Annotated in this window: 50 protein-coding genes (2 of these 50 only partly in view); 21 read left to right on the top strand and 29 right to left on the bottom strand. The window is 54.2% G+C overall.

All coding sequences use genetic code 11. From position 1 onward, the window contains the following. The 4 genes from RB_RS09655 to RB_RS09640 all read left to right on the top strand — a co-directional run. Window positions 1–691 carry the 3' portion of a rhomboid family intramembrane serine protease gene (locus tag RB_RS09655; RefSeq protein ID WP_011120130.1) on the top strand. Its footprint begins 497 nt before the window's first position, so the window shows 691 of its 1,188 coding nt (coding positions 498–1,188); its start codon lies beyond the left edge, outside the window; its stop codon occupies window positions 689–691. Window positions 692–812: 121 nt separating this feature from the next. Then, window positions 813–1,019, top strand: a complete 207-nt coding sequence (locus RB_RS09650) for a hypothetical protein (RefSeq protein WP_011120129.1) — start codon at window positions 813–815, stop codon at window positions 1,017–1,019. Between the two features lie 658 nt (window positions 1,020–1,677). Next, a complete protein-coding gene (locus RB_RS09645) occupies window positions 1,678–2,241 on the top strand; it encodes a hypothetical protein (protein ID WP_164921795.1) in 564 nt (187 codons plus the stop codon). A 1,093-nt stretch (window positions 2,242–3,334) separates the two neighbouring features. Further along, the gene (locus RB_RS09640) at window positions 3,335–7,144 is read left to right on the top strand and encodes an RNA-directed DNA polymerase (protein WP_011120123.1); all 3,810 of its coding nucleotides are present in this window, start codon (window positions 3,335–3,337) and stop codon (window positions 7,142–7,144) included. A 131-nt stretch (window positions 7,145–7,275) separates the two neighbouring features. Here RB_RS09640 and tnpC read toward each other — a convergent pair whose 3' ends face one another. The 4 genes from tnpC to RB_RS09620 all read right to left on the bottom strand — a co-directional run bounded on the left by tnpC (window position 7,276) and on the right by RB_RS09620 (window position 10,571). Further along, window positions 7,276–8,670: an IS66 family transposase gene (gene tnpC, locus RB_RS09630; protein ID WP_011120122.1), complete on the bottom strand. Its 1,395-nt coding sequence runs from the start codon at window positions 8,668–8,670 to the stop codon at window positions 7,276–7,278. 465 nt (window positions 8,671–9,135) lie between these two features. Then, window positions 9,136–9,621 carry a cytochrome c oxidase assembly factor 1 family protein gene (locus tag RB_RS09625; protein WP_164921793.1) on the bottom strand — a complete coding sequence of 162 codons (486 nt, stop codon included), beginning with the start codon at window positions 9,619–9,621 and terminating at the stop codon, window positions 9,136–9,138. Window positions 9,622–10,188: 567 nt separating this feature from the next. Beyond that, window positions 10,189–10,320 (bottom strand): hypothetical protein, encoded by a 132-nt coding sequence (locus tag RB_RS28325; protein WP_261340189.1) that lies wholly within the window; start codon window positions 10,318–10,320, stop codon window positions 10,189–10,191. Window positions 10,321–10,433: 113 nt separating this feature from the next. Further along, window positions 10,434–10,571, bottom strand: coding sequence for a hypothetical protein (locus RB_RS09620; protein WP_164921792.1), 138 nt, complete (start codon window positions 10,569–10,571; stop codon window positions 10,434–10,436). Window positions 10,572–10,585: 14 nt separating this feature from the next. Here RB_RS09620 and RB_RS09615 point away from each other — a divergent pair, with 14 nt between their 5' ends. Further along, window positions 10,586–12,061 (top strand): sulfatase-like hydrolase/transferase, encoded by a 1,476-nt coding sequence (locus RB_RS09615; RefSeq protein ID WP_011120117.1) that lies wholly within the window; start codon window positions 10,586–10,588, stop codon window positions 12,059–12,061. 729 nt (window positions 12,062–12,790) lie between these two features. Here RB_RS09615 and RB_RS09610 read toward each other — a convergent pair. The 6 genes from RB_RS09610 to RB_RS09585 all read right to left on the bottom strand — a co-directional run bounded on the left by RB_RS09610 (window position 12,791) and on the right by RB_RS09585 (window position 22,523). After that, on the bottom strand, window positions 12,791–14,107 hold the full coding sequence (locus RB_RS09610) for an IS4 family transposase (RefSeq protein WP_011120113.1): 1,317 nt from the start codon (window positions 14,105–14,107) through the stop codon (window positions 12,791–12,793). A 494-nt stretch (window positions 14,108–14,601) separates the two neighbouring features. Beyond that, a complete protein-coding gene (locus RB_RS09605; protein WP_165447211.1) occupies window positions 14,602–14,889 on the bottom strand; it encodes a hypothetical protein in 288 nt (95 codons plus the stop codon). A gap of 382 nt (window positions 14,890–15,271) precedes the next feature. After that, window positions 15,272–16,729, bottom strand: a complete 1,458-nt coding sequence (locus tag RB_RS09600) for a DUF1501 domain-containing protein (protein WP_164921791.1) — start codon at window positions 16,727–16,729, stop codon at window positions 15,272–15,274. 12 nt (window positions 16,730–16,741) lie between these two features. Next, the gene (locus RB_RS09595; protein WP_011120107.1) at window positions 16,742–20,203 is read right to left on the bottom strand and encodes a PSD1 and planctomycete cytochrome C domain-containing protein; all 3,462 of its coding nucleotides are present in this window, start codon (window positions 20,201–20,203) and stop codon (window positions 16,742–16,744) included. 428 nt (window positions 20,204–20,631) lie between these two features. Then, the gene (locus tag RB_RS09590) at window positions 20,632–20,925 is read right to left on the bottom strand and encodes a hypothetical protein (protein WP_231846361.1); all 294 of its coding nucleotides are present in this window, start codon (window positions 20,923–20,925) and stop codon (window positions 20,632–20,634) included. Between the two features lie 35 nt (window positions 20,926–20,960). Next, window positions 20,961–22,523, bottom strand: coding sequence for an alpha/beta hydrolase (locus tag RB_RS09585; protein ID WP_231846360.1), 1,563 nt, complete (start codon window positions 22,521–22,523; stop codon window positions 20,961–20,963). Between the two features lie 331 nt (window positions 22,524–22,854). Between RB_RS09585 and RB_RS09580 the strand changes: the two genes are divergently transcribed. Continuing rightward, on the top strand, window positions 22,855–23,658 hold the full coding sequence (locus tag RB_RS09580; RefSeq protein WP_164921790.1) for a DUF1349 domain-containing protein: 804 nt from the start codon (window positions 22,855–22,857) through the stop codon (window positions 23,656–23,658). 1,074 nt (window positions 23,659–24,732) lie between these two features. Continuing rightward, window positions 24,733–24,885 (top strand): hypothetical protein, encoded by a 153-nt coding sequence (locus RB_RS27740; RefSeq protein WP_165447210.1) that lies wholly within the window; start codon window positions 24,733–24,735, stop codon window positions 24,883–24,885. On the opposite strand, the gene RB_RS09575 is transcribed toward RB_RS27740, so the two are convergent. The 8 genes from RB_RS09575 to RB_RS09540 all read right to left on the bottom strand — a co-directional run bounded on the left by RB_RS09575 (window position 24,877) and on the right by RB_RS09540 (window position 32,539). Continuing rightward, the gene (locus tag RB_RS09575) at window positions 24,877–25,515 is read right to left on the bottom strand and encodes a hypothetical protein (RefSeq protein ID WP_011120097.1); all 639 of its coding nucleotides are present in this window, start codon (window positions 25,513–25,515) and stop codon (window positions 24,877–24,879) included. The two genes, RB_RS27740 and RB_RS09575, sit on opposite strands and share 9 nt — an antisense overlap. Window positions 25,516–25,775: 260 nt before the next feature. After that, the gene (locus RB_RS09570; RefSeq protein ID WP_011120095.1) at window positions 25,776–26,279 is read right to left on the bottom strand and encodes an ankyrin repeat domain-containing protein; all 504 of its coding nucleotides are present in this window, start codon (window positions 26,277–26,279) and stop codon (window positions 25,776–25,778) included. A 72-nt stretch (window positions 26,280–26,351) separates the two neighbouring features. Next, on the bottom strand, window positions 26,352–27,764 hold the full coding sequence (locus RB_RS09565; protein WP_011120094.1) for a sulfatase family protein: 1,413 nt from the start codon (window positions 27,762–27,764) through the stop codon (window positions 26,352–26,354). A gap of 41 nt (window positions 27,765–27,805) precedes the next feature. Then, window positions 27,806–29,335: an arylsulfatase gene (locus tag RB_RS09560; RefSeq protein ID WP_193427770.1), complete on the bottom strand. Its 1,530-nt coding sequence runs from the start codon at window positions 29,333–29,335 to the stop codon at window positions 27,806–27,808. 414 nt (window positions 29,336–29,749) lie between these two features. Then, window positions 29,750–30,166, bottom strand: a complete 417-nt coding sequence (locus RB_RS09555) for a HesB/IscA family protein (RefSeq protein WP_231846359.1) — start codon at window positions 30,164–30,166, stop codon at window positions 29,750–29,752. Window positions 30,167–30,275: 109 nt separating this feature from the next. After that, complete coding sequence (locus RB_RS28055; protein WP_231846358.1) at window positions 30,276–30,452, bottom strand: hypothetical protein; 177 nt, start codon at window positions 30,450–30,452, stop codon at window positions 30,276–30,278. A gap of 274 nt (window positions 30,453–30,726) precedes the next feature. After that, complete coding sequence (locus RB_RS09545) at window positions 30,727–31,089, bottom strand: hypothetical protein (protein WP_164921787.1); 363 nt, start codon at window positions 31,087–31,089, stop codon at window positions 30,727–30,729. A gap of 148 nt (window positions 31,090–31,237) precedes the next feature. Then, window positions 31,238–32,539, bottom strand: a complete 1,302-nt coding sequence (locus RB_RS09540) for an IS256-like element ISRba9 family transposase (protein ID WP_011120088.1) — start codon at window positions 32,537–32,539, stop codon at window positions 31,238–31,240. A gap of 238 nt (window positions 32,540–32,777) precedes the next feature. On the opposite strand from RB_RS09540, the gene RB_RS09535 reads away from it, so the two are divergent. From RB_RS09535 to RB_RS09515, 4 genes are all read left to right on the top strand, one after another. Beyond that, entirely contained in the window at window positions 32,778–33,191 is a 414-nt protein-coding gene (locus RB_RS09535) for a hypothetical protein (RefSeq protein WP_007330374.1), read from the top strand. Between the two features lie 299 nt (window positions 33,192–33,490). Further along, on the top strand, window positions 33,491–35,155 hold the full coding sequence (locus tag RB_RS09530) for an ABC1 kinase family protein (RefSeq protein ID WP_164921786.1): 1,665 nt from the start codon (window positions 33,491–33,493) through the stop codon (window positions 35,153–35,155). Between the two features lie 201 nt (window positions 35,156–35,356). Further along, entirely contained in the window at window positions 35,357–36,823 is a 1,467-nt protein-coding gene (locus RB_RS09525; protein ID WP_390175040.1) for a hypothetical protein, read from the top strand. A gap of 514 nt (window positions 36,824–37,337) precedes the next feature. Next, window positions 37,338–37,949: a thiol:disulfide interchange protein gene (locus RB_RS09515; RefSeq protein ID WP_231846356.1), complete on the top strand. Its 612-nt coding sequence runs from the start codon at window positions 37,338–37,340 to the stop codon at window positions 37,947–37,949. A 4-nt stretch (window positions 37,950–37,953) separates the two neighbouring features. Here RB_RS09515 and RB_RS09510 read toward each other — a convergent pair whose 3' ends face one another. The 5 genes from RB_RS09510 to RB_RS09490 all read right to left on the bottom strand — a co-directional run bounded on the left by RB_RS09510 (window position 37,954) and on the right by RB_RS09490 (window position 42,091). Continuing rightward, window positions 37,954–38,712, bottom strand: coding sequence for a response regulator (locus RB_RS09510; RefSeq protein ID WP_011120080.1), 759 nt, complete (start codon window positions 38,710–38,712; stop codon window positions 37,954–37,956). Beyond that, complete coding sequence (locus RB_RS09505; RefSeq protein WP_164921785.1) at window positions 38,709–39,848, bottom strand: two-component system sensor histidine kinase NtrB; 1,140 nt, start codon at window positions 39,846–39,848, stop codon at window positions 38,709–38,711. The genes RB_RS09510 and RB_RS09505 overlap by 4 nt, the downstream gene beginning before the upstream one ends. Further along, entirely contained in the window at window positions 39,841–41,370 is a 1,530-nt protein-coding gene (locus RB_RS09500; protein ID WP_011120078.1) for a hybrid sensor histidine kinase/response regulator, read from the bottom strand. The genes RB_RS09505 and RB_RS09500 overlap by 8 nt, the downstream gene beginning before the upstream one ends. 81 nt (window positions 41,371–41,451) lie before the next feature. Then, the gene (locus RB_RS09495; RefSeq protein ID WP_164921784.1) at window positions 41,452–41,709 is read right to left on the bottom strand and encodes a DUF4404 family protein; all 258 of its coding nucleotides are present in this window, start codon (window positions 41,707–41,709) and stop codon (window positions 41,452–41,454) included. A 112-nt stretch (window positions 41,710–41,821) separates the two neighbouring features. Next, a complete protein-coding gene (locus RB_RS09490) occupies window positions 41,822–42,091 on the bottom strand; it encodes a hypothetical protein (RefSeq protein WP_011120076.1) in 270 nt (89 codons plus the stop codon). A 245-nt stretch (window positions 42,092–42,336) separates the two neighbouring features. Here RB_RS09490 and RB_RS09485 point away from each other — a divergent pair, with 245 nt between their 5' ends. Continuing rightward, window positions 42,337–43,416 (top strand): dihydroorotate dehydrogenase-like protein, encoded by a 1,080-nt coding sequence (locus RB_RS09485; protein ID WP_011120074.1) that lies wholly within the window; start codon window positions 42,337–42,339, stop codon window positions 43,414–43,416. Window positions 43,417–43,429: 13 nt separating this feature from the next. Beyond that, window positions 43,430–44,419 carry a helix-hairpin-helix domain-containing protein gene (locus tag RB_RS09480; RefSeq protein ID WP_011120072.1) on the top strand — a complete coding sequence of 330 codons (990 nt, stop codon included), beginning with the start codon at window positions 43,430–43,432 and terminating at the stop codon, window positions 44,417–44,419. A gap of 137 nt (window positions 44,420–44,556) precedes the next feature. On the opposite strand, the gene RB_RS09475 is transcribed toward RB_RS09480, so the two are convergent. Beyond that, on the bottom strand, window positions 44,557–45,150 hold the full coding sequence (locus RB_RS09475) for a hypothetical protein (RefSeq protein WP_231846353.1): 594 nt from the start codon (window positions 45,148–45,150) through the stop codon (window positions 44,557–44,559). 221 nt (window positions 45,151–45,371) lie between these two features. Between RB_RS09475 and RB_RS09470 the strand changes: the two genes are divergently transcribed. From RB_RS09470 to RB_RS09445, 5 genes are all read left to right on the top strand, one after another. Beyond that, the gene (locus tag RB_RS09470; protein ID WP_164921782.1) at window positions 45,372–46,271 is read left to right on the top strand and encodes a universal stress protein; all 900 of its coding nucleotides are present in this window, start codon (window positions 45,372–45,374) and stop codon (window positions 46,269–46,271) included. Between the two features lie 14 nt (window positions 46,272–46,285). After that, complete coding sequence (locus tag RB_RS09465; protein ID WP_007335731.1) at window positions 46,286–47,260, top strand: universal stress protein; 975 nt, start codon at window positions 46,286–46,288, stop codon at window positions 47,258–47,260. Window positions 47,261–47,510: 250 nt separating this feature from the next. Beyond that, complete coding sequence (locus tag RB_RS09455) at window positions 47,511–47,957, top strand: hypothetical protein (protein WP_011120068.1); 447 nt, start codon at window positions 47,511–47,513, stop codon at window positions 47,955–47,957. A 322-nt stretch (window positions 47,958–48,279) separates the two neighbouring features. After that, window positions 48,280–49,812, top strand: coding sequence for a bifunctional aminoglycoside phosphotransferase/ATP-binding protein (locus RB_RS09450; RefSeq protein ID WP_164921781.1), 1,533 nt, complete (start codon window positions 48,280–48,282; stop codon window positions 49,810–49,812). A gap of 33 nt (window positions 49,813–49,845) precedes the next feature. After that, complete coding sequence (locus RB_RS09445) at window positions 49,846–50,859, top strand: dihydroorotate dehydrogenase-like protein (RefSeq protein ID WP_011120065.1); 1,014 nt, start codon at window positions 49,846–49,848, stop codon at window positions 50,857–50,859. A 37-nt stretch (window positions 50,860–50,896) separates the two neighbouring features. On the opposite strand, the gene RB_RS09440 is transcribed toward RB_RS09445, so the two are convergent. From RB_RS09440 to RB_RS27735, 3 genes are all read right to left on the bottom strand, one after another. Next, window positions 50,897–51,949 carry a class I fructose-bisphosphate aldolase gene (locus RB_RS09440; protein ID WP_164921780.1) on the bottom strand — a complete coding sequence of 351 codons (1,053 nt, stop codon included), beginning with the start codon at window positions 51,947–51,949 and terminating at the stop codon, window positions 50,897–50,899. 247 nt (window positions 51,950–52,196) lie between these two features. Further along, a complete protein-coding gene (locus RB_RS09435; protein WP_011120063.1) occupies window positions 52,197–52,685 on the bottom strand; it encodes a hypothetical protein in 489 nt (162 codons plus the stop codon). Further along, window positions 52,678–52,827 (bottom strand): hypothetical protein, encoded by a 150-nt coding sequence (locus RB_RS27735; protein WP_007326910.1) that lies wholly within the window; start codon window positions 52,825–52,827, stop codon window positions 52,678–52,680. Before RB_RS27735 ends, RB_RS09435 begins: the two co-directional genes overlap by 8 nt. 101 nt (window positions 52,828–52,928) lie before the next feature. Between RB_RS27735 and RB_RS09430 the strand changes: the two genes are divergently transcribed. Beyond that, on the top strand, window positions 52,929–53,435 hold the full coding sequence (locus tag RB_RS09430; RefSeq protein WP_011120061.1) for an AAA family ATPase: 507 nt from the start codon (window positions 52,929–52,931) through the stop codon (window positions 53,433–53,435). 130 nt (window positions 53,436–53,565) lie between these two features. On the opposite strand, the gene RB_RS09425 is transcribed toward RB_RS09430, so the two are convergent. After that, window positions 53,566–55,074: a polysaccharide lyase gene (locus RB_RS09425; protein WP_164922799.1), complete on the bottom strand. Its 1,509-nt coding sequence runs from the start codon at window positions 55,072–55,074 to the stop codon at window positions 53,566–53,568. 79 nt (window positions 55,075–55,153) lie between these two features. On the opposite strand from RB_RS09425, the gene RB_RS09420 reads away from it, so the two are divergent. After that, the gene (locus RB_RS09420) at window positions 55,154–56,035 is read left to right on the top strand and encodes a hypothetical protein (RefSeq protein WP_164921779.1); all 882 of its coding nucleotides are present in this window, start codon (window positions 55,154–55,156) and stop codon (window positions 56,033–56,035) included. Beyond that, on the top strand, window positions 56,032–57,066 hold the full coding sequence (locus RB_RS09415; protein WP_011120058.1) for a serine/threonine protein kinase: 1,035 nt from the start codon (window positions 56,032–56,034) through the stop codon (window positions 57,064–57,066). Before RB_RS09420 ends, RB_RS09415 begins: the two co-directional genes overlap by 4 nt. Before the next feature lie 466 nt (window positions 57,067–57,532). Here RB_RS09415 and RB_RS09405 read toward each other — a convergent pair whose 3' ends face one another. Then, a protein-coding gene (locus tag RB_RS09405; protein WP_011120056.1) for an SDR family oxidoreductase crosses the window boundary here: on the bottom strand, window positions 57,533–57,671 show its 3' portion. The gene runs 809 nt beyond the window's last position; only the last 139 of its 948 coding nucleotides appear in the window; its start codon lies off the right edge, out of view; its stop codon occupies window positions 57,533–57,535.

The following is a 57,671-nucleotide window of genomic DNA, read 5'->3' as shown; positions in this document are numbered from 1 at the left end:
CCAAATGTCGACACCCATGCTGCACCTGCTGGGGATGTCGGTCGGGATCCCATTTGCATTTCTCATGCTCAAGCATCAGTTGGTCGACTGCGAAGGCTGGGTCCTGTTTTCGCGTCTTGGGTTCCAAACCTTCATCGCGAGCCGTGAATCAGATCAGAGCGAAGACGAACCAGCCGGCAAGTGTCGTGTTGATGCCAACTTGCCATCGTTGCCCGCAGCAGTGGAAAGCCATCGATACCGTAATCCCAACAACGTCGAATCAACGCGACCCGCGCGTGACCCTTGTGCGACTGCGTTCGAGTCATTCACCCGAGCAGTTCACGCCAATCGCATCGACGAGGCGATCGAATCGTTTGCCCGTCTGCGCGAACACTCTTGCGTCGCTGCGGTTCCCGATGCGGCATTGGTGGCTTATGCGAACCAACTTCTCAAAGCAAATCGACACGCGGATCGGCTTCTGCCGCTTCGCTTTCTCTCGACTCGGCAGTCGAAGGTTTCGAACAACGCACTTCTGCAGATTGCCCTGATCGAACTTCGGCACAACGACGATCCGCATGCGGCGACCAAAGTGCTGGCAAAGATGAAGTCACCGCTGACGGAACAAGTCGCCAACGCGCGGAAGAAACTTCTGCGAGCAGCGAACGCTCAACTTCGCGAACTTAAGGCTGGCACGACCGAATCAATGTCGTGACAGAATTCGCCAGGAAACCGTCCGGCAAGTCTTTTTATCAACACCGCCTCCATCACCTTCGCTTTCAACGTTGCGATGCGAGTGAAGATTCATCCATGACCGTCTTTACCGGGAGCCATCCATGCCCAACCAAGCTCAAACAAAATGCCCGTGCTGCCTCAAGGAAATGAGCCAGAGCGAAGACAGTTGCCCGACGTGTGGCTACCAAGAACGTGATCTCTATTCGCGAAAGTTGTGGGTGGAAGGCGAAGCTGATCGACGCATCCACCGAGCCAAAATGCTTCAGAAGCTGTTTCGAATCCTGCGGATTTCGCAATTGATGCGTTAAGCAATCGCTGATCGATGAAGCCGGAGCCGCTTTGGTCAACGCACCGTTCTGAGTTTCGGTTTGGTGGCGTTCTCCGAATTTGATCCTGGCGCTTGCGAGTTGGCGGGCGCGATGGTCGTCGTGGGCCACGATCGCGACTTTGTTCAGTCGATCGATGTTGGCGGCGAAATCAGACTGGACTAAATCGCTTCTCGGCACACCAGTTTAAAAGCTGCAATCAGTTCCGTCTGGCCCACCAAGGCAGCCAGAGCGGTGCACCGGTGCCTGACGCCGGAGCGTCCGTCCCAGTCGAAGGCATTGCGTTCGGTGAATGGCACTCACCACTACCTCTGATCTGGATGCCTGAGTCCGGATTGCCTGCGATCGGAAACTGACGGCGCACGTCCTGGTCTGCTGGCGATCGCGTCGAGATTCATCCTTGCAAATCGTCGAGGTTGCAAACTTTGAGGCAGACGCATTTCATCGATGATTTGCGGAGTGGGCGAGTTCGCAGGTTAGCAAGCTGACTAGGTTTCCCAAAGGTTGGACACATGCTGTCCGTCTCGCCCCCCCGGTTAGTCGATGATCTGCTACATTCACGGCGTTGCGAATTTTGAAGCGCATGCAGGTAGAGAACACAGGACAGCGCCACGACGGCGGAAGGCGGGATTTAAGGTTGATGAGCACGGGAACGCAGCGGAAGCGTCATCCACATTCACTGCGATGGGTCACACTCGATCCGGACGAAGCGACCACGAACTTGCTTGCGACACCGTTCGGTGTCAGCAACAAGACGGTCCGCCGCGACCACGCGGGACTGCCCGACTTGCGAGTCGCGATCGAGGAAAACGTCTGCCGGCCTGGCCTGAAGACCTGCAGTCTGTCCCGCGAATCGATCGTCAAGCTCCTCATGCCCCTCCGGATGCGTTACCGAGGCAGTGCGGCATACAACTCAGCCGGGCGCAACATCAACGCGAAGCAAACAACGCCACCTGATCCGAGCGGCAATCTCAACGCGAGCATCACGCTCACCAGCAGAAAGAAAATCAAAACCGACATCTTCCGCTTCGGCACCGCCACCGAAATCATCGCCCCGAATCGCACCAAACCAAAATCCCTCAAGAACTCCAACAAGGCACCACCCAATGCACGTCTTCACCTAAATGCGCGGCAAGTACGACGCACTGAACACCACTTGCATCGATCTGCCTGCCACTACCCAAACCTGAAGACGATTCAATAAACTCTGAACCCAAAACATATTTCTGGCCGTATGACATTTTTGGATACCTGCTTCCTGGAAGCGTCGCGATTGCGCCCCTGATCGCGTTTCATAGTGGAGTAAGATCAGTCTTCGAGGCCCGTTATCAAGCTGAATCCATTGCTGGCAACGTCGCGTTATTGATCGTCGTCTATGTCGTAGGGCACATTCTCTCCGGTGCATCAAGCTTCTTGCTTGAGAGGTGCCTTCTTCGTTTGTCGTTTGGGTACCCGCTCAATCAATTTCTGTGCGGCCACTTCGCCGGTACGCTTGGTCGTCAAATTGCGATACGAGTTGTCAACATCGTGCGATGGCCTCTGGTTCGTGAGCTACCAACCAAAGGAAAATTTGGCTGGGCTTACCGGTCAGTGGAGTTCTTGGGTGATTGGGCGGAACGTCGTCTGGATCTGCTTCCAGGTTTCTGTCATCCGTTTGACCCGAGAATGGTTCGCCTCATTCAAAAACGTTTCGAACAACGATTTGGCGTCACTTTCCGAAACTGGTCGATACGTCGTAGAACGCACGACGTCTATTGGACCGTATGGGCCTACATCGCAGAAAACATGCCCATGTCATACCGAACTGGCATGCACTTTGTTGAGCTGTATGGATTCTGTCGCAACGCGAGCTTCGCGTTTCTCATTGTTGCCCTATACCCACTTTGTCCGGAGTGGTCGACGGCATCTCTCACAGGAAAGACGCTGGTGTCCGATAACTTTTGGATGCTTGCTTCAATCACATGTTCCGCTGCGTTTTACGTCAACTTCACCAAGCTTATTCGGCGGCAAAATGATTTCATTCTTAGAGCCTTTATTTCCGAGCAAGAAGCAGAATGACCAAATTTTGCATGCTTTTCAAAAATGAGAATGGACATGCAAAAAGGGGACGGGGTTCAAATAACATGATGCGTCGTTTTTCCCCATCCCCCTTTCTTCTTGTTCCCTCTTCTTAGTCGACAGGGAACCCCACGATGGATTGAGATCGCAGTAATCGAACGGAATCATGTATCACATCCCACGCAATCACGCGAGGCAAATCACTTCCGCTGATTAAGGACCAAGATCTAAGGCAACAGATGCACAACATTCAACTCAGTTCAGAACACAGACACCTTTCACAGGAATACCTCATCGTGGCGGCTTGGAAAAAAGCGCACGACTATATCCGGCGACACAATTGGTACTCCGATGTTCTGGAGCTAGATTTAACCAATGCGGCGATCAGTGAAACAGTTGATCGAGTAGCGAGCGAGTTCTCGAACGAGACGTTTCCAGTACCAGATCCAATTCGCCTAGTGCTTGCCCCGAAAAGCCAGCAATGGGAGATCAAAAATCAGAAGTGGCAACCGCTCACGGACCAAAAAGTGAATTCGAAAATGCGTCCGCTGGCGCATCCGTCGGTGCGAGACCAAATAATCTCCACTGCAATGATGATCTTGGTAGCTAATGCAGTCGAAACTGCTCAGGGCGATCCTCGTCAAAGCATACGAAGTGCAAACGAGAAGGGGATGGTTAGTTACGGGCACCGTCTGTTCTGTGACAATGAAGACGATCTACTAAATTATCGATGGGGAAACTCAACTGTCTATCGTGAGTACTTCCAAGACTACCAAACTTTCATTCGTCGTCCTCAAGCGATCGTTACCGACACTTTTCCTGACGGCGACACTGCCTGGGCGGTCATCACCGCCGACTTGTCTCAGTTCTACGATCGGGTTCGACCGAGCTTGCTTCATTCAAAACTCAGAAATTTGCTTGGAGATGTAGCAGACTCGAAATTGCTAGACGCTTTAAGCACCTTCTTCAACTGGAGTTGGCACGCTGATGACAAAGCGGAAGCGATTAAGTACGCCACGAATTCGTCACCAGAGATTGCTGGATACGATCAGATTGCGCTGCCGCAGGGATTGGTGTCGAGTGGCTTTTTTGCCAACCTCGTGCTGATCGATTTCGACCGCGACATGGTCAGCAAGTACAGGGAGACGCGAGTAGACGACTGTTTTCAATATGTCGACTACTGCCGATACGTGGACGATATGCGATTTGTGGTTCGCCTCGACAGTCGATTCGCTGCAAAATCCTCTGCTGCTCAAGAACAAATCCTGAAAGAGTCGTTCTCTGACATGCTAAAGACGTCTCTTGCTCAGCATGCCCCCGGTCTGTTGGCAAAGGAAAGCAAACTTTCTGTGCTTCTAGGAACGAACGCTGGTGGAGGCTCAACGCGATTCTCGATGGCTATGAGTCGTATTAGCCGAAACGCATCGAGCGTCATGGATATGTTTCGAGGAGAGGAGACACTCGATCTTATTGAAGGATTGTTCTATTCAACGCGATCAAAACCTCTGGACTTTGGTGAGCGATTTGAGGGCACGATTCTGGATTCACAACCAGACGTTCGAGAAGAAACTGTTTCGCGGTTCGCGGCCCATCGCTTTCGGACTGCCTATCGTACACTCCGTCCGATGAGCGAACCGGAAATGGACAAACAGTTTGAACTGACCGAAGAGTTACAAGAAGGAGAAACTGATTGGAGTGGTCGAAGTCCTCAACCAACTGCCATCGACCAAGTGACCCTCGACGCGAAAGCGGAACATTTTTCCGGTATTTTGATCGAACGATGGGTACGTGATCCGTCAAGTATGCGGATACTGCGAGTTGCGCTTGACCTTAATCCTTGTGTTGCGAATCTCGAGTTGATACTCGAACTGATGCGGGAACACTTGAGTCGTCGCAAGAGTGATCGGCGAACGATCGTGCTCTATTGTGCGGCTGAGCTACTGAAGGCGGGAGCGACCGAGACAGGACTCGTCAACGATGAAGACAAATTGCCACGGCATGCCGATCTTTCCGGATACCAAGCGAAACTCGCGGAGCTGGCAGAGGATATTGTCGCGAATCGCTCTAGGTATCCTTGGTATTTGCTTCAACAAGCTCAACTGTTCCTGGCCTGTCTCGTCGGCTATGACTCTCCGGACCTCACTAATAAGCCACCTCTTAGTGAAGTAAACTACACCCTGCTCCGGCAAGTGTGCAGCGGAAGCTATGAGGAAGTTCCCGAGTCAAGAGTGAGTGCATTCGCCTGTTTTCATTCTCAGCTTCGATCGCCTGAAATGGCTGCGATTGCATTCCTGGAGCGATGGCGATCTAGCCCGGGCACAGCACAGCAGACTTGGTTAATGCAGATCCTTGAAGAACAACAGGCTCTTGCGCTGGCGATATGGAACATTCTCACCGAAGGCGAAAAGGATCAGTGGCGGAACCTTTTTGAGAACTACGGTGTTCTGGCGGGTGAGAACTGCACTCAATCGAACGGAACACTCAAACCTGACGTTCTGCATCCCCTTTTGGATGTTGCATGCTCTTCCGCAAATCCGTTTCGACAGGACTATGCTCTGGTCTGGCTCGCGGTAAAGTTGATTCCCTTGCTTGTCGAATCGGAAGATCCAGTCACCCCAAATCGAGTTTGCATAAAAGCACCAAACTGGGAGTTGCTTAAACCGGAGAACTTTCCAGTCAATGAAGACTGCTTTCAAGTTGAACTGCGATCAAAAAGTTCGGATGACATTCGGTTTCGCTTGCCATCGTGGATTCCAAACGAGCATCATTGGGCGTATCAACTAGGTATGCTCCTTCGTGTGATGCTCACTGGTAAGCCGGACTATACGCAGGACTGCCGAGAATTTCGACCACGAAGCAAAGTGATGTATCGCCCTTACCGCTCTAGCTGGCTGCGCCGCCGGTATGGAATGTTCAACGGCCGGTCGGCGTTTGGTCCGGCATGGATGCCTGTGTCACCTTGGATCGGTGACTTGCTCACTGCCTTATTAAGATGGCCTGGTTTCCCGCAGTTCGATTCGCTGGTCCCCCTCAACTTTACTGATACTGAGTTACTCAAGCTCTTGAAGAGTCGCATCGACAGCTTGGAACGCCTCTATGGAAAGTCCGCAAAGGCAAGTATTATTCCGATTCGTGTCCCCAAGAAGGTCAAGGCGAAGCGGATCGGATTGGACAACGAACGCAATGCTCAGCTAATGTCAATGCGAGTTGCTATCGCACAAACCGCAATGCCTCGCCACGCAGACTTTGAAAAAGATCTTCAGCTAAACGATCCAGACTATCGGCGACGACACCGGAGACACGCAGCATCTGTGCTCGCAGCGGTAGAAAACATGCTGCAAGTCCGCACAACTCACGTCGCTGGCGAAGCTGAGATTGAACTACTGGTACTGCCAGAGCTCGCACTGCACCCAGATGATGTCAAGGCGTTGGTCATTCCGTTCGTCCGTCGCAATCGCTGCATGGTCTGTACGGGAATTGCGTTTCATCCAGTGTCGGTTACCGACGTTCGAACTATAAATATTGCCGCATGGCTCATCCCAATTCAAAAACGAACGGGAGGACTGCATATTGAGCAAATCTATCAAGGCAAGCACAATCTGACCCAGAAAGAGAAGGACTTGGGAGTCTCACCTTTCCGCCCCACGCAATGGGTGTTTTGGCTGGTCGATCCGTTGCAACGCAATAACAAGCTCTGGGCGATGTCAAGTGCCATTTGTTACGATGCGACCGACCTCAGTCTGGCGGCGGACCTGCGCGACCACACTGAAATGTTCGTCGTGCCTGCATTAAACCAGGATGTCGGAACTTTCGATAACATGGCTGCTGCTCTGCACTATCACATGTTCCAACACGTCGTCGTTGCAAACACAGGTGAATTCGGCGGATCAAGCGCTCACGCCCCTTTTAAGAAACCCTTTCAGCGAACGATCTTCCATGCTCATGGCAATGAACAGGTTGCGATCGGGTTCTTTGAACTTGACTTTAAACTCTACAAGAACGGTCAGCAACATATGAAGACGCCACCTGCGAACTTGAAGCGGTTTTGATCACGCCCGTCGGCCAAGAAAAGGGGAGGGCTGTCCGCGCCGTTTCCCATGCCCGGCCCTCACCCTCGCGTACGCCTGAACGGCGTCGCTCGACCTAGTAGATCGCTCTCCCCAAACTTCGTTGTACTTGTTTACCGTGCCGCGATGGGCAGAGGCAGGGCAAGCGGGCTCGTCGTGGTCAATTGACAGCGGATGAAGTCGAAAGGATCGGCCAGTCTTTGCTTGCACGTTTGCATCACGCTCATGATTCGTGACTGGGCCAATGCTCCGGCTTCGGTGCGGTTGCCGCCCCATACTTTTCGATTCACGACCGCCGGACGGATCGCCTGCTCGCCTCGCCAGTTCGTTGCGTCGGCACCGGGACGGTGCAGGAACGTGAATAGATCATCGAGATGATTTTCCAAAAACTTCGCGAAGCGTTCATTGGCAGCATGCTTCTTTGGGTGACGAACCAATTTCCACATCTTCATCGTCAATCGGCCCGCCATCACCTTCATCCCATGTGCCGTCATCTCATCGGATCGAAAACGGTTGCGATACTCGAAGCCTGCGAGCAGCAAGTCTTTCACTCCACGCGGAAACGCCAACGCACCACTGGTCCCGCTTTGGATTAACGATTCACATCGCCGAAGCAGGTGCGCAAAGCATTGTTGATGAGTCGCTGCGGTGAACTTGTCATAGACCGCCCAGCCGTCGTGTCCAAAGATTCCCGACCAGTCGATGCCCAGCAGTCTTTCCGCCGGCCCGATGCTTCTCGTCGCATCCACTTCGTAACACGTCGCGGTCAGTCCGACGAACGCATGAAGCCAAGCCCCACGTCCATCGACTCGCCAACCCGTTTCATCTCCGACCACCTGAGGCGAACCACGCACGGCCCTTCGGACCTGAGCGTAGGCGTCCTCTAGTCGATCAGCGGTGCGAAGCATGCTTCGGCAACTGGTGCTGCGACTGACCCGAATCTCAAAAAGCATTTCCAGCAGACGCTTGACCTTGCCGTGACTGAGCCCAAGTTCTTTGTTCAAAAGCGCCATCGCGGCGTGAACGTTCGGTCCGAGTTGAGCCGCGGCGGCTCCGACCGCGTCGGACGTTTGCAGTTTGTGCCGACCCTGGACATGAGATCCACAGCCACAGCAAATTCCAGCGTCGATGTTGAATTGCCGGTTGATGACGACGCGAGGGATATCGGTTTGGAACTGCACGAGCGTTTCGGTCTTGGTCAGTTCGCCATGGCCGCAGTCGGGACAGCACGCTGGTAGGGGAACGTCGTACGTTTCATCGATCTGTTCGGGCACGGCTCGGCGATGGTGCTTGCCGTGATCTTCACCGCTTTTACGCCCTGGCTTTTTCGGATCGGCTTTGCGTTTCTTGCGAAACGGAGCCGCTTGGCGTTTACCTTCGCGTTCAACTTTCTCAAGACGTGCCGTGAGCAACTCAACTTGCTTGACCAGCATGTCGATGATCGCCTGCTGCTTCTCAAGCAGCGGCTTGCAATCCGGGCAATCGGTGGTGATCTTGGGCACATCCATGACCCGCGAATTGTGGTCGATTCAGGCCAAATTCACCAACACCAGTTTTTCGCTGGGTAAACAAGTACACTTCGTTTTGGGAGAGGTACGCCATGAGGAAATCAGCCGAAAAGCGACATCAATAGAAAGGCTGCTCGACCCTCCTGCCTGGAGGGTGACAATGGAGTTAAGAGATTTGCTGGAACGTGGGGCGTGCTTTGGTTGTTGTCCGCCGTTCCCATTGTGGTCTCAATTATCGATAAGACCTCGCAAAGATTCGTGTTGATCAGTGCCGATGAAGGTTCGGGTGAGTGAGAACACTGATCCTCGCTCATCGCACGCGAATGAGGCGGTTGCAGGCCGGAACGAGTGCAGTGATCTTTTGGCGATTCACAATCCCAATGCCGGAGCGGCGTCACGTTGTTCCTTGATCCGGCCTACTTTTTTGAACACAGGGTCTTCGGCCGAGCCGTTCGAAACGAGATCTCATTGGTCGCCTTCGCTGCCGTTTTCGCTTGTGGGCTCGTCCAGTAGATCAATCTTGGTTCCATCCTCGGTGGTCGCGTCCATCCTGCTGTAGTCCCAGTTTCCATCCAGCTTCGTTCCCGTCACGTGAACGGTGGCCGCTCCGTTCGGTCCGCTGACCGAATAGTTGAGGTCCGTGTTACCGTCATCGTTATTAAGTTTGATGCTGCCTTGAACGAAGATCGATGCATCAACGGGATCTCCAATCATTGACTGCAGTTCCTCGTTGGTCTGTGCTCTGGCCAGCGACTCGGTGTACGGTTCGCTGGATTTGATCAACGCAAAGGCTCCTACCACGCCAGTGGCGATGACACCGCCGCAGACCATGACGGCAATCAGGCAACCGCCAACCACGCCAGCCACGATGCAACCGGAATTGGACTTCTTGCGTTCCTGCTGAAACGAAGGCTGGCTTTGGGTCGGATCGATGACTGGCGATTGAGACATGGAACGACTGCGATTGAAAAAGCGAGGCGGGCTGTCGAAACGAATTGCCAAATGGTACCAGCCTTCCACCGAGGTGAGTGACGTGGCGTCTCGATTGCACGCCGGATCGAGCGTGGCGATCTTTTGACGATTCACAATCCCAATGCCGGAATGGCGTCACGTTGTTCCTTGATCCGGCCTACTTGAAGGCGACGCGGAAGTATGAACACTCACGTGTCGTGAGTGGTTGTTTATGCAGGTCGGCTGGAATGATCGGGCACAACCATGTGAGCCGTTTGGGCGTTAGCCTCGGTTGCGCGTGAAAACCTTGGCCAACGCCAACGGCTCACATACCCGATGACACCTGCGTATTTGCTCAACTGCAGAGGAAAGTTTTCGGAGAAGTGCTTTCGTGTCGGTCGTCTGTTTGGTGATAGGCAACTGTTTGAGTTTTGGACGGGGTTGAAGATGAAACGGGCAGTCGCCGTTCGACCTCCCCTCGCTTCGCTCGACCCTCCTGCCTGGAGGGTGAAGGTAGAGAGGGCGAATCAGGCGAAGAATGGGCGACGGGGATCATTGTTGAGTCCTTCATTCGTTTTCTTCCCCGTCCGCTTTGATGTATTTGGTTGGCAGCTTGCGGGATTGTCGCAAAGCCCCATCCGTCGTCGAGGCGGTGATCGATGCAGAGCTGCGAGCGTTCACGTTCAGCCGTGCTGTCATTCCGTTTTGCCGTGACTGATTGCGTCGTCACTGCGCTCGCCGGGAATGCTTGATCGTTTGGCAACACGTTGGTTGTACGCCCGTCGCTGAGATTATCTATGATGGTTTTCGAATCAACCGCCCGGACGTTTGGAAACGATCAAGAGCTCGAACAACGACGCGTCCTGGCGGCTGTGTGATCGATATCGGTCCAGCGAGTCGCCTTCCTCGTGACCGGGATCGATCCCCAGGCGGATCACCGTGACTTTCAACCGAGAATGCTTTCATGAAATCAATTGCAATCGCCCTCAGTGTCTCTTTTTTCCTCGCGTCGGCCCTGTTCAACCATTCAACGTGGGCAGCCGAACGCCCCAATTTTGTGATCGTACTCTGCGATGATCTGGGATACGGCGACCTGGAATGTTTCGGCCATCCCCACATCAAAACTCCCAACCTGAATCAGTTGGCGGCCACCGGCATCCGGCTGACAAATTGCTATTCGGCGGCCCCCGTTTGTTCGCCTTCGCGGGTTGGGCTATTGACCGGACGCAGCCCCAATCGAGCTGGCGTTTATGACTGGATCCCCGAAGCCCGGAACCCACGACCAGACGCTCGCGACCAAGTTCACATGCGTGACCATGAAATCACCATCGCGCAATTGCTCAACGACGCGGGATACGCCACTTGCATGGCGGGCAAGTGGCACTGCAACTCTCGCTTCAACGACCCCGCTCAACCGCAGCCCGATGACTTTGGTTTCGATCACTACCTGGCAACCCAAAACAACGCGGCGCCCTCTCATCAATTCCCAAAAAACTTTGTTCGCAACGGCAAACCGATCGGGAAGGTTGATGAGTTCAGTTGTCAGTTCGTGGTGACCGAAGCCTTGCAGTGGTTGGACCGTCGTTCTGAAAAAGACCAACCCTTCTTTCTCTACCTGCCATTTCATGAACCTCACGAACCCGTCGCCTCGCCGGAAGCACTCGTCGCGCAGTACCGGAACGTTGCGGTGGACGAAGACGAGGCCCAGTACTTCGCCAATGTTGCCAATGTCGATGCGGCGGTGGGTCGGTTGGTGAAGGGGCTCGAAGAACTTGGCAAACGGGATGACACGCTGATCGTTTTCACGTCTGACAATGGCCCCGAAACGCTCGATCGATACCGCAGTGCTAATCGCTCCTACGGTTCACCGGGGCCGCTGCGTGGCATGAAATTGCATACAACCGAAGCCGGATTTCGTGTGCCAGGAATCGTCAACTGGCCCGGGGAAATCGAACCCGGCCAAACGCTTGATACGGTCGTTTCGTCGCTCGATCTCCTTCCCACCTTTTGCCGCTTAGCAGGTGCCTCCATTCCCTCCGACTTGAAACTCGATGGCACCGATGTCTTGCCACTGCTCGCTGACCCAGCCGCACAACGCCCCAAGCCGCTCTTTTGGATCTATTACAACGCCATCAACGAACAGCGAGTCGCCATGCGGGACGGCAAGTTGAAAGTGCTTGCGAAACTCAACCATGGCCAATTTCCCAAGCTGCAAAACATTTCGGATCAGAACGCTGACCAAGCCCGTCAGGCAAACCTGACGGACATTCAGATCTTCGATGTCACTCAGGACATCAACGAATCCACCGACGTTTCGGCACAGGATCCTGAACGAACCAAGGCCTTGGAACGCAAGCTGAACGCTTACTACAAAGAGCTCACCGCACATTCCCACGTGTGGCCAACGCCACCAAAGAAGGCAACAGACGCATCCCGTTAGGGCCGTCCCCTTTTTAGATTGGAGGGTGAACTGCCGGAGCGGCGTCACGTTGTTCCTTGATCCGGCCTACTCGGCTCCCCTCGCTTTGCGCGATCCTGCTGCCTGAAGAATGAAGATGGAGAGGGGGAGATTTGGTGGAATGTGCGGCGTGCTTTGGTTGTTGCCCACTGTTCCCATTCTGGTCTCTCGCACCAACAGGACCGCGCAAAGAATAGTGTCTATCAGTGCCGATTAGTGTCCCTGTTGAAGAGAACACTGATCTTCGCTCATTGCACACTAATCATTCCGACGTGGACGAGAGAAAGTTGGGGTCGGCATGGTTGAGTTCTCACTAGGTTTCTTGATCGACTTCTTTTCAATTTCGTTGACCGGAATGCGAAATGCTCGGAGAAGTGCTTTCGTGTGTTTCGTGGTAGTCAACAGGTTGAGTTTTGGTTCGGATCGACACTGAACCGGGTAGTCACCGTTCGACCTCCCCTCGCTCGACCCTTCTGCCTAGAGGGTGAAGATGGAGAGAGGGAGCTTTAGGAAAAGGGGACGGGGGCAATAGTGTTCGGCCCGGCGTTTGCCGGGCTGGAATATTGGCGGATGGTTGGCGAGTTGAGTGTGGGTTCATTGCGAAGGATGCGAAGCGATCCGGCTTGCCCAGGGCCGTTGCGTTTTTGTGTTTGGGACCGCGCAGCATTCATGCCGAGACCAGTCAGGCAAAATGACCTCCCGCAACGCCGATTAGCAAATTTCTTTACGCTCCTCTTTGACACGCTTTGCCTCTTCTGCAGCTGCTTGCTTTTCGATGTGAGCAATCAGCTCCTCTTCAGTGGCTAAGCCTTGGAAGTAGAAGCTGATCATTTCAAACGTTCGTTTCGTGGGGCGAGATCCAGTCCACAGGTTGATCAGCAAGCAGGCAATCACCGAACAGTAGACTTGAATCTGGATTCCATTGGCGTTGTGGCTGATCAAGTGATCGCCGCCCATCAGTTGCTTGTAGAACCGAAAGAAGATTTCAATTGTCCATCGGTAGGCGTAGATCAGGGCAATGATTTCAGCAGGTACATTCAGTAGATTGGTGGCAATGCGAAGGATCCCATCGCTGTTGGGGGCCTTGGAACCTCTCGCCTTTCCGCCAGTGCGGTTTTGATGAGGCGTGCAGCGGATTTGGATCAACCGGATCGGATGATCAGGGGAATTTGAGCTGCTGCTCGATCCTCCAAGCTTTACTATCGTATCGCTGAGTACCCCCGCAGCACGGTCACCTTCGGTTAACTCAAGTTCTTGAGTCGTCTCGTAAACCGTGTTGTCACGTAGTCGGCAAACATAGCTACTCGATGACGCGACGATTGAATTGAAGAGCGAGAACTTGGCATAGCCACGGTCCATCACGTACAGGCGATCTTCTTCGAGCACTCGTTTGAGAACGGCCCGTTCATCGTGTTGCCCACCGCCATCAGGTGTCACGTCGACTCGCGCAGGCAGCAGGTTATTGACCTCAAAGTGTGTGTGTAGTCGCCATCGCACCAGCGCTGAGCCCGTTGTTTGCTTCAGAATGGATGCGGCAATCAGCGACGGCAACGCGTTGACAAGTGAGCCATCCACGGCGGTGATCGTTTGCTGAATGCTGCTCAGTCGCGGGTCCGGGGCAGCATCGTTGACTTCAGCAGACAAGGCCTCAATGACTGGCTTGAGATGGTCTGCAGAGAACAGCCCACCGGCTTCGGATAGCGATCCCAGCGAAGCTTTCTCGTTGCTCAGTTTGTTACGTACTTTCGTCAACTCACTGGCCTGCGAGATTGCTCGCAAACTTGAGACAGTGGGGTTCAGGACATACAGCAACACGAGCATGCAATACTGATCGTAGTGCAGCGTACGGTTACCAGCGGTATCACGCTGGCACTCATGTTCGTGAAGATGCTCGAGCAGGGGCTTGAGCATGGCGAAGTATTTGAGGCCTTCGATTTTGATCTTTGGCTTGACGAGAGATTCCTGTGTTCGCTCGCCCTGGTCATCAGGAAGCTTTCGTCTTTTGAGTCGCTTGGTTTTGGTTGGCATGGCAAACCAACGATTGCCCGCTCAACGCAGGAGTAAAGCAAGATCGACGCATGAGCCAAACCGGTTTCACGCCTCTCGACTCTGGCGGATGCAAACCAGTGAATGTTTCACATCATCGCAACTGCCCGCCAGTCTCCTTGAAGCACGAACGAGACACTCTCGCCCAGCGAGCGAAGACAGGCCAAATTATCGATACTAGCAATTCAGCGTCGGCCGGCAAACGTCGGGCCGAACACTATTGCCCCCGTCCCCTTTTCGGAGGTCGAGCATGGAATGAGAGTAGAACATTTGTCCCCAAATGTTTGCGTGGCTGGCCGCTGTCGTCGAGCGGCATGACGCGAACGGTTTGACAGGGACTCAGTTGCAAAGAGGATTCGCGGTGGAGGTTTGCTCGACGGAACAGTTGAGGACAACGGTTCTACTCTGACTTTGCTCATCCAGCTTTCGAAGAAACGAAGTCGCGGGTATCTCGCCGTTCCTGTCGAATGGTTCCGTTATTCACGCTTTGTCGCATCGATCCCTTCACGTCGTTTCATGAAAAAGCTCACCGATGAAACGAGTCCAAACAGTCCGCCGACGAATGCGAACAACGGACCAGTGAATATAGCGATGATCGCTACGCTGCCGGCAGACGCATCATTCGGGTTCTGTGCTTGGCTGTACACACCAAGTCCAACTGCAAATGCAGCGCCCAGTAGAAAGCCAACCACAACCGAGAACATCGTGGCGACAATCATCCCCGCGATGTCGTACATGGTGGGGCGAGTGGATTTTGGCTTCATTGATTGCACGTATAACTTGCCAGAGGTTGATGGTTTGACAGATCTCGCATCCTTTGGGAACTAAACGAGTATTGGCAATGAGTGTCCTCGCTGTCGGCGAAATCAAAGCCAAAGAAAGAATGACGGGGGCATTGTTGAGACCATCGATCTTTTGTTTGCAATCCCCTTTTCATGGTCGCCGGTAAGGGCTGGTGCGCGAGAGAAATTGTAGGCCGGACCGAGCGAAGCGCTGTTCCCGCAGGTTGCAGGGCGGATTGCCGGAGCGGCGTCTCTTTGTTCCTTGATCCGGCCTATTGGGTGCGATCCGGCAAGTCGTTTGGCCTCCGCCACGATTCCCACGCACGACATGGACGAACGCCCAAACGGAGCAGATGAATGCCCGTTAGCTGATGATGTCGTGGACGACGTGACCGTGGACGTCGGTCAGGCGGAAGTCTCGTCCCGCATATCGATACGTGAGCCGCGTGTGGTCAAAGCCGAGCAAGTGCAAGATTGTGGCATGTAAATCGTGGACGTGCACGGGATTCTCGGCAACGCTCAGTCCCACTTCGTCGGTGGTTCCGTACGTCGTGCCCGCTTTCACGCCGCCGCCCGCCATCCAGACCGTAAACCCGTTGTCGTGGTGGTCGCGTCCCGGGTTCGCTGAGACTGGCAATTGAACCGTTGGCGTACGACCCATCTCGCCGCCCCAGATCACCAGCGTTTCGTCCAACAAACCTCGCTGATCCAAATCGTGCAGGAGCGCTGCGATCGGACCATCGCATTCACGGGCCAGTCGTGGATGATTGCGTTCGATCGATGCGTGTGAATCCCAGGGCTGGCCGGCACCGTGATAGACCTGGACATAGCGAACACCGCGTTCGCTCAACCGCCGAGCGATCAGCATTTGACGTCCTTGAAGCGAGTCGCCGTACATCTCCTGCGTCTCTTTGGTTTCGCTGGAAATATCAAACGCGTCGCGTGCTTCCCCCTGCATCCGGAACGCAAGCTCGAGCGACTCGATGCGGCCTGACAACTGGGCATCGTCACTGCGATCGGCCAGGTGCATTCGATTCAGATTTTGAATCAAATCCATCTGCCGTTTTTGTTGGGAGGGCACCAAGTAATCGTTGTCGATATTGGCGACCAATTCCTCCGGGTTGGTGTACTGAGTGTCAACGTGCGTGCCTTGAAAGATGCCTGGTAAAAACGCGTTCCGCCAGTTCGCGGTCGCAGCGGTTGGCAAACCCGACGGGCACATGACCACATAACCGGGCAAGCTCTGATTTTCGGTGCCCATTCCATACAAGGTCCACGCACCGACGCTGGGACGCGGCCGGACGATGTCGCCACAGTTCATCATCATCAAACCGGGCTCGTGATTGGGGACATCGGTGACCATCGAACGAATCACACACAGCTTGTCGGCATGCTTGGACAGTTCGGGAAACAGTTCGCTGATTTCAATTCCCGACTTGCCGTGCTTTTGAAACTTGAACGGTGACTGATGTGCGACGCCGCCCAAACGCCGGTTGTTTTTCAGTTTGTCGTCGAGCGTCTTGCCATGCATCTTGGCCAGCATCGGCTTGGGGTCGAACGTATCGATCTGGCTGGGGCCGCCGTTGGCGAACAAGTGAATCACCCGTTTGGCTTTGCCCGGAAAGTGCGTCGGCCGGACCGCCAGACTGCTGGCGTTTCCTTCGGGAGACGCTGGTTCCGCGGCGAACAGTCCTCCGGAAGAACCGATGCCGTCACCCAGCATGCCGCCATCTCGCAGCACACCGGCCAACGCCAACATCCCCATGCCCATCCCGCTGCGACGGAGCATCGTGCGGCGGTCGGTGAAATTGTTTTCAAACATCACAGATGACACTCAATCGAGATAAAGGAATTCGTTGGTCAACATCAGAGCCTGGGCCAATTGGTCGACACGTCCGAGCGGCTGCGGTGCGGGTGGCGCGAAGTCTTTTTGCGACTGCCAACGATCACCGTTGAGCTCACCGTCAATGCCCGCAATCGTGATCGTCCAGGTGTGAGAATCCGAGTTGGAATTGGCTCCCGGACTGGCAACAAAATCGATCACGTCGCCTGCCTTCACTGACAAACGAGCGACCGACGGATTGATCGTTCCCCGAGCGACTTTGTCCGTCGTGCGGAAGTCACCGCTTCGGATTGACACCGTGATGCCATCGCCATTGGGTCGGGCGTGCGTCAGTTTGCTGGCGATTCGCACCGCTCCATCGGCCGGAGCCACCCAGCGACGAATGATACTATGAGCCGGATTGACGCCGCAGTGAGCCGCGGTGGCCGACAGACGCAGGAACTTTAACTTCGGGTCAGGGAATGCTTCCGATGCTTGGTAGGCCTTGCCGGACCAATACGGAAGTGGCATGAAGTCGTCCGCTGGGTCACCAGCCCGCTTGGGTTTGCTGGCGATGTTCCCCCAACCATACCGCCAAACTCCGCCAAGTGCCTGCCCGTCAGTTTCCGCTGCTGCGACCAGGAACCGTTTTGTCATCGTGATTTCATCCGCTGACGGATCACGCGAAAACACTCGTCGGTAGAGAGCCGTGATCGTTGCCGCGTCGGTCGTGTTGTCATCGACTTCGTCGGCAATACGATCGGCCAGTTCTCGTGACTGCTCGGCAACAAACGGGTGATTCATGAAGAACAACGCTTGCTGCGGGATGGTGGTTTCCGCCCGTGAGGCTGCGGATGCGGTCGGCGATGCGAAGTCGAATGTCCGCAAGATCGGATCGAGTTCGAGGCGGTCAACGTAAGCGTACAAACTGCGGCGAGTCGTGTACGGCGTTTCGCTCAACTTGACCGAGCGTCCACCGACGGTGAGATCGATGGTGCCGGCGACCGAAACGATCGAATCCCGCATCGCTTCGAAATCGAGGCGTCTTCGATTCTGCCGCCACAACCAACGGTTCTCAGGATCAATCGCAAAGGCATCTTCACGCAGGTCGGAAGATTGCTGGTAGGTGTGACTGGTCGTGATCGTGCGGTGCAACCACTTCATCGACCAACCTTGTTCGATGAATTCGCTGGCCAGCCAGTCCAACAATTCCGGGTGCGATGGAGGTGAACTTCGCAATCCGAAATCGTCCAACGAATCCACCAAGCCGCGTCCAAAGTAACGAGCCCAAACTCGGTTGACCAACACGCGAGCGGTCAACGGGTTTTCCGCCGACGTGATCGCTTCGGCAAGTTCGCGTCGTCCGCTGCCATCGGTGAATGGACCATCGCTGACATTCGACAATAACGACAAAAACTGTCGCGGTACGCGATCACCCCGACGGTTCGCTTCGCCACGCAGCAGCACGAACGGATTGACAGGTTTCTTCGCGTCGACCAACACCATCGCCCTTGGTGGCGCGGCCGGGTGAGTCGATTCAACTGCGGCGATTGCCTTTTCGCGATCGCCCAGTTCCTTGCGTCCTTTGCCAAGCAAGCGTGATGCTCGCGCGACCGCTTCCACGTCGAGATCAAACCAACCGCCCTCAGCCATCAAGAGCTGACGGATCGCTTCCTGATCGGGATCTGCCAACTTGATCGCTCGGTGATCGTTCTTGGCGTCAGCCGATTTCGACGTCGCTTTCCAAGCCTGCAACACGTCGTCCATCACACCTGCGTAGGCGGCAATCAATTCACGCTGGGTCTTTGGGTTCGACGCAATCAAACCATCGCGGATGAGCGGATTCAGATCCTCGTTCTCCGCCCAGGATTTCATCCATCGTGGCAATTGAGTGTCGAACTGTTTCTTGTTCGCGCTCAACGCTTGGTTCCAGGGACCAAGAACAGAATGCGAAATATCGGAACGATTCTTCAGGTCAGCCGCCAAACGCGTGTTCAGCGGCGTCATCGCGGTCTCTTTGATCTTCAACTGCCCGATCACACCACGGATTTCTTTTCCACGAGCGATCGACAACAGATAGAAGCCGTCCAGGTACTTTGGCAGCTGCTTTTTCAGGTCGGCGATCGCCTGCTTTCGCAAGTCGGCTTTGTACTCAGACAGTTCGTTCTGCTTGGCGGTCAGTTGAGCCTGGAAATCCGCTTTCATTTCATCGGAGAAAGACACTTCCGTCTCAATCCGAGGCAGCGTCTCGGGAAGATCGCAACTGGCGAACACGCCATACAACGAGTAGTAGTCTTCCGTTGGGATCGGATCGTACTTGTGATCGTGACAGCGTGCACAACTGACCGTGATCCCCATCAAACCACGTCCGACCACATCAATCTTGTCCGCGATCTGTTCCAGGCGGTTGTTTCGAAAGCGTGGGCCGACGGTCAAGAAACCAAGAGCAGCCAGCGATGGTGAATCGGCGTCCTCGGCGTAGAAGTCCGCTGCAATCTGTTCGCGAACAAATTGATCATAAGGTTTGTCCGTGTTCAGCGATTCGATCACGTAGTCGCGATATGTGTAGGCGTACGGGTAACGAAGTTCCGCCTGGGCCTGCCAGTCGCGAGTGTCACCGTACCGGGCCAGGTCCAGCCAGTAGCGTGCCCATCGTTCTCCGTGATGCTGGTCGGACAGCAAAGTCTCGATCCATTCCGCCACCACCTCGTCCGTGTCGCGTTCATCGTTGACAAATGCTTGCACCTGAGAGTAGGTGGGAGGTAATCCAATCAGGTCGAAGTGCAGCCTGCGAACGATCACCTCTCGAGACGCGACTTTTCCCGGCGTCAAACCGTTGCGTTCAAGCGACGAAGCGACGAAAGCGTCGATCGGATGGGCTGGTTGATTTTGATGCTTCGCCTTTTGATCCGCCGGTTTGGAGGTTGTTGGAACCTCTGGCTTTTGCAGCGGTTGGAATGCCCAGTGTGATTTGGCGACCTGGCCAATCGCCTGTTGGTCACCCAGTGCCGGCGCCATTCCTTCGGAATTCGAGTCCTCTGAATCTTCTGCGTTGGCTGGCCACGGCAACCCCATGTTGATCCAACGCCGCAGGGTCACGATTTGATCTTCTTCTAGCGGCCCGTCCGGCGGCATCATTTCCATCCCGCGACGACCAAGCACCGCATCAATGATCAGGCTCTCGTTGACGTTCTTGGCAACAGCCGCTGGACCACTGATTCCGCCCTGCAGAATCGTCCCCAGCGAATCCAGCCGCAGATCGGATTCCTGCAGTGCATCGCCGTGACACTCGTGGCAGTGTTCAATCAGCAGCGGTCGAACCTTTTCTTCAAAGAACGACTCCTGCGGGTTCAAACCATCAGCATTCGCACCAGCGCAAATCAAGGCCATGACCAGCGAACCAGCCACGTACCGGACGGTTCGGTGCATCCAGACCGAGAGCACTCTTTGAGAAGACATCAATGCAGCGGCCATTGAAAACCCATTCTTTCATCATGAAACAGCCCCGCAGGTAGGGCGCACTCGCAGGTGCGTGAAGGGGCCAAGCAGACGCTGATTGTAACTGACTCAGCGCCGTCATGGTCGAGCGTCCAAGGTAGTTTCTCCTCCGCCTCATCTTCTCCCCTCCGCAACCGTTAGCCGCATGGCGTTAGCCACGGTTTCCGCAAACAATTGCGACAACATCGAAACCCGACGCGTCAGCGAGGAACCGTATCCGATCCCCACGTTGGCCCTGTCCGGGGCGATTTGTCAAGCGTTTTTCCGTCGTCTTCCCTCCTTCGGTTCTTCTTCGCCCACGCGATCTACACATGCAATCCATAAGTGTCAGCCGATTGGCGTTCGCCACGGTTACCACGCACATCTAGCACCAACCCCAAAACGGCTCGCATGGTTGTGCCCGATCAGTCCTTTTGATTTGCATCCGACCGAATGATCAAGGCATCGGAACCGGACGACAGATCGTCTGAATCACGATCAACGATGTACGTGAATGGACCATGGCTTGGGATTTCTTTGCCCAATTCGTTTTGCAGCTCAACAACCGTCCTGACAGTGACGGCCGGATTTCCATCGACGACGATGTGAACTTTGGATACGTCTGGATAAGCAAGCAGATCATCGACCACCGCCGTCCGCGAAATCCGTTCGCCGTCGCGGTAGAGTTCCCCCGAGGCAGCGATGCGTAGTCGAACCATTGGTTCGGTGGGCTCCGAATCAAACTGCGACGGAATCAACTCGGGTCAAAGTCTGGAATGGGTGAGCTGGCTTGTGGGCTTTCAGTCGGTGTGGCGAAGTGATCGCAGAGCCTGTCCAAATCGGTCTGCGACCAGCCTTCCGGTTGAGTCACCGCGACCCAAGCGTCGATGTAGCTCGATGGTGAATAGTTGTGCCCGTATCCAAGCGGAACGCTGGTCGCCATCGGCAAATCAAAAGCGATTTGCAAGAAAGTCACGATGGGGTACCAGCGCAACCCAGGCGAAACATCTGGTCCTCGGGGCTCGGATAGCCATTCAGGTTGGTGCCAGGCCAGCGAGGGTGAAAACCAAACCATGGGATCGCTTGCATGTTGGATGTACACGTTTCGGATCGGCCCCCAAGGTTTGCCCGGTTTCAGCATGTTTTGTTGCGACGTGAACCGAACCATTGACTGATCTCGAAAGGTAGGCATCCAGACGGGTGTTCCGGCATTGCGCGAGCTCACGATGGATGCCCATTGCCGACTGGGAAAGGGTGGCCCACTCCAAACGGCACCCTGGATGGGATCTTGAAAGGTCTCCATCAAGTCCGCTGCATCTTCGCAGCCAAAAGCGCCCAAGCTCAGACCAAACAAATACAGCTGAGGCCGTTCTTCTTTTGGCAGCGTGGTCCAGTACGCGTAGACCTGATCGAACAGCGCGGTGGCGGATCGTTTGGACCGAGATGGGTCGACCAAAATGGTGATCCAACTGGGCAAGTAGGAGTACTGCATGCTGACAATGGCGGTGTCGCCATGATGCAGATACTCGATCGTGTCCACCGCGCTCTCATCAAGCCAGCCGGTACCAGTGGGAGTCGCGATGATCAGTATCTTGCGATCAAAGGCGCCTTCGCGTTTCAGTTCATCCAAAGCGAGCGTTGCTCTGGCGTGGTCATCTCCGTCGGTTCGCATTCCGACATAAACACGGATGGGACGCTTGGAAGGTTTGCCAGTCAGTCGTTCGATCTCTTCCGGCTTCGGGCCGCCTCCGATGAAGTCTTTTCCTCGACGGCCAATTGCTTCCCAATCGACCAGCGACTGCTCGCTACCGCAGGCGAGGTCCAATGTCGGTTGCTCGATGCCGTCGTCAATTAACAAATCGGCCTGCAAAAATAATCGATCCGCAGCCTGAAGTAACCCTCGCGCGATCACGCCATTGCCGATCATCAAGCCCAGTACCAACACGCACAGAGTGCTGAATGAGATGGCGATTCGACGTGGCAAATACCGTTGCAGCAGATTGGAAAGGTAGGCGCCGAGGCGAATCATCCAACGAGCAATCGAAACCAGTATGAATGCAACGAGGAGGGCAATCGCAAGGAAACGAAAGGGAGCGGTTGATTCCAGTGGCGGCATTTCCATCAACATGCGAATGGAGTTTTGCCATTCCGTGGCGTACCAAATCGAGATTGCGACGACGATCGCCACAAGCGTCACGCAGATCTGTCTCGAACGACGTGCGAGCACAGGTCCGGGGTTCGGCAATTCTAGGAACGACCAGCCCCACGTCGCGAGCACACCAACCACGTAACCGATGGCGAGTGAAAACCCTGACAAGATCCCTTGGACAATGTAGGGGCGAGGTAACAGGGACGGCGTGATCGACCCACAAAAAAACAGGGTCGCAAAAACCAAACCGGTAAACGAAAACGAGTCCAAGTATGACCGCGACAACGATCGGACCTTGATAGCGACGCGATGAATCACTCATTGACTCCGGCAAAGATGTAAACGGTCATGCGATAGGACCATCGTAGTGATTGCTTCGTTTCAAAGAAGTAATGAATAGGCGAGTGGTCCAAGGAATGAGTGCAAAATTTGATCCGGTCAACTCGATCCGCTACCCTACGCCGTGAATGGGTGTTTCAATCTTCCTGGAGGGAAACTAATGTTGATTCAAAGTAATCGTTATCGTTCGTCATCGTATTCAGGGATGTGCATCGCATTCGTGCTGTCGATCACCACCATCTGCATTGCAGATGTGAAAGCCCAATCATTAAGCAAGTTCGAAGCCGACGCTGGTGGCGAATCCAGAATTTCGGTCTTCGATTCGTTTGACGGCAAGGCCGTCGTGAAATGGGATGTCGTGCGTCCGGATGCGACCCACGCATCGTTGGTTGATAATCCGGGAAAGCTGACCATAAAGACTCAGCGTGGCAGTATTCACCGTAAGGAAAAGACCAGCACCTACGGGGATGGGATTCAGGCGAAGAATATTTATCTCATTGACAACCCCGCCGCGAAAGAGGCTGGTTTTGTGGTTGCAACTCGCGTGAGCGGATTCACACCCAAGGAGAGGTTCCAGCAGGCTGGGTTGATTTTCTACAACGACGATGACAACTATTTCAAATGGGGTTACGAGTTTGATTGGAAATCAAACGGTGGGCAAAAGTTCTGTGTGCTTACGGAAAATGATGCTGTCTCTCGTTTCGAGTATCTGAATTCCCCCACTGGACTGAATGACTATTGGCTTCGTGTCATCAAGCGAGGGGACGTGTACGAGTGTTCGTACAGCATCGATGGGAAGTATTTTGACGTGCTCTGCGAACGAAAGTGGTCCAGCGGTGCTCCGGCAAAAATTGGACTGATCGCGAAAAATGGGGGCAGCAGCGTCGCGGCTGAATTGGACGCGCAGTTCGAATTCTTTTCGTTTCAATCACCGCTGCCGCGCCACCTCGACGCACTTCGATAACGAGATAGGCGATTTTGTAATGGCCGGTTTGCCAGCTGGATGGGCCGGCAAGCGAGCTGCCGTAGCTGCGTCCCGTTGGTCCTTGATACGGCCTACTTGGTTGGAAATCTTTGTAGGCCGGACCGGAACGAAGTGGAGTTCCGGCAGGATGGCGAGAGTGTTGTGGGATACGGGGTGATGCCGTAGCTGCGTCCCGTTGGTCCTTGATACGGCCTACTTCGTTGGACAGCTTTGTAGGCCGGAACGGAACGAAGTGGAGTTCCGGAGGGATGGCGAGATTGATGTGGGGTTCAGGGTGATGCCGTAGCTGCGTCCCTTTGGTCCTTGATACGGCCTACTTAGTTGGAAAGCTTTGTAGGCCGGACCGGAACGAAGTGGAGTTCCGGCAGGATCGTGAGGTGTTGCGGGATCCAGCGTGCTGCCGTAGCTGCGTCGCGTTGGTCCTTGATACGGCCTACTTGGTTGGGAAGCTCTGTAGGCCGGACCGGAACGAAGTGGAGTTCCGGAAGGATGGTGAGAGTGTTGCGGGGTTTAGGGTGCTGCCGTAGCTGCGTCCCTTTGGTCCTTGATACGGCCTACTTGGTTGCGATGGATCGCTGGGGGCCGAATCTCTCTATGGTTGGTGGTTTCGAAACGCTAGAGTGACGCTGTCAGTTCGCGAAAATTGTGGGAGGCGAAGGTCATGAAGTATTTCAGCGCAGCGTTTTTTGTCAGCTTGATGAGTCTTCCGTGTTCTGCGGAATCGGATTGGTTGATGAAACTGGATTTGGATTCGCCAATCGAGAGCAAGAACTATGTCACTCAGCAGCCGGCAGACTCAAACCCGAACGCTTTGCGTTCATTGGATCTGGTGAACCCAAGACCGATGAGGTCCAAAGACGCAAAAGAGAATTCTATCTTGCCAGGTTTTGAGTTCGAACTCCGAGAAAAGGTCAAGCAACTTTTGTTGCGTCCGGAGTCGAAACCCGCTCGAAAACGTCCCGCTAAGCGACCCAACCGTGCAACGCGGAATGAAGAATGGCTTTGATTTCTGAAGGCAACGATTGGTTCGTTTTCTGAATGCATTCTCGTGACATGCCGTCTCAAATTGCTCAACGTCGACGCATCGTTGGATCGAAGGCTTCGCTGACTGGATTCACCGTCGAAGAGTTCCTGCGTTCAGTGTTTCGAAAGCATTCACCTCTGCCATCGCGAGGAGCGAACGTTCTTGGGGAATCGCTATTTTGAGGGGATTCGATACATGGAGAAGCCCTTCCCACTTTTGCTCTTCGCCATGATGGTTTTGCCATCGGGACCCAAAGTCATTTCGTCTGAACTGCCGTCACCGAAGTTCTTTAAGAAGGCGGTGACGTAGCTGTTCTCGCCGGATCGCTTCCACGCCGCGATTCGCTCTCCTTTGAGTACAACCCATCCATCGTTGGTGAAGTGACAGACGTTCCCAGATTGGTATTTCCAAGATCCAACTAAAGGGTCAGGTTGCGTCATCTCATCAAGACGCTTTTTGAGATCCGCAACCTCTGCCCGGAGTTTCCGAATGGTCTCGCGGGCCGCGGCCGATTCGTTGTCCGCCTTTGGCGGGGCATCAGCCTGTAGAAACCGCGAAATTCTCTCGGTCTCTTTGAGGTCTTCTTGTTTTGCCGCCTGTTCGAGTGCGACTTTGAGTTCATCCCGCAGTTTCGTGTTCGCGGTATCCACATGTTGTTGCATGCTTTGTTCCAGGAATAACAAACGCTCGTTGAACGTTTTCACCGCGAGCTTGGCCGCCTTCGACTGAAAGTCATTCAATTGGACGTTTGTTTCCTCGCACGTGGCGACACTGGCAAACAGAAGAACCGTTGCGATGGCGATCAACTTCATTTTGTCAATCCTAAGAGGGTGAATGGGGTGTGGTTGGCACTGCTGCGTCATGCCATTCGACTGCGGCATTGCGAAGCAGGTTGGCAAAACACTCGGGCAAGACCATGCGAACCGTTTGGAGGTTTCCCCGGTTTTGCGTGAGACTGATAGGGTTTGCCAAAACAGCTGGAATGCCGAAACACTCGTGCCAAACGGCCCGATTGATTGGACACTGCGTTCTTATGATAGCAGCTGGATTGGTGCGTTCGTTCAATGATTGGTCATTCAATGGATACTATCCGAGTCAACAAGGTTGGACCGAAAAGATCCAAGAGACCATCGATCACGTCCGTTTGCTTCTCATTCACCGCGTTCCGCAGAGTGACTGGATCTGTCAGTGAGAGGTCGGCACCGAAGTCCGCCAGCATTCGCATCGCGGGAGCGTTGCATTCAGCGATTGCTCTGGTGAAACAGGTGTCGCCGAGATCGTCGCGTGCGTCAGGATCCGCGCCAAGTTTTAGCAATGTTTTGACGGTCGAGTTTTTGTGCAGCGAGATCGCTAGCATGAGTGGTGTATCAGATTCGGTACCAAGCCTGGAATCAGGGTTCACACCGCGAGAGACGAGCCAGCCGAGGATGCCAGGGTTGTTCAACACCGCGGCAGCGACAATCCAGGCATCGTTGGACGTCAACAATTCGGGATGTTTGCCAAGTAGCTGACGAAGACGCTTTCGGTTGTTGCGAATCACGCAGCCGTAGGCTTTTCGGTCACGCTGAACGCCCATCGCATTTTGGTCGCTAGTGGAGTGTTTGATTTTGGTGGAAGAACGATGGATGCGATCGGAAGACAGATTCGGTCACGGCACGCGTTGAAGATCCGACATCACGGTCGCTTTCCAACGAGTCAATTCCTTTTTCATCTTCGTTGTCACCTCAGGCAATTGCTGAGCGACGTCGGTGGCCTCGGCGGGGTCACGTGGAATGTCATAAAGTCGATCGCCACTCTCGGTGGAGACAAGCTTGTAGCGGTGCTGCATCCAAACGGATTCTTTTCCATCGCGATTGAGGAAGCCCAGCGGTTTCTGCCGCTCGTTTGTTTGCCTCGTGACCAGTGGGATCAGGCTGGTTCCGTCGTAGGTTCGGTCGGTCGGCAGGTCGACACCGATCGCATCCAGGATGGTCGGGAAGTAGTCGGTGGTGAAACATGGTGCATCGAGGGTGCGTGGTGAGTCGACTTTGTTTGGCCACACCATCAAACCAGGGACGCGGATTCCGCCTTCGTCGATCGACAACTTGTACCCTTTTAGATTCTTGGCTGATCCCACGTGTCGCGGCGAGCCCTGTCGGGCGGGACCGTTGTCAGAGCAAAAACAAAGCATCGTGTTGTCAGCGACACCCAGCGATTTCAGCTCCGCTCGCAATCGTCCAACCTGCTCGTCCATGGCCGTTAAACAGGCGTAGTAATGCTGGGCCGGTTCAGGTTGCTCGCGATACATTTCGCGATACTTTGGGCCGCCGATGACGGGCGAGTGGGGCGTGTGGAACCAAACGGCGGCAAAGAAGGGGCGATCGTTTTGCACCGCATCGCGGATGAACGGGATGGCTCGATCCATGATGACTCGTGAGTCATCGCCGTCCATGTTGTCTGTTTCCTTTTGCCCCGGACCGGTGAAGTATTCATTGCCATAAGGCTGGCCTTGTTTGGGAGCTTGTTGGTTTTGCTTCTTCGAGATAGGACCTGGATGGACCAGCGGGTTCCACGTAGGGACCTTGGATTCGGTCACAAAGCACACGTCGACGTCACGTTCCCAAGGCGGGCAATAATATCGCTCGGGTTGCTTGGCAAATGTCCCCCAGCGGTTTTGATCGCCAACCGTTTTGGAAAGCGTGCCTAAATGCCACTTACCGAAATGACCGGTCGTGTATCCATGTTGCTTCAAGACGGTTGTGATTGGAATTTCGGTTGGTTCCAGCATGCCTTTCATTGCGAACGTCACGCCGAAGCGGTACGGATTTCGGCCGGTGTAGCAACTCGCCCGCGTCGGGGAGCACATTGCCGCAGCGGCGTAGAAACGCGTGAACGTCACGCCCTCCGCAGCCATTTGATCCAGGTGCGGTGTTCGCAAATGTGGGTGCCCGTTGTACCCGGTGTCTCCCCACCCTTGGTCGTCCGCCATGCAGAGGATGATGTTGGGCGAATCGGATGCGATGGTGTTGCACGCCACCAAGAGACACAGTGCGAAGATGAAAAAGCTAGTCGATCGTTTCATGGCGTCGTTCCCAATTGCCGCTTGATGTTGACGTCCGATTTCTATTGCAGGTCCGGACGTGGGGAATCGATCTCCAGCATCAAGATCTGCTTCAGTTCAGCGACCTTCTCTGGGTAGCCGGATGCCAGATTGGTGCGTTCTTCGTTGTCGGTGGTGAGATCATAGAGCTGGAAAATGCCCTTCTTCCGATTCGCTTCGACCAACTTCAGTCCTTCGCCGGTAATCAAGGCTCGACTGCCCATTGCGGTGAAGTTGTTGTTGATGACCACGTGATCGTGACGTTCGGTTTGTGGTTGTCCAAGCAGAGTGGGTAGATACGAAATGCCATCTTTGCCTTTGGGTTTTTGTTCCCCCACCAGGTCCGCCAGCGTGGCGAGAAAGTCGTAGTGAGCGGTCAGCAAGTTGTTCTCCGACCCGGGTTCAATCTTGCCTGGCCAACGCACGATCATTGGGCACTGCATGCCGCCTTGGTAACCACTGCGTTTCAAACCCGCTCGTCCGCCCGCACCGTCAAAGATGTCCCCACACTCGGACGATCGCCACTTTTTGTCGGTGAGGTTGGCTGGTTCGCCGCTGGGTAGCGTTTGTGTTTTATAGCTTGGTTTGGGGCCGTAATAGAGTTCATGCCCATTGTCGGATGTGAATAGAACGATGGTGTTGTCGTCGATGCCAAGAGTGACCAATTCTTTCATGATCAATCCAACATGGTCGTCGAGCATCTTGACCATCGAAGCGTACTTTTTCTCCGCCAGGCTCATGGTCGGATGATCTGCGAAGTCCGGGTGCAATTCTGGAATCGCGACCGGGCCATGTGGCAGTTGAGTCGGGTGATAGAGAAAGAAGGGTTGGTCGTGGTTGGAACGCAGGTATTTCAAAATGCCTGCGATAAAAACGTTCTGCGAGTAGGTCTCGCCGCCATAACCGACCGGTTCATCGCCTTTCTCGCTGGTCTTGCCACAATCTGCCATCGTGTTGCCTGGCAAATCAAATCGTTCGCCGTTTCGCCAAAGGTAAGGCGGGTAGAAACCATGGCACCGTTGATGATCGTAGTAACCTTCGTGGAAGTCCCATCCGAAACGTTGGACACGCTCGTTCCAAGTCAAAAAGCCGCGATCCAGTTTCCCGAATTGAGCGGTTTTGTATCCAGCCTGCTGAGCCACTTGCGCGAGGAACACTTCGCCGTCGGCGATCGGATTGGAGTTGGCTTTGTGTTTCTCCATTCGCTTTTGATATTCCTCTTCCGTGATCTGACCCGCATCACGCCAGATCGGCAATCCAGCTCGGTTCTGAGCCCAACCGCCGTTACGTCCGTCGTGCATTCCGGTTAGCAAAGTCCAGCGGGCGGGAGCACAGTAGACGCCACCGTAATAGTTGTTGAACTTCATGCCTTCGCGCGCCAAGCGATCGATGTTCGGCGTCGTGACGACATCCTGGCCATAGCACCCGAGCATGCCGGGTCCGAGGTCATCAGCAAAGATCAGAATGACGTTGGGGCGTTCGGCCGCCGAGGAGCTCGTTTGAACACTGAGTGTGATGAGAAGTACAAAGAGGAATTGAGCGATTGATTTCATTTCGTTGTTTCGCGTTGGGGGCGATTCAATGGGTGCGTGAACGTGGTTGAGTTCTGTGCTTTGCGACACGGCGGGCATAAGTGGTCGAGGATTGCAAATTTCCCGTAACGTCACGCTGGGCGACGTCACGTGGCAGGTGTCGCATGATGATAGTCGTGATTCGGTTTGCAATCACGGGCGACGGTCACACCGGCGGGATGAGAACCCTCGGTCGGGCGGGTGCGTGAGAATCAATGGGTTCAGTGGCCAAAATGCTTCGGCCGTGGATGTTGATCGGAAACAGCCAAAGATCAATTCAACCTTCGCGTTTGAAAATCAGAACGATTGCCACCAGCAAAGCAACCGGAATGCCGAGAGTCACAAGCATGATGAGCGCGATCACTGCCAGTTCGATGGGGCCAGGAAAGCTCATTGTCAGTCTTTCGATGCTGGTTCGGTGGTGGATTTGAATGCATTTGGGTTGTCGAACTTGAAACCATCAGGTTCGTTCAGGCGTGTCAGCCAATCGATGGTAGAACCTTCCACGTAGACAAGGTCCCGCGGAGACACAGCGAGTGTGAAGCCCTGGCAGTCTTGGACAATGTCATCATCCGAAATGGGAGGTGACTCGAGGTTCAACGCATATTCAAATCCATTCTCGCCGTGGTCTTTGATCGACAAGCGGATGTGGTCGCCAGGTGAGTCGCGAAGGAACTCTTTAAATTTGCTCTCAGCCGCGGGCGTGATTGTCACAATTGTTTGAGACTGTCTCTTCGGATCATTCGATTGACTGGGACACCCGGCGAGACAAGCCAAGGCGACTAGGATCAGCAATAGACGGGCGGCGAACATTTGGAATCTCGGCAGTGAGCGTGAAACGGTTTGTCGCTGCTCATCGATTCGCAAACGACTTTTATGGTGAATGTTGCGGTGGAAAACTTTCTCGATTGAATGCTGAAATTCAATCCATGTCAGAGACTGTTGAATGTCGATCGCCGAAGAATAGTTGACCAACGATTCGGCCGACTGCCATTGCGGATCCCACGACAACCATTGAAATCGCAATCCCCGACTCGGGGAAGTACAGCAGAAAAGGAACGATTCCAAGCAGTGAGATGATGTAGTAGGCGATGTCCACTCGTGCGTTCCAGACTGCTGACCGACCCGTCCCTTGTTGGATCTTTGGACCAACGTGCGCCATTGTGAAAAATATGGCCGTGATTTCGAAGGCTCCCGGAATGATTTGGTGAGTCGGGTAGTGCTCATGCCAAAGCACCATTGCAATGAGACCGAAAATGGACACTAGCGAACCGACATGAAACAGCATTTGTCGCATTGCGTGATTGTTCCAGCAGAGGAATTGGTCTCGATGGGATTGATCTGCGATTGACGACCGGGTCGTTCGATCCTTTTTAGGTAACGGATTGAGAGCTCGTTTCAGGATCGCAATCGAGTGGGTTACCGCATGCGGGGCAGACGGCAATCATTGATGTCAGCGTTTCGCCACAGTGATAGCAGAACGGAGGTTTGTTCGGGTCGGTAGATCGGTTCGTTGATCGCCATTGAGAGAGCAGCTGTTCCACTTCGGCTTCCGTGCAGTCGGCGGCGAGGACTTCATGCAAGATGTCGAAGACGGGGCCTTCGACCATATGGCCGATCGGTTTCGGTGAGTTCAGGCGAGCGTTGATCCCCGCTCGTTGAAGACAAGCTGCTGCTGATTCGGCCTCTTGGTAGTTTCTCGTTCGATAAACGACAGTCGGTGAGGGAAGAGACATTCGCCAGAGTCCGATTGGGGATGTCCGATTCGTTGTTGAAACTCTTGATGGTCTCTCTAGTGAAAACGTAGGTGGTTGAGTTTGAGCTTGCAACAGGCTCGCTCCTCCTGACTTCGCCGTAGGCGAAGTCAGGAGGAGCGAAAACGGTCTATTCGGGATTGGCTGATGGTCGTGCGAGGGCCGCGATCAGTGTGGGCAAGAACGAGTGGCCTGAGATCCGGCGGAAGCCTTTCTCGGCCTCCAGCAACGCATACGAAAGCCAGCGAGTTGCTTGATCGGTCTCAGCACGAAATCGCGTCACGCGGCCAAGCTTGCGACGTGTGTTCAAGAACGAGTTCTCGATCGCGTTGGTGCTCAGCAGCGATCGATGAAGCGTGCTGGGGACGTTCAAACGATGCAACGCCAACAGGTCGTCACCGGCTTCGTGCAGACTCCGATATGCTTCGGCATTGATCGGTTCCAGGAACGCTCTCAAATCGCCGAAGACTTCCTCGGCAGCTTCGATCCCCTGGACGCTGCGAAGACGCGTGAACAGACGCGACATTTCACCCCAATGACGCTTGGAGAGTTTTCCTTTGATGTTTCGTTCCTTGTGGACCAGGCAACGTTGAATGACCGCATCAGCAAAAAACTCAACCACCGCACCGCGAAGCGCATCACTGCCATCGAGAACCACGAACAATCGATGCTCACAAGTGAACCCGCGCCGCACGATTCGGCTCATCAGTTCACGCGAAACCTCAAGGCTTTCGCTGCTACCCAACGCGAAATCCAAGACATGTTTGCGGCCTTCGCTGTCGATTCCAAGTGCCACCACGGCCGTCTGATCCTTGCTCAAACGAACGCCGTCAAGCATCAACGCGCACCACATGACTGAGCGGAGATTCTTGTCTCGCAACTGCTCCACGAATTTGCTTCCGGCTTCCTGCCATAGACGCGAAACATTGGACTTTTTAACGCCGGGTGAATTTGGTTTGATCTCTTCAACCCCACGAGCACTCACGCCCGAGACGATCGCTTGGACGATCTGTTCCTGCAACTGCTGGGGATCTTTGGTGACACGGTAGGTGGCTAGCTCGACTTCACGACTAGAACCGTCACCCGACTTCTGACGCACTCGAGGCCGGACGACGTCTTCGCGCTCACCCTCGTAAAGCACACGGCCTGAACTCGAGCCGGCGCGGTAGTGTTCGCTTGGTGATGGATCGTGCTTGGGCCCGCAAAGCTGCGTCACCTCGGCGGCCATGACCTCACAGATCATCTCGCGCACATGCCCTCGCAGAAAGTCGCGGAAGACTTGACCGGTTTCAGAGGCCGAAACTTGCCCGAGCGATTCCAAAAGATTAGCTTCAATCATGATGGTCTCCCCGTCGGTTGCAGCCGACGAAAATTGAAAAGTTGCGAAGGGCAGATTCTGCCCCTCGGGAGACCATCTTTCAACTTTCAACAATTATTGGGACGCTTCCGTCCGATTCGGTGGTGGGCACGCAGATTGGCGGACATGCCAATGGGAGTTTTGGAAGGATTCCACGGTCTCGACAGATCGCAGATATAAGTTTCAGAGACTGAGGCACAATTTTAGGACCAAATGGGCGCGCTTGCTTGTTCAAATTTACCGCGAGTGGTAACGGCACGCGACGTGCGATTGTTGTGCGGTGACACACTACCCGCTTCACAGGAGCACTCAGATGTCCAAACAAGATGTAATGATCAATGACGAAACCATGCACCACGACCATCGTCAGTGGGAAAGCGATGTCTCGATGTGGCGCGACGACATTGAGATTTGGCAACAAAATCACCAAAATGCGTTGAAGGAACTGAACCGAATCGCTGAGCGTTTGACTGAGCACATGACTTCGCTCGAAGCTCACGTCGATCAGCTTGATTCCCACGAAGCCAATACGCTCCAGCATGAGCACGGCGTCGCAGCTGATTTCCGGCATCAAACCGATCCAACGTCGCATTCGATGTCTGAACACGTGAAGGAAGCGACCCGCCATCAACACTTGCGGGACGCTCACGAACGCATGAAAAAGCATCATCATACGGTGATGGCACACATCGCGATGTTGAAGGCGACCTTGGATTCATCGCTGTAAAACGTGGTGAACCACCACGCAGCGTTCCCGCTTTGATCGGGAATATTGTTGCGATGCGTTGATCGCTCTTTCATTGGGGGATCCGATTTGCGTCGGACGGTTGCAGAAGAACCGTCCGATTTTCCTTTGTGCCGCGGTTCACTTGTACCGTGGTTTCCTGTCAGGCTGTTGATTTAGTCGCATACCGAATGACAATCATTAGCCGTTGGGCGTTAGCCCCGGTTGGCGTCTAATCAACCGCCGCTAACGCGGTGCGGCTCAACAAATCAACAGCCTGCTATGCGCCGTGGTTACTCCCGATGGAATTGATCGAAGTCCCGCAGTTGATTCGCAATGTCGAGCGTTTTCGTGAAGTGGTGACGATTCTAACTCGGCATGGCTTGGCGGATTGGATGTCGGGTGTCCCGTCGATTTGGCCGGAACGATTGCGGGGTGCGGCGGACGAATCCATGACAACCGCCGGACGGATTCGGGTCGCGTTTGGAGAGTTGGGGACGACGTTCATCAAGCTCGGACAAGTCCTGAGTACTCGCGAAGACTTGGTTGGCAGCGAACTGGCGTGCGAGTTGGCTCAGCTTCGTGCGAATACGCCCAGCGATCCGCCTGACGTGGTGATTGCAATGATCGAATCAGAGTTGGGGGCGGGAATGGAGAAACTTTTCCTAACGTTTGATTCGACCGCGATGGCATCCGCATCCATTGGCCAAGTTCATCGCGCCACGACACATGACGGCGACGACGTGGTTGTGAAGGTCCAGCATCCAGGGATCGAACGACGAATCGTCAATGATTTGGAAATCATGCAGAAGTTGGCTGAGATCGCGGAACAGCAATCCGAGAGACTGTCTCAGTACCGTCCGGTCGATACGATTCGAGAATTTCAACGATCGCTGATGCGTGAGTTGGATTTCCAACGCGAGTTGAAAAACATGAACCGGTTTCGAGCCAATTTCAAGGACGAACCGGACGTGCACTTTGCGACTCCGTATCCAACGTTGAGTTCGCGACGCGTGTTGACGATGCAGCGACTCGACGGGATCAGCATCTCAAGTAAAGCGGCTCTGATGAAATCGGGGGCCGACCTGAACGAAGTCGCTCATCGAGGCGCGGTCGTGTTTCTCGATATGATTTTTCGCGATGGTTTCTACCACGCCGATCCCCATCCGGGAAACTTGATGCTTCTGAATCAGCGGCACTCAGACGCTACGCCGCCTGTGAAGCAAGTGATTGGGTTGCTGGATTGTGGCATGGTCGGTCGGATCGACGATGTGTTGAAAGAGGATTTGGAAGCGGCTTTGATCGCTGCGGTGACCGGTGACGCGGAATCGATTGCCGAAATCGCGGTGCGATTAGGCGATGTGCCATGTGATTTTGATGAGCCCTCACTAGTGAGCGAAATCCATGACATGCTGGATGATTACTCGGATCAGAAAATCCGCGAATTCGATGTCAGTGCTTGTCTGCGAGATGTAACGGGGATCATCCGTGAGCATCGGATCTATTTGCCCGCGAAGGTTGCGATGCTGTTGAAGGTTCTGGCGATGTTGGAAGGAACCGCACATCAGCTCGATCCGAACTTCAGTTTGGCAGAATTGTTGGAACCCTATGGGCAGCGTGCGATGCGTCGTCGTCTTTCGCCGCGGCGGGTTTTTGAGCGAATCAAGAACCGGGTGGAGGACTGGGACCACTTGCTAAGCATTCTGCCGAAAGATTTGGGTGATGTGCTGCATAGTCTCAAGCAGGGCAACTTCGACATTCATTTGCAACACCGCCGGTTGGAACCAATCGTCAATCGATTGGTGATGGGGATTTTGACCGCCGCCCTGTTTGTTGGCTCAGCGTCCTTGTGGAGCAGTGGCGTTCCGCCGTTGTTGTTCGGCGTTTCGATCCCCGGGATGCTTGGTTGTTCGCTGGCGATGTTCATGGGCGTGCGTCTGAGTTGGCAGATTTCGCGAGTTCGATAGCTGGAAACCAGATGTTGGCGTGACTGGTGCAACCGCGGGTCGCTCACTTGTTTCCTCACGAACTGCTTTCTTTGTAATAGAAGCAATCGGTTTCAATTTCGTTCGGTTTCTATTTCGTTGAAGGATCGCGGGGTGGGATTGTGAACCATGCCGTTGTTGCGAACCGCTAGACTGTGAGCGATTCGAGTCGATGCAGTGCAAATGAAGTCACACTGGCCAGCAGGAGAACCCCAAGTGAATCAAGACCAAGTTTGGATTGAACAGAACCGGCGTCGTTTCTTGCACACGTCTGCGCTGGGTGTTGCGGCGACGGCGATCTCGGGTGTGGGGATGCTCTCGTCCGAGTCGGCAGAAACAGCAGAAGTCGCCAGTGAGTCCGCATTGCCCGAACGACCGGCCGGCGTGGAAGTATTGTTGCCGCGTGATCGGGTCCCGCTGTCGTTCATCATCGATGACTCGACGTGCTTGGTGAACATGGGCCACTTTTGCAACCCGCAATTCGCGGAGGCTTGGCCCGACCGAGCGGAGTATCAAAAACCGTGGAAGTCATGGCCGCGTGAAATCCCGGATGCATTCGTCCGTCAGTTTGGCGAGTGGTGCGCCGACCATGACGTGAAAGGAAAGTACAGTATCGTCCCGAATCCCGCGTGCGTCGGTTGGCTCGATCGGGAGTTGCCCGGTTGGTCGCGTTCGGAATTGAAGTCCAGTTTGAATCTGGTCCGCGAATTGATGCTTCCAAACTGGGATATTCATCCCGAGATGATCACGCACACGCGAGTCATCGATTTAAAGACCGGGCGACCGATGGAAAAAATCAGTTCGGCGACGATGGAGAATTCCTATCCTCAGGAGAAGAAAAGCGTCGATGAGTTGGCGGCTTATCTCGCCTACGCACTCCGCATCCTGAAGAATTGTGACCTGCCGTGCGAAGGAGTCACCACGCCAGGTGGATTTGGCGGAAAGGTGCAAAAGGAGTTGCCGTTCGCGGTCGACCAAGCGGTCCGCGATGTTTATGGAGCGGAGCTGCCGCACTATTTCAAATATGTTGTTTCAAACAACGAGAGCACTGAACCCAAGCTTGAACATCTACGTGGTGTGGGGACCGATGATGTGCGGCTGACGGCCAATGTCCCCGCGGGCACTGGCGATTGGTTTGGCGGTTGGCAGGGCGATTCGCTTTCCGAACCAGATCGTTATTGCAACCCGGATGCGACGAACGGACGGATGGTCGAGTTGATCCAGCGACGTCAACCTGCTGTGATGCTTTGTCATTGGCCGGGGATGTACAGCAACGGTAGTCAAGAAGGATTTCGCTCGTTCCAGCGAGTCGTCGAGTCGTTGGCAAAACGATTTGGGGACGAAACGCTTTGGATGAAGGTCAGCGAGATCGCGCGTTACTGGGCCGCGAAACAACTGACTGAGATCGAGCATGTTGGCAACCGCTTGAAGCTGAATGCTCCTTTTGCCACCGAGAAGTTCACGGTGCGGATGGATGGTGGCATCGGCCCAGTCAGTGTCCAGCATGATGGTGATAGCGTGTCGCTCAAGGAAACCACGACGCGTTCGGGATTGGATTCTGGAACTTGGTTTTCAAACGAAAACGATCTTGTTGCTTGTTTTGATTTGCCAAAGGGAACAACGCATCTCGTAATCGGCGAGACGCCGTAACATTTTCGCGTATTCCACAGGATTGGTTTCTCAATGGCGTAAGGTGGCAAAGGACGCGAGGTGTTGATGCGTTTGGAAAAGCTGCAATTCTCGATAGCGAACTTACTGGGCTGGGCAGGTATGTGCGCGGTCTTGCTCGCGTTGTCGAGAATTGACTTTTTTTGCTTCTTAATCGCATGCCCATTTTTGCTCGGCCCAATGGCGGCAATCACGGTAAGTCCAACGCGATGGTCAATGGTTCTTGGTGTGGTTTGGTCATTGTGTTGGTTGCTAATGAGTTTGATACCCTTTTGGGTTTTGGCCACGTTTTTCATCATGGCAACGGTTCACTTCGATAATGAAGATCTGAGTCGACGCGTTCTGATCGTTGTGACCGTCACCTATTTTTGCTTGGCATCGGCAATCGGTGGTTACAAAGGAGGCCTCGCGGCGCGGCCGGACTCAATCCGTTGAGTTGGTGGCGAATGCCTGCATTTCCGGCGGGGTGAATTGGCGAAAAGCAATCGAAGGATAGATGTGGATCCAACGACATTTAGGGATGTTGGCTTGTCGGTTTTGGATATCTGCAATTGCTATCGAAAAGACATCGTTTACGATCGCGCTGGATCAATGGTGGATCGCTTTGAATACGCTCAGGAGGAAAACCAGTGTTGCCATTTTGCCGACTGTCGTCATGATTGGCGGGCTGCTGGCATTGGGATCCATGTTGTTCTGGTGCAATCACGAACCGGCAACACGTGATGCGGAGGCGATGCAGTGGAGCGTGTATTCGAGGGCAGCATTCGAAAGGACTGAACTGGAAGAAAAACCAGTCTCCGTTCTCTATTTCGCCAATTGGGCTCTATCCGCCGATCCAAAAGGTGGACTTTCCGCGCCAGTCATCTCCCATTCTCTCGTTGATGCTGGTTTTGTCTTGATGTCGGCTGATCTGACGGACTCAGATGTGCACGACTTTGATGAACTCAAGCGGCTCGGATTCAAATCGGTCCCAGTACTCGTTCTCTATCCTCGAACGGGGATGCCGGTTGGATTTTGCGGAGGTGCTTCCGTATCGAGCATTGTCCATGCGATCGAGGAGTTCGGGCGATATGAAGATGGCCAGCCGAGCGGTCCCGCCATGGAGTGAGCGCTCAAGAAGTACCGCTGTCAGGTTGTGCCATTTTGATGCTGCCAAGTTCGATTTTGTGGAGCAGCGCTTCGACGTCCAATGGTTTAAAGCAAACATCGTCGAGTCCGTTGGCCTTGCAGCGTTCGAGGACTTCGCCGGCTTCTTCCCGGTGTCCAGTAATCAAAATCGTCCGGATGGCGGGATTGACCTCGGCGACCCTCTGAAGAACTTCGCAACCATCGGTTTGTCCGCTGCACAAACTCAGGTCGACCACCGCGACTTGATAGTTGGCATCGAGTGCCTTGCGAACGCCATCTTCTCGGTTGTGAGCCAAGCTGACCCGATAGGAACGCTCTCTAAGAATGTGCCAGAGCGTTTTGCAAAAGTCAGGGTCATCATCGACCACCAGTACGATCGGAGAATTGGACAGTTGTTCGATCAGCGGAAGCAATTCGCCGAGGTCGACGGGTTTGCGAAGCACTCGTTGGATACCACTATCGCGAGCACGCTGCGCACCATCGCCTTGGGCGTAGGCGGTGACCATGATCGCCGCAATTTCAGGTTGAAGCAGCACCATTTGCTGGTGAAGTGTTGCCCCGTCCATGCCTGGCATGGAGTAGTCCAGCAACACGACGTCGTAGCGATTGGCGTCGACAAGATCCAGCGCCGAACGGCCGTCGTGTGCGATGTCAGTTTGGTAGCCAAGGTCATCCAAGATGTCTTTGATGTTTGAGCAGATATCCTCGTCGTCATCCACAATCAAAACGCGTTTTGACTTCATCGGCTCTGCCCAGCGATTGGAATGGAGATGTCAAACGAGGTGCCCCGGCCAGGTTCGGATTCCAACCGCATTTTGCATTGGTTCTTTTCGAGGATGGCGGTGGTGATTGCCATCCCCAATCCCATTCCTCTTGCCTTGGTTGAAAAGAATGGTTCGGCGACGCGCTGTGCGATCTCGGGTGGCATTCCGATACCGCTGTCCCGGACGGTCACAACGACAAAGGGTTCGTCAACGCGAGCTGACAAGATCAGTGAGCCTCCATCCGGCATCGCGTCGCGAGCGTTTCGCAGCAGATTTTTGAAGACGATGGGCAGTTGTTTTTCGTCCGCCCAAATCCGAGGCAATTCCTCGGTGAAATGCTGCTGGACGGTGACGTTGCCGGGGAGTTTGGTCTCGCGAAGGATTCCGGTGATCATCGCCTTCAAATCGATCTCGGAAGCTTGCGGTTCGGGGAGTCGAGCCAAGTCAGACAATGCAGTCACAGCACTGTCTATGACCGTCACTTGCCGATCGATTCGGGTCAAGTGTTCTTGGGTCTTCGCGGGCGAAGGTGTTTGGGCGTTGAGCAGGTAGTAAGCGGATGTTTTGATTGCGTTGAGCGGGTTTCTGATTTCGTGAGCGATCCCGCCGGAGATTCGCCCGAGCGTCGCGAATTTTTCTTTCTCGACCAACTCCAGTTGGGCTTGCTGCAATTCAGCCGCCTGAGCTTTGACACGTTGATCCAGCGTTGCATTGAGTTGCTTGAGTTCCGCTTCGGCAGCTTTCAATTCGCTGATGTCACGTAGTATCCCGGTGAATAGTTTTCGTTGATCGGTTTCAACTTCGCTGACGCCCAAGTGCAACGGAAACAGGCTGCCGTCCTTGCGTTTCCCGGTGACTTCACGACCGATGCCGATGATGTGTCGCTCACCGGTCTTTTGGTAACGTTCCAGATACCCGTCGTGCTGCTCGTGATCGGGCGAGGGCATTAGCATCTTGACGTTTTGACCGATCATTTCACCGGGGCTGAATCCAAACATTCGCTCCGTTGCGATGTTGGCGGATTCGATCGTGCCTCGTTGATCGATGATGATGATCGCGTCGACGGCGGTTCGTAAAACCGATGCCAGGATGGCGAGTTGTTCGTCGTCATGCATGGAGCGTTTCGCACTCCCCGGAACAGTTGTCGTGGACAGCACCGTCATGCTTGCCCAGTTGAATGAGAAAGCGTGCGCCAGGATGATTCGGTTCAGCGACGCGAATGTCGCCGTCATGGGCGTCGAGGATGCGTTGGACGATCGACATTCCTAAACCGGTGCCTTTGACCTTGGTCGTGAAAAACGGATCGAACAACTTTCTTTGTTGCTCAGGAGTCAGGCCCGGTCCATTGTCGCAGTAGTCGAGCAATACATTTTCAGCGCCATCGCAACGGCATTGAATTTGAATTCGGACCGGATCATCACAAGCGGCGAGCGAGTTTTCGAAAAGGTTGCGAAAGACCTGCTCCAATCGCAAACGGTCAACTTCGACGGGGCATCCACAATCGCACAGTGTTTCGCTCAGTTCGATATCGCGATCAGCGTGGGTCTTTGCCAGATAGCTCCACACACGTCGCCAAACGTCGTGCAGCATCACCAGTTCACGCTGCAGACGAATCGGAGCCGCGTATTCGCGAACTTCTTCCAAGGCATTGCCCAGCTCATCGGCTGCTCGAGCGATCGAATCGACTTCTTCGCGCGTGTCGGTTTCCGGTGGAAGATCCAGTCGCAACAACTCCACACTGGCATTGATCCGTTGCAGTGCATTGCGACTTTCGTGAGCCAAGCCCGCGACGGTTTGGCCAATCGCGGCGAGCCGATGGTCTCGCGCGGCCGCTTCTTGGGCATCGATGATGGCAGTCACATCGATGCCGATTGCAAGAACCGACTCGATATTGCCATGCGCGTCTCGCAAGGTGGAATCGGACCAGCGAATTTGGCGGACGCGACCGGACTTGGTTAGCAGGCCGTTGCGGATTCCAGAGGATGTTTTGCCTTGCAGGGTTTGCTGAAAGATTTCGCGAACGCTTTCTCGTTCGGTTTCTGGAACACAGTGGTCGATGTAGTCTTGATCGATGAGGTCGTCGAGCTGCCAGCCAGTGATCTCTGAGAAGTGTTTGTTGACGTGAACGGCGTGTCCCTTCAGGTTGAGAACGACGATGTATGTTTCGCTTGTCTCGAGCAGCTGGTTTGCAAATCGTTGCTGACGTTGAAGGTCCGCTTCCATTCGTTTGTGTTTGGCGATCCTGGCGACGCTTTGCCGGATCACGTCAGGGTGGACTGGTTTCAGCAGGTAGTCCGTCACCCCATGTTTGAAGGACGCGATCGTTCCTTCCATGTTGGCAAACCCGGTGACGATGATGAACTCAGCGCCCGGCAATCGGTCGGATAGACTGGCCAGGTGGTCTTCGACTTGGCCGTCCGGCAGACGGCGGTCCAGGATGGCCAGCTGGATGTCGGGTTGAATATCGGCGTCTAAGACTTCGGCAAAACTTCGGGCGACGCGAACGACATGACCGTCCAGTTCCAAGATGTCGACCATGTTCGCGAGCGAATCGGGATCGTCCTCGACGAGCAAGATGGTCAACACGTCCTTCATGGTGCTGATTCCGAGTTGAACGCACAATCGACCACGGCACATGCAACGTGATCTGTCGTCGCAATGATACCCGGCGGCGTTGTGTCTCGGTAGCTCCCGCGTTTGGGCGGTGGCGAAGAGGCCTTAGATTCCCAGTTGAGAAAGCATGTCGGCGACCTGGCCGGCGGCTTGAGTTACATGCGGATGATTGCGTGCAACCTCCTGAGTCGTCGCGTGAAGACGCTTTGCCAATTCCGATGAACGGATGTCAAAACGATCCAAGCTTTCTTCGATTTCGCGAATTGCATCTTTGAGTTGTTCGCGTTCGGTGTCATCAAGTGAATCAAGTTCACCTAATTGTTCATGTAGTTGGCGCAGCGTCTGGTTGAGCGAATCTTGCATGGTGTTGTCGTGAGGTTGAAGGTTTTGACAAATGATCCGCCTGATTGGATGCTCGTTATCGTCAATCAAAAGTTCAGCGAGGCATCGGTCGCCCACGCTGATCGGTTTGGTGTCATTTATGCGATCGTCGAATACGGTGGAACCCGTTCATGATCTCGTCGCCGACCAATTGCAGAGCGGCCACAATGTCCTCGCTCGATTCATCGACAGCGTTCTTGAGCGGTTGGTATTCTTCGTTCAGTTGTTCAAGCTTTTTGTCCAGTCGATCCAATTCGCTTTTAGCTTCTTGTTTGCCCAAATGAATTTGCAACGCGAGCGAGTCGCGTTCTTCTTTCAGGTCGTCGAGCATGTTGGAGACGAGTCGTCGAGCGGAAGCGGGCATCGTTTTTCCTTTTCGCGATCAGTTGTTTGACAGAGCAATCGGATCGTGAAGGTTCGCAACCGATTGGCAACTAGAAGTGGATAACTTCATGGGATTGGCAACAGGCGTGCCGAGCGAAAACTGGGATCGGTTGAGCGCACATTGATCCGGAATGCTCATCGGGTTGGGACTCGATGTCACACCAGTGTGCTCCATGGAGCGCCGGCGATACGGTTTGAGCGAGGAACATCGTTTGCCTGATTGGTATGTCGCTCATGTCAATCTTTTCAGGAGTTCTCACGATGCCCAGCGAACTGATCACAAGCTATTTGGGGATGCAGCTGGAATCGCCGGTGGTGATGGGAGCTTGCCCTTTGACGACCCAGTCGGAGGCCGTCCGTCAAATCGTTGCGGCGGGTGCTGGAGCAATCGTTCTGCCGTCCATCCTGCAAGAGCAAGTCATGCACAGGATGATCAAAGCGACGGATCCGTTCGGTGCGATCGAACGCAGTGGATACCAGCCTCAGCAAGACAAATACAACGGTGGAACGGAAGCGTATTTGCGGACGATTAGCAGGCTGAAGGGAATTTGTTCGGTGCCCGTGATTGCCAGTATGAATGGTTCATCGGCTGGCCAGTGGTTGCAATATGCGAAGGAGATGGAATCAGCCGGCGCAGATGCTTTGGAGTTCAACTTGCAGCAGGCTGTGTTTGATTCGAAGGAAACGTCGAACGACATCGAAGCTCGAATGTGTGATCTTATTCGACAGGTCCGTGAACTCGTCGTGATCCCGGTCGCCGCCAAGATTAGCCAGCGATACACCAATCTTTCTTCGATGGCCACTCAGCTTCGTCAGGTGGGTGTGGCTGGATTGGTGTTGTTCACTCATATGCCACAGTGGGACGTCAGCACTGATCGCATGCACTGGACGATCAATTGGGAATTGTCACCCACCAATTCGATCGGTGGCATCTTGGAAGGAATTGTGCGTGCACGAGCGGGCGATCAGGCAATTTCCATTGCCGCCAGCGGCGGTGTGTCCAACTCAGAAGACGCGATCAAGGCGATGATTGCGGGTGCAGATGTCGTGATGGTTACATCGGCCGTTTATCGAAGGGGCCCCGATGCGATCCGAGACATCGTGGACGGCATCGAACGGCATGTGGAATCGAGTCGCTTTCGAACCCTGCAAGACTTTCGAGCCGCGTGTCCTCGTGATCACGCGGGCGACGAGAAATCCGTTCGGCTGGAATACATCGATCCGTTGACTCGGAAACAAGCTTACTTCGACCCCACCCCGGTGGTCTCTCAACAGACCGGCGACTCCTTCGGTCATCAAACTTAGTGAGACTTTTGTCATGGTTGTGATTGATGCCAATTCGCCCGTCCAAGCGGGTGTGCAGATCGATGGTTTGCAAGAGAATCGCAAGATCGCCGGCCAGTTGGCGGAGATTGCGAATTTGCTGAATGAGCAACACGCCAATGAATACCGCGTGAATGCTTACCGTTCAGCGGCGAAAACGATCGCGGGGCTGCGATCTCCCGTTCGCGATTTGTTGGAACGAGATGGCGTCGAAGCACTGGTCGCGCTTCCGACGATCGGCGTGTCGATCTCGGGGTTGATTGAGTCTGCGATCCGAGTGGGACGCATTCCGTTGCTAGATCGGTTGAGAGGGCAATCCAACGCGGAGCACTTCTTCGCGACTGTTCCTGGAATTGGTCCACAGCTATCGCATCGGATCTATGATCACTTGCATATCGAAACGTTGCCCGAACTGCTTGGCGCCGCCAAAGACGGTCGTCTCGATCGTGTGCCAGGAATTGGGCAGAAACGATGCGAAGCCATCCAAGCATGTTTGTCTCAGCGAGGTGTTGTCAATCAATTGGTTGCAAAGCCAAAGTCGGAACCAGTGGTACCGATCGACGAACTGCTCGAAATTGATCGAGACTATTTGAAACGGGCCAAAGAGGGGACGCTCCCGAAGATTCGATTGAGCAGTAGGGGCTCGATCGAAGGCGACTGGGTGCCGGTGTTGCATACGGAAAGAGAGGGGCGTCATTACACGGCAATGTTCTCTCACACCGAACGAGCCCAGCAGCAGGAGAAAACACATGACTGGGTGATTCTTTTTCGAGATGACGAACATGACCATGGCCGATGGACGGTCATCACCGCTCAATATGGTGAGCTCAAAGGCTTTCGAATCGTTCGCGGTCGAGAAAAGGATTGTGAACAATACTACCACCGACACAACGCCTATCATCAACGCGAAGCAGGGCACGCTCCCTATCCTGAGGTGCCCGTGCAATGGGAACGAGAGGCGGGACGTTTCGGAGTTCACGGTTGATTATCGGGTGACGCCACCTCAATGTGAGCCAGTTCGCTCGCGTGGCCACAGAACTCCGTCGCCTGTGTTGCAATACCCAACTGATGTACCGAGCCGTTAAGCAAAGCGTTGCAGGATGAACGGTCCATCGTCGTGCTTCAATTGACTTCGATTTGCTGTCGCATGGCGGCGACGGTTTGTTCGATGGTCGATTTTTCTTTGGCTGAGACTTTGCCGAACCCGAGGTGACCACCGGACGCCTTCGCGACTCGTGTCATCTGTTGTTCGGTTACAAGGATCAGACGCTGTTGAGCAACGCGAGACATATCATGAAACATTTCGTGGATGTATCGCTTCCACGCGTCGGTGGCCAATCCGGGTGGACGCTGTTGAAGCCATTGGTCGAGCAGCACCCACGCACTGGAATCTTCGTGAATTCCCATTTGTAGTGCTTCCGCCATCACCGCGTCTCTTTCCTGCTCGTCGGCTCGTTTCTCCGCCCAAGCGACCATGACCAGCGGGAACAAACGCAGCGAGACCAATTCGTCCGCCGTCACCCCAAGCTTTCCCAGTTCAGCGACGAGGTCCGGGTCACGGATCCCGGTGCTGCGAATGAGTTCTTCTCGTCCGGAGTCACTGCTCGCTTCTTCCCGCAGTCGTTGGACGATTTGTCCTTCCAGTTGCGAAAAATAGCGGTGAGCTTCATTTGCCTCGTGCAGAGGATTTTTGTTCTTAAGGTTGGACACGGTCATGGGTTCGTTCGAGTGCGATTGAGAAACGATTGGATCATTCAGCAAAGCGAGGACCGGGGCTTTGAATCCGAAAGTTGGTCACCACGCTCACATCTCGATCGTGCTCATCCGCGCACCTGTGCACGGCGGCACGTCTCGTGTGGTGGAAACACAACGATTCGCGAATATTTCGCTTTGGCATCCCGAGTGCGTTGAATTGTTGCCAACAAAAGGGAAGTTCAATGAAAAAGATCTTGCTCACGATTGACGGTTCCAATGCCTCGCTGGATGCCGCTCGATTTTTGGTTCGTCTAGGCTTTCGCCAAGCGGTCGAAATCGACGTCGTCACGGTGATCTTTGAGCCACCGTCGCAAAAAGGATTTCTAGTCGATGGTTGGAGCAAGGGCTGGTTGAAGCGGAAACGCGATCAAGCCACTCGCACCTTCGAAGAAGTCCAAGCGATCTTTCGTGATTCAGATGCTGAGCTTTGCCACCTGATTCGCAATGGGCATCCTGGGGAAACGATCGTGAAGCTCGCGAACGAGCTTCAGCCGGATTTGGTCGTCGTTGGAGCCAAGGGGCACTCAGCGGTCGCTCGAATCTTGTTGGGTAGCACCAGCGACTATGTCGCGACTCACGTTCTCAGCAGTGTGCTGGTGGTTCGACCTAACGAAGGCTCCGGTCGCCGTCGACATCTCCGAGTGGCAATCGGTTGCGAACCCAGTCCTCCCGCCGAGATGGCTTTTGAAGAGTTCACGCAATTGGGGTGGTCCATCGACAACGATGTGCAAGTCGTCTCGGTGACGGATCGATCAAGTGTTGATGATTCATCGGTTGACGAAGCAGCCAAAGAGTATCTCGAAAGGATCAAAGATCGATTGGTGGAAGATTCGCGGTCCGCACGAGCACGCGTGATACATAGCGACCATATCGGTGATGGCTTGGTCGACTACATCGAATCGAATCAAGTTGACTTGATCGTTGTTGGTGAGACTTCACGTGGTGGATTCGAACGATTGTTGCTAGGAAGCACCACGCGTTTTGTGCTTCGTCATGCTCCATCAAGTGTATTGATCGCTCGCGGCCAATCAATGGATGACGTCCAAACCGAACAAATGGTCCATCAAACCGCCTCGACATAAAAGGTGAATCAGCGATGAACGATTTTGAGAACATTCTCGTCTATGCGGGGACGGAGCAACCGGAGACTTCGGTTTCCAAGGCAACCGAGTTGGCTCTTGCAAACGGAGCCCGGCTGACGCTGATGGACGTCGTTAAACCCATTCCGCGAGCGCTCGGAATGCTGACGGATGTCGCCCAGCCAAAAGAATTGGAAAAATTGGTCGCGGAGGATCACCGACGAAGGCTGCTTAATATCGCGGCGGACTATTCCGACACAGGTCTGTCGATGGACGTCGTCGTCGCCATTGGCGACCCGGCCACCGAGATCACTCGACAAGTCATTCACGATGATCATGACTTGCTCATCAAGACAGCAGACGGATTTTCGGCCGCGGGACGGTTGTTTGGGAGCGTCGCGAAATCATTGCTGCGATTGTGCCCTTGCCCGGTGTGGTTGTTGAAGCCGGACATCCACGGCGAATTCGATCGCGTGTTGGTGGCAATCGATGTCGATTCGCACGATGCGGCGCACACGCAGCTGAATCGCAGAATGCTCGAGCTCGCGTATTCGATCGCTCAACGAGACAAAGCTCACCTGCACGTTGTCGCCGCTTGGCAATTATGGATGGAGGAATCCGTGCGTCGTCATGCGGGCAATGATGCGGTGGAAGATGTCCGGCATGAACACGAAGGCAAAGTCCACCGGGCTTTGGATGAGTTGTTGCAAACACCATACGCAGAGGCCGACGACGTTCACGTGCATCTGCGTCATGGGGCACCGGCCAATGCGATTCGAGATGTGGCCGATGAGGTCGAAGCAGACTTGATCGTCATGGGAACCGTTTGCCGAACAGGTGTGGCCGGATTCTTGATCGGCAATACAGCTGAAACGGTTGTCGCCGATGTGACGTGTTCGCTGCTTGCCCTGAAACCGGAAGGGTTTCTTTCGCCGGTCGAAATGTCGGAAACATTGATCGTCGAAAATGATCAGCCACTCCCTTTGATTTGAATTTGCCACACGACAAACCGATTGATGAGATTCTGCAAGAACTCACCTTTGACCATTGCCTAGCAGCCTGTTGATTTAGTCGTATACCGAGTGACAACAATTAGCCGATGGGCGTTAGCCCCGGTTGGCGTCTGACTAACCGCCGCTAACGCGGTACGGCTCATTAATCAACAGCCCGCTAGGCAAGTGCCGAGGTATTGGACGAACGATTCAACTAACTTTCCATGACAATGTTCCCTCGGAGTGAAATGTGATGAGACGCTTGTTAGCAATCATGCTCTCGTCGGTCGTCGTGATCGGTTCGCTTTGGACGATGAGTCTGCGAGCGGATCCTCCTACGGGCAACGAAGAAAGAATCGATGGCAGCCAGTTGACTCCGTTGATGCGAATGAAGTTGGAAAAGTCGAAGGCGATTCTCGAAGGACTCACGCTGGAAGACTATGACAAAGTTGCGTCGAATGCTCGATCTTTAAGATTGCTCAGCACCGAGTCGGGATGGAATGTCATCCAGACACGCGAATATGCGGATCAAAGCCGTGACTTCCAACGTGCAACAGATCTGGTCGTGGAATCGGCGGAAGAGCAAGACATCCATCGAGCCACCATGGGGTACGTTGCGATGACTGTCCGGTGTGTTGAGTGCCATTCCTACATGCGTAAGCATCGAGAGGAGCTGATCAAACTACCCAGGGAATAGCCAGAGGAAGCCGGTGGGAGAATGAATCTGATGAAGGGGGAAATTCTGAAGGCGTAGGTCTGTTGTCCATGTTTCAGACCAAGGTCGCGAACGTTCGGCTTCATGATTCAGTGATTTGTATTTGACCGCCCATTTACCTGCTGTTCCTTAGAAGGCTCGCCCCGCGTCAGCGGGCTGATCGATGAATTCAGTACGCCCCACTGACTTCGGTTTTGCCCGCTGACGCTTTTGTTAAATCGCAGTTGACGCGAATGCCCACGCGGCTTGTGTGGCTACTGATCGTCCCTGACTTCCAAATTTCGTCACCTTCCTATTGAGACCGATGACAACGATGGACTCGACCGCAAAGAATGAGGTTTCAACGGAGAGGTTGGTTGCCGGTTTGAAACGACCGGAGGCATACCCTCATCCCGTTAAAGGCCCGGTGGTCGTTCATGAAACGCATATCTCCTTCGTGTTTCTGGCTGGTGAATTTGCTTACAAAATCAAAAAGCCCGTCAAGACGGAATTTCTCGACTACACCACATTGGAGAAACGCCGTCATTTCTGCGAAGAAGAGTTGCGACTAGACAGGCGGTTTTCGGACGACCTCTATGTAGCCGTCGTGCCAATCACGTTCGCGGACGAAGCCGTTAAGGTGCAAGGCGAGGGAGAGGCGATCGAGTTTGCTGTGCAAATGAATCGGTTTCCTGAAACAGCGTTGTTGAGTCAACAAATCGAGCGAGGAAAGTTGACTCGCGGCAAAGTTTTGCAGCTTGCTGATTCAGTTGCAGAGTTTCACCAGGACGCAGTCGCTTGCTATTCAGGCATTGCCCTGAAGTGGCCCGGCTTTTTGACGCAGAACACCCGCCAGATATTTGAGACAGTGGAGGCGGATCTGGACGATGAACGCTCTCGCGTTTTGGAAGTGTTGCGAGAGTGGACAAGCGAATTCCTTCGTGAAAACTTTCAAAGGCTAACCAACCGTATCAACGGAGGCTTTATCCGCGCCTGTCATGGCGACCTTCATGCGGACAACATCATTGATTGGCGAGGAAAGCTGCGGCCATTCGACGGCATTGAATTCAACGATCAATTGCGATGGATTGATGTTCTGAGTGATGCGTCATTTTTGGCGATGGATTTGTCCGCTCGAGGACACCTCGATCTGTCTCGTTTGTTTTTGAATGCTTATTTGGAACGCACGGGAGACTATCAGTCCTTGAGCCTTTTGCGATTTTTCTTGGTTTATCGTGCTTTGGTTCGGGCATTGACGGCCTCGATGCGTGGTGACAACGAAGACGTACGGGAACATCTCAATCTGGCATACCGATTCACGCTTCGTGAATCGCCACGACTTTGGATCACTCATGGAGTCAGCGGTAGTGGCAAGTCCACCGTGAGTGAGGCAATCGTGCAGCGTCACGATGCGATTCGGTTGCGAAGCGACATCGAACGAAAACGAATGTTCGGATTGTCCGTCACCGAGCGTCCTGGACCTGAAGAAGTCTTGGAAGTGTATGGGGACGACGCGAGCGAGAAGACTTACCGTCGACTGGCAGAATTGGCTGAGAGAATCCTTGCGAGCGGGTACAGCGTGGTCGTCGACGCGACGTTCTTGAAGCGATCTCATCGCAAACAGTTCGTGGATGTTGCAACTCGATCAGGCGTTCCCTTTGCGATTCTAAATTGTCACACCGATTTGCAAACGTTGCGGCAACGCGTGATTGACCGTCGTGAGAAGAATCAAGATGCGTCGGATGCGGACCTGACGGTTTTGGAACATCAGCTTGCTTGCCACGAACCAATTTCAGACAGCGAGCGAGAGTTGGTGGTTGATGTCCCTGACGTGGTTCAACTGGTCGAAATGCTTTAGACGGTCCCTTTCTCTTTCAATGGATGCGAAGCCATGCCATCTCGTTTAAATACTCAATTCGGCGGACTTTCGTTGAGGTCACCGGTTGTCGTCGGAGCGTCGCCGTTATCGATGAACGAGCGGACCCGCATGGAAATGCAGGAGGCTGGTGCCGGGGCAATCGTTTTGCCATCGTTGTTTGAGGAACAAGTGATCGATTGGAGTTGGAATCATGGACGCCAACTCACACCCAAAGAACGAATGATTCTGGGACAATCCGACCGCACGAAGCATCATTGGGTTTGCCCAGATGGCGATTCGTATTTGGCACTGGTCAACCGTGCCAGTTCTTTGCAAGACATTCCCATTATCGCGAGCCTGAATGGTTACACCGCTGGAGGCTGGATGGATTTTGCCGGGGAACTTGAGGAAGCCGGAGCGTCCGCAATTGAGCTGAATGTGCATCACTCAGGCGCACGAGAGTATGGCAGTTCAGCGGAGATTGAAATGACGATTCTTGATTCAATTCGAGACGTCAATTCCGCAATCACGGTTCCATTGTTTGTGAAGCTGAGCAGCAACTTCACCAGCCTGCCGCATATCGCTCGTCAGTTGCTGTCGGGAGCTCAAGGGATGGTGCTTCATGGTCGCGCACCGAAAGTCGATATTTGTTTGGACACATTGAGGTTGGCGAGCCGTTGGCGAATCACATCGGCGGACGAGGGTGTCGATTCACTCGACACTTTGATGCAGGTTCACAGTTGCTGTCCGGCGATGCCTTTGGCGGCCTGTGGTGGTGTCGGCAACGCAGATCATTTGATCAAAGTGTTGTTGGCTGGTGCGGACGTTGCGATGGTGACTTCGGCTATCTATCGAGAGGGCGCGTCTGTGATTCAAACGATGCTGCGTGGCCTGGTTTCGTTCATGGAGAAGCATGACATGCAATCGATGCAAGATTTGAAAACGCAGCGTCCTCTCGAATTCAGCAGCGATGAAGAACGGACGGCGTACATCGCTGCATTGACCGCCCACCTTCGCGAAAATGATCCGAGCTCGGCGGGAACTTGAATCATTCGCGAGGCGGAAGATCTATTTCGGGCCGTGCTCAGGCGACGGTGATTTCTTTGTCGAGATAGACATCTTGGATCTTGTGGAGAAGTTCCACACCTTCGGGCATCGGACGCTGAAAAGCCTTTCGGCCGGAGATCAGCCCTGTTCCGCCCGCACGCTTGTTGATCACTGCTGTTTTGACCGCTTCGGCCAGATCTGACGCACCGGAAGATGCTCCGCCAGAGTTGATCAAGCCGGCGCGACCCATGAAACAATTGGCAACCTGATAGCGGCACAGATCGATTGGGTGATCCGTTGTTAGCTTTTGGTAAACCAAGGGCGAAGTCTTTCCAAATGCAATCGCGTTGTATCCGCCATTGTTGGTCGGCAGTTTTTGTTTGATGATGTCCGCCTGAATGGTCACTCCCAAGTGGTTGGCCTGTCCGGTCAAGTCGGCCGATGTGTGGTAGTCCTGGTCTGTCTTGAAGGCCGGGTTCCGTAGATAGCACCATAGGACGGTTGCGAGCCCGAGTTCGTGAGCGCGCTCGAACGATTCGGCCACTTCGACAATTTGTCGACGTGATTCTGGTGAGCCAAAGTAGATGGTTGCGCCCACCGCGGTGGCACCCATGTCATGGGCTCGGTCGACTTGACCGAACATCACTTGATCATAAGTGTTCGGATAGCTCAACAGTTCGTTGTGATTGATTTTGACTAAGAACGGAATCCGGTGAGCGTATTTTCGCGACACCGCTCCCAGGACACCGAACGTTGACGCCACCGCGTTGCAACCGCCTTCGATTGCCAGCTTCACGATGTTTTCCGGGTCGAAATAGTCCAGATTTGGAGCGAAGGAGGCTCCTGCGGAATGTTCGATGCCTTGGTCCACCGGAAGGATTGAGACGTAACCCGTGTCTCTGAGCCGGCCGTGGCCAAAGAGGCGGGCGAGGTTGTTGACCACGCGTTGGTTGCGATCCGTTCCACACAAAACCCGCTCGAGGAAATCGGGGCCGGGCAGGTGTAGGCGGCTGGAATCGATGGTTTCGCAGCGATGTTCCAGCAGGTATTTCTGATCTTCGCCTAACAATTCGGTGATGGTTGATGACATCGGAGTCTCTGTTTGAGGAAGGGGCGGAGTCCAGCCTCTGTCATGCAATTACTGAACCGTCATGCAAGTGGTAAACGCTGGACCGTTTTTGTGCGTGGATGCACACCGAGTATTCATCTAGAAACTCATTGAGAACCGGCAGCTTTTCAGAATCGACGGGCGGGATGCAGCGAAGAGTGTCGATCGGATGCCGATCGCAAGAATCAAGTAACGCGATTTACGATCGAGCCGCTGTGTGCAACAGGATTCAGGATCGGCTGAATCGCCAAGCACTTTTCGGCAAGCGTATGTCTGGATTGACCTTGGCCAACGCCGCGTAGAGTTTCGTTCGGCTGTAGTGATAGTTTTGTGTAAGGCGAAATCGATCGCCCGTGGCGGTTTTCATCACGATGGAACTATGGTTGGCCTGGTGAGTTTGCTTGATCTCGACGATCTCATGCACGGGAACGGAGAACGTGAAGGTCCGAGAGAGCGGATCGAACACTTCGAAAGTATCTTTTGTCACGACCATCCGGAACGTCTCGTTTTTGACCCAGAGGTAGATGGCGGCGAGCAATAAGCAAACTTCGACCAGCGGAGTAACGATGTTCAGCCAGAAGAAAAGTTGCTCGCTTTCTTCCGACGAGGGAATGAAAATCCGTGCAGCGAGGTACATCGTCAGCAGGACAACCATGTTTACCAGCAAGATCATTGAGGTTCGACGCTGCCGACTCTCGTATCGATAAAGTTCATTCATGCGGTGAATCCTTCACGGGAGAGTCGCGGGTTCCATCCGCGACGAGTGGGTTCAATGAAAATACGATGATGCGGTCGGGGGGCATTGTCGCTGGTGTCCCGAATAGATCGATCGCCAGCATTTCGCCAATGACTTGTTGCATCGTGATGATGGTTGCTGGACTTGTCGCACAATGATTACGTTGGCTCTACCAAACCAGCTCAATTGCCGAACGAGATGACGTCTCCATATCACTGAAACACCATGACGAACACTGAACTCCACATCGTTGCAGGCGCCGCCGGCGTTGGTAAGACCACCTTCGGCAAGGATCTGGCAAGCAAATTGGGCGGTGTGTTGCTGGATAGCGACACCGTCACTGAACCGGTTGTTCGAGCTGGTTTGTCCGCGGCGGGATTGAATCCCGCGGACCGAGACAGCCCAGAATACAAACGGTTGTTTCGTGACGCGGTCTATGAATGCCTTTTCCAAACCGCGGCTGACAATTTGCAGCATATCCCTGTCGTGATCGTGGGACCGTTCACTCGGGAGCTGGAGAACCCAAATTGGCCAAGTCAATTGGCTGAGCGTTTTGGCGTGACACCAACCGTTTGGTATCTGACCTGTGACGACGAAGTGAGACGCCAACGCATCGAACAACGAGCCAACCCGAGAGACCATGCCAAGTTGGTCGATTGGACGCGTCATGTCAGCGAAGCCCCGGTGGCAAAGCCCGCGTTCGCAGTTCGATTCGTCGATACAAATCACTGAAAATTTGATGGACGCTCAAACACCAGGCGGTTTCTTAAGGTTTGTTGCGACACTTATTTCTTGACTTGAAGTGTTGTTCAATACGACATTGCGTGTGACTGATTCAGCATGAGGGGCAAGCCGCACCGACTCAGGGCGAGGTGACCATCGGTCCGATGTACTTCTTTGCAATCACCACGTTGTCGATGAAGATGTGCTGGTCGTGTGGCGATGCGGTTTTCCCGCCGTGGTAGAGGTTCATCCAGATCTGTTCAATTTTGAGTTCGTCGGTCATGCGGAATCGCACGTCCGTTTTTTCAAATGCCAGTTGCCCATCGACCCAGCCTCGTAAGATTCCATCCTTTTCGCCGGGAGTGTTGAGGCGGCACTGTTGTTCGATGGTGTACCACTGATTCTTGGCCAGGTATCCACGGTAATTTTGGCTCCAGACCCAGTGAGATCCATAGGTTCCGTGCATGTCAGCGTGGTAGCAGTAGAATCCAATCGGGGTTCGTCCCGCCAAAGGATTGCCGGCGGGGACGGTCTTTTGGAACAGCCCGCGAGCTGACCAGCCGTCGGTGCCATCGCTCTTTCGTCCGCCCCAGCCTGCGCGACCATACGTCCCGCTGATCCCCGGTAGCTTGCCGCCTTGAACGGTTTGATTCCAGTCATCAGCCAGGCGCAAGTGATAGCGAAAGTAGATTTCTTCGGGCTCGCTGCCAATTCGTTCATCAAACTTGTAGAGCGTGTTCAAGGCTGTGAACTCACCTTCGTCGATGCGCGAACGCAACGCCTTGCCTTGCAAAGGAAGGAAACCTTCCGAGCGTGATTCAGGATTGACCGTGTCCACTTTGCCGTCTTTGCCTACCTGAGTCCATTCACTTTTCCAGTCTGCTCGTTCGAAACCCGTCGCGAAAATCACGTCTAAATCATTCGCGATTCCTCGATCGTTTTCGTACTTCGCCGCGATGCCTAAAGCGGGTGAAGTGGGAACGTCGGATTCGCCTTGGTTGCAACGAAACACACCGATGCTGGCCGATCCGAACTGCTGGGGTGACAGCAGCACCAACGTGGCCCGGGTGATCGTTCCGATGTCGGTGGCTTGTTCGAGATCGAAACGGACCAGCAGGTTTTCCGCCTCGGCCGAGACTCGCAATTCGTTCGCTTGTCCCTGGCTACGGTAAGTCCACTTGGTCAGGAATGTATCGGCGACTGCGTCGAGGATGGCCGTTCCGTTCTTGCCAGTCAGTTCGAGTTTGGGACGCAGGGTTTCATCAGTGCTCTCTCGGCTGGCGAACGCGATCCGGCCGGATCCTTCAACAACACGTAAAAACATGCCTTGATTGGGATGCGTTCCCTGGCCCCACTCGTTCGCGAGCGTCGTCACGTCCCAGCGAACGGGGGTGAGAGTGTCCGTGTCAGATACTTCAGCGATCGCATAGACTGTCTCGCCTTGCTCGGTTCCTTTGGCGTCGCACCAATCGCCCATGAAGTGAGCCCATCGCAACGAAGCCGCTTGGTTGTAGTGTTCCCGGTTGGCACCATCATTGTGTTCCTGCGTGCCTTCCGCCCAATCGGATGGATCCGCCATCAACGAACCAGATCCGAACAAAACGACCACCGCAAAGGAAACCGCGAAGAAAAAGAAAACGTGGCTCACTGTGGAATGCTGCATGGGAAATCGGTAAGGTCACGAGGGTGCGATGCAAACAACAACCAATGTACCACTTGAATGCAACATGGCTGGACTGTTCCTACCACCTCAGCGGATTGATGGCCTTGGCCGTTGGGCATGGCGAACGATGCTGTTGCTGGCGTTGGTCTGCCTGCAATGGAGTGCGTTCGCGGAAAGTCCTCGCACGGTGGAGGCCCAGCGCTGGAAGACCGAAACGCTGGCGTCCATTGCATTGAAGATCCAGAATGCCTCGTCAGACGACGAACGTTTGGAATATTCCGCTCGGCAATCGTGGCTTCGTCGGTGGCAGCCAGGACGCATGCCTTCTGCACCCGCTGACGCACCGAACGAATCCGAGTTGATGGAGGAGCCCGTGTTGGCAGATCTGCCGCGACCTGAATCCGTCGACGGTGATGTTTGGAGTGTGATGGTTGATTTGCAGAAACGGTTGATCGCTTCTGACACCGACGAAGAACGCAAAGACAACTTGCGGAAGACGATTGAGCTGGCCGGGGAATTGGAGCAGTCGCTCATGGATCATCTTCCGTCGGATTCGCAAACGCTGGCAACGCCCACCGGTTGGACGCTTGCGTTTACGCGATATCGACTCGGCCGAGCGCTGGCGTATCGCGAGTTGCCGGAGGTCCTAGAGCGATGGCCGATTGCCAAGCCGGACGAATATGAGTCGCGCTTGGTGGCAGCTTTTCAGCGACTGACCGATCAAACGCAGGGTGATCGACGCGAATTCATTCTGTTGCAGGACCGTATGTTTCGCCGATCTGGAAAGAAGGGGCGAGCACTCGAATTGCTGGAAGCCAACCGGCATTCCATTGACCCGAAATGGTATCTCAAGAAACGGCGTGATTTGCTGCAGGAACTCGGTTGGGAACCACCCTACCGAGAAGCGGCCCGACTGTACCTTCAAGCAGGCTACGTTGACGAATGATGCTTTCACTCTCCAGCACTGACATTCAGCTTCCATCGCCACGTCCGCATGGACTGGCCAAGTACCGCGACCTCACCGAAATGGCTCGCGGCGGCAACGGAGTGTTGTATGCCGCCTACGACCAAATCGTGGGCCGCACCGTGGTGCTTAAGATGTTGTTGCCGGAACACCGATTGGACCGCGGATTCCGGCGTCGTCTGCTCCGCGAAGCGCGGGTGACAGCACAACTGGAACACCCCGGTACGGTGCCTGTGCACGAGATCGGCGAGGACGAGGAATATGGAATTTATTATGCGATGAAGCGGATCTCAGGAGAGAATTTTTTCTCCGTGCTTCGCCAGCTTGGGAAGGGCGACGAGAAGGTCGCCGCTGCGTTTCCGTTGCACCGACGGATCGAGATCGTTCGAGACACCTGTCAAACGCTCGTGTTCGCACACGCGGCGGGTGTGATTCATCGGGATGTCAAACCGGAAAACATTTGGGTGGGTAACTTCGGTGAAGTCACGCTGTTGGATTGGGGCTCAGCCAAGGTTTGGGGTGCCCCGACTCTCGATGATGGTCGCTATGCAGTGACGTCTACTCCACACAACGAAAGCAGTCATGCGCCGCCGAGTGAGTCGGCCTCGATGTCGAAGGTCAAACACGAGGAACATACGTATGAGCTGCCAACGTTGACACCAGCCAATTTGTTGATCGGTACTCCGACCTACATGTCACCGGAACAGATTGCCAATCGAGACATTGACGAACGCAGCGACGTGTTTTCGGTGGGAGTTTGTTTGTACGAAGCCATGGCGGTTGCGGAGCCATTTCGTGGCAAGGATCGCAATGAAACGTTTGAGAACATCTGCATGCGTCAACCGACTCCACCGAGTGAACGCTCGCCCAATCAACACATTCCCAAGGAAGCTGACCGGATCGTCTTCAAAGCGATCGCGAAACAAACGGCGAGTCGGTATCAAACGATGCGAGAACTGATTGCTGACCTGGACGAGTTGCTGCTGATCGTCCGGCAAGAAGAGACCGAGTGATCTTCGATGGTCGCACCCGACTTCGAGTTTTGCCCGTCAGCTTTAAAGTCGAAGCAAAATACTGGGCATAGCGTTCAGGGCACAAAGTTCTGGGCGTGAGGGATGTGGGGCAGTTGTTTGGGCAGTCGCCGGCTGGAAGGCCTCGGCACTTGAAGGATTGTGCGGAAAACAAGTGGCATAGGCTTCCAGCCTTTTTATACCCCACATCTCGAAACACCAAAGATTAGTGCACGATCAGAGCGGATTAGTGTTCCGCCAGAGCGGCCAAGGGGACACTAATCTCCGCTAATCGAACACTAATAGTTTTTGGACAGGGGATGTTTGGCTTCAAAGCGACTGTATTCACAACGCAAGCGGCTCGCAAAAGATGTGGGGTACAAAAAGGCTTCCAGCCTGTAAGTGCGCGGAACACAGGCTGGAAGCCTATGCCACTCATTCTGTCCGACATTTACTTCGACGCTGGTTGCTAGGGCGACCAGGTGAGGGCGACCTTTTGCTCGGAGACTGACCAGAGTTGGGTGGCGGCTTCTTGGTTCAGGGCGAGAGGTTCGAGCGGGCATTCCCCGACGGGGCCTACGGTTTCGGCTCTCTTGGTGGGACCGTAC

This window comes from Rhodopirellula baltica SH 1, assembly GCF_000196115.1.
Classification (GTDB): Bacteria; Planctomycetota; Planctomycetia; order Pirellulales; family Pirellulaceae; genus Rhodopirellula; species Rhodopirellula baltica.
Note: the sequence above shows the minus strand (reverse complement) of the source record. Positions and strands in the feature narration are given on the sequence as shown.

Coding starts and splice junctions, on each gene's coding strand:
- RB_RS09490 (WP_011120076.1), bottom strand. CDS start 42,091: ATGCCCGCTTCCGCTCGACGACTCGTCTCCAACATGCTCGACGACCTG.
- RB_RS09600 (WP_164921791.1), bottom strand. CDS start 16,729: ATGTTTGAAAACAATTTCACCGACCGCCGCACGATGCTCCGTCGCAGC.
- RB_RS09495 (WP_164921784.1), bottom strand. CDS start 41,709: ATGCAAGATTCGCTCAACCAGACGCTGCGCCAACTACATGAACAATTA.
- RB_RS09570 (WP_011120095.1), bottom strand. CDS start 26,279: ATGGGCGTTCAGCGTGACCGAAAAGCCTACGGCTGCGTGATTCGCAAC.
- RB_RS09500 (WP_011120078.1), bottom strand. CDS start 41,370: ATGTGCCGTGGTCGATTGTGCGTTCAACTCGGAATCAGCACCATGAAG.
- RB_RS09525 (WP_390175040.1), top strand. CDS start 35,357: ATGAAGTCACACTGGCCAGCAGGAGAACCCCAAGTGAATCAAGACCAA.
- RB_RS09475 (WP_231846353.1), bottom strand. CDS start 45,150: ATGACCGTGTCCAACCTTAAGAACAAAAATCCTCTGCACGAGGCAAAT.
- RB_RS09465 (WP_007335731.1), top strand. CDS start 46,286: ATGAACGATTTTGAGAACATTCTCGTCTATGCGGGGACGGAGCAACCG.
- RB_RS27735 (WP_007326910.1), bottom strand. CDS start 52,827: ATGCAACAAGTCATTGGCGAAATGCTGGCGATCGATCTATTCGGGACA.
- RB_RS09510 (WP_011120080.1), bottom strand. CDS start 38,712: ATGAAGTCAAAACGCGTTTTGATTGTGGATGACGACGAGGATATCTGC.
- RB_RS09535 (WP_007330374.1), top strand. CDS start 32,778: ATGTCCAAACAAGATGTAATGATCAATGACGAAACCATGCACCACGAC.
- RB_RS09450 (WP_164921781.1), top strand. CDS start 48,280: ATGACAACGATGGACTCGACCGCAAAGAATGAGGTTTCAACGGAGAGG.
- RB_RS09610 (WP_011120113.1), bottom strand. CDS start 14,107: ATGCCAACCAAAACCAAGCGACTCAAAAGACGAAAGCTTCCTGATGAC.
- RB_RS09485 (WP_011120074.1), top strand. CDS start 42,337: ATGTCGCTCATGTCAATCTTTTCAGGAGTTCTCACGATGCCCAGCGAA.
- RB_RS09530 (WP_164921786.1), top strand. CDS start 33,491: ATGGAATTGATCGAAGTCCCGCAGTTGATTCGCAATGTCGAGCGTTTT.
- RB_RS09580 (WP_164921790.1), top strand. CDS start 22,855: ATGTTGATTCAAAGTAATCGTTATCGTTCGTCATCGTATTCAGGGATG.
- RB_RS09650 (WP_011120129.1), top strand. CDS start 813: ATGCCCAACCAAGCTCAAACAAAATGCCCGTGCTGCCTCAAGGAAATG.
- RB_RS09415 (WP_011120058.1), top strand. CDS start 56,032: ATGATGCTTTCACTCTCCAGCACTGACATTCAGCTTCCATCGCCACGT.
- RB_RS09545 (WP_164921787.1), bottom strand. CDS start 31,089: ATGTCTCTTCCCTCACCGACTGTCGTTTATCGAACGAGAAACTACCAA.
- RB_RS09420 (WP_164921779.1), top strand. CDS start 55,154: ATGGCTGGACTGTTCCTACCACCTCAGCGGATTGATGGCCTTGGCCGT.
- RB_RS09445 (WP_011120065.1), top strand. CDS start 49,846: ATGCCATCTCGTTTAAATACTCAATTCGGCGGACTTTCGTTGAGGTCA.
- RB_RS09595 (WP_011120107.1), bottom strand. CDS start 20,203: ATGGCCGCTGCATTGATGTCTTCTCAAAGAGTGCTCTCGGTCTGGATG.
- RB_RS09555 (WP_231846359.1), bottom strand. CDS start 30,166: ATGTTCGCCGCCCGTCTATTGCTGATCCTAGTCGCCTTGGCTTGTCTC.
- RB_RS09470 (WP_164921782.1), top strand. CDS start 45,372: ATGAAAAAGATCTTGCTCACGATTGACGGTTCCAATGCCTCGCTGGAT.
- RB_RS09640 (WP_011120123.1), top strand. CDS start 3,335: ATGCACAACATTCAACTCAGTTCAGAACACAGACACCTTTCACAGGAA.
- RB_RS28325 (WP_261340189.1), bottom strand. CDS start 10,320: ATGACAGCACGGCTGAACGTGAACGCTCGCAGCTCTGCATCGATCACC.
- RB_RS09605 (WP_165447211.1), bottom strand. CDS start 14,889: ATGAAGCCAAAATCCACTCGCCCCACCATGTACGACATCGCGGGGATG.
- RB_RS27740 (WP_165447210.1), top strand. CDS start 24,733: ATGCCGTCTCAAATTGCTCAACGTCGACGCATCGTTGGATCGAAGGCT.
- RB_RS09590 (WP_231846361.1), bottom strand. CDS start 20,925: ATGGTTCGACTACGCATCGCTGCCTCGGGGGAACTCTACCGCGACGGC.
- RB_RS09565 (WP_011120094.1), bottom strand. CDS start 27,764: ATGAAACGATCGACTAGCTTTTTCATCTTCGCACTGTGTCTCTTGGTG.
- RB_RS09645 (WP_164921795.1), top strand. CDS start 1,678: ATGAGCACGGGAACGCAGCGGAAGCGTCATCCACATTCACTGCGATGG.
- RB_RS09480 (WP_011120072.1), top strand. CDS start 43,430: ATGGTTGTGATTGATGCCAATTCGCCCGTCCAAGCGGGTGTGCAGATC.
- RB_RS09560 (WP_193427770.1), bottom strand. CDS start 29,335: ATGAAATCAATCGCTCAATTCCTCTTTGTACTTCTCATCACACTCAGT.
- RB_RS09440 (WP_164921780.1), bottom strand. CDS start 51,949: ATGTCATCAACCATCACCGAATTGTTAGGCGAAGATCAGAAATACCTG.
- tnpC (WP_011120122.1), bottom strand. CDS start 8,670: ATGGATGTGCCCAAGATCACCACCGATTGCCCGGATTGCAAGCCGCTG.
- RB_RS09515 (WP_231846356.1), top strand. CDS start 37,338: ATGTGGATCCAACGACATTTAGGGATGTTGGCTTGTCGGTTTTGGATA.
- RB_RS09435 (WP_011120063.1), bottom strand. CDS start 52,685: ATGAATGAACTTTATCGATACGAGAGTCGGCAGCGTCGAACCTCAATG.
- RB_RS09575 (WP_011120097.1), bottom strand. CDS start 25,515: ATGAAGTTGATCGCCATCGCAACGGTTCTTCTGTTTGCCAGTGTCGCC.
- RB_RS09625 (WP_164921793.1), bottom strand. CDS start 9,621: ATGTCTCAATCGCCAGTCATCGATCCGACCCAAAGCCAGCCTTCGTTT.
- RB_RS09430 (WP_011120061.1), top strand. CDS start 52,929: ATGACGAACACTGAACTCCACATCGTTGCAGGCGCCGCCGGCGTTGGT.
- RB_RS09505 (WP_164921785.1), bottom strand. CDS start 39,848: ATGCATGACGACGAACAACTCGCCATCCTGGCATCGGTTTTACGAACC.
- RB_RS09615 (WP_011120117.1), top strand. CDS start 10,586: ATGAAATCAATTGCAATCGCCCTCAGTGTCTCTTTTTTCCTCGCGTCG.